At 51.6% G+C, this 57,671-nt stretch carries 41 protein-coding genes, 5 tRNA genes, 3 rRNA genes and 2 pseudogenes (2 of these 51 only partly in view); 20 read left to right on the forward strand and 31 right to left on the reverse strand.

Annotated features, from left to right (window positions below; translation table 11 throughout):
- From EQM14_RS10175 to EQM14_RS10230, 12 genes are all read left to right on the forward strand, one after another.
- Nucleotides 1-790 carry the 3' portion of a glycosyltransferase WbsX family protein gene (locus tag EQM14_RS10175; RefSeq protein ID WP_128742845.1) on the forward strand. 311 nt of this gene lie to the left of the window's left edge, so the window shows 790 of its 1,101 coding nt (coding positions 312-1,101); its start codon lies beyond the left edge, outside the window; it ends in the stop codon at nt 788-790.
- A gap of 630 nt (nt 791-1,420) precedes the next feature.
- Nucleotides 1,421-2,731: a four-carbon acid sugar kinase family protein gene (locus EQM14_RS10180; RefSeq protein ID WP_164919037.1), complete on the forward strand. Its 1,311-nt coding sequence runs from the start codon at nt 1,421-1,423 to the stop codon at nt 2,729-2,731.
- The gene (locus EQM14_RS10185; protein ID WP_128742849.1) at nt 2,715-3,866 is read left to right on the forward strand and encodes an iron-containing alcohol dehydrogenase; all 1,152 of its coding nucleotides are present in this window, start codon (nt 2,715-2,717) and stop codon (nt 3,864-3,866) included. The genes EQM14_RS10180 and EQM14_RS10185 overlap by 17 nt, the downstream gene beginning before the upstream one ends.
- A gap of 86 nt (nt 3,867-3,952) precedes the next feature.
- Entirely contained in the window at nt 3,953-4,876 is a 924-nt protein-coding gene (locus EQM14_RS10190) for a dihydrodipicolinate synthase family protein (protein ID WP_128742851.1), read from the forward strand.
- 184 nt (nt 4,877-5,060) lie between these two features.
- On the forward strand, nt 5,061-6,107 hold the full coding sequence (gene pdxA / locus EQM14_RS10195) for a 4-hydroxythreonine-4-phosphate dehydrogenase PdxA (RefSeq protein WP_128742852.1): 1,047 nt from the start codon (nt 5,061-5,063) through the stop codon (nt 6,105-6,107).
- Nucleotides 6,104-7,078 (forward strand): hydroxyacid dehydrogenase, encoded by a 975-nt coding sequence (locus EQM14_RS10200; RefSeq protein WP_128742854.1) that lies wholly within the window; start codon nt 6,104-6,106, stop codon nt 7,076-7,078. Before pdxA ends, EQM14_RS10200 begins: the two co-directional genes overlap by 4 nt.
- A 38-nt stretch (nt 7,079-7,116) precedes the next feature.
- Nucleotides 7,117-7,881 carry a hypothetical protein gene (locus EQM14_RS10205; RefSeq protein ID WP_205703163.1) on the forward strand — a complete coding sequence of 255 codons (765 nt, stop codon included), beginning with the start codon at nt 7,117-7,119 and terminating at the stop codon, nt 7,879-7,881.
- Complete coding sequence (locus EQM14_RS10210) at nt 7,878-9,170, forward strand: lactate racemase domain-containing protein (protein ID WP_128742857.1); 1,293 nt, start codon at nt 7,878-7,880, stop codon at nt 9,168-9,170. Before EQM14_RS10205 ends, EQM14_RS10210 begins: the two co-directional genes overlap by 4 nt.
- Nucleotides 9,171-9,196: 26 nt before the next feature.
- Nucleotides 9,197-9,754 (forward strand): tripartite tricarboxylate transporter TctB family protein, encoded by a 558-nt coding sequence (locus EQM14_RS10215; protein WP_128742859.1) that lies wholly within the window; start codon nt 9,197-9,199, stop codon nt 9,752-9,754.
- Nucleotides 9,755-9,829: 75 nt separating this feature from the next.
- Nucleotides 9,830-11,338 (forward strand): tripartite tricarboxylate transporter permease, encoded by a 1,509-nt coding sequence (locus EQM14_RS10220; RefSeq protein WP_128742861.1) that lies wholly within the window; start codon nt 9,830-9,832, stop codon nt 11,336-11,338.
- Nucleotides 11,339-11,377: 39 nt separating this feature from the next.
- A complete protein-coding gene (locus tag EQM14_RS10225) occupies nt 11,378-12,403 on the forward strand; it encodes a Bug family tripartite tricarboxylate transporter substrate binding protein (protein WP_205703164.1) in 1,026 nt (341 codons plus the stop codon).
- 170 nt (nt 12,404-12,573) lie between these two features.
- Nucleotides 12,574-14,346: a sigma-54-dependent transcriptional regulator gene (locus EQM14_RS10230; RefSeq protein WP_128742863.1), complete on the forward strand. Its 1,773-nt coding sequence runs from the start codon at nt 12,574-12,576 to the stop codon at nt 14,344-14,346.
- Nucleotides 14,347-14,651: 305 nt separating this feature from the next.
- On the opposite strand, the gene EQM14_RS10235 is transcribed toward EQM14_RS10230, so the two are convergent.
- Nucleotides 14,652-15,428: a FadR/GntR family transcriptional regulator gene (locus EQM14_RS10235; protein WP_128742865.1), complete on the reverse strand. Its 777-nt coding sequence runs from the start codon at nt 15,426-15,428 to the stop codon at nt 14,652-14,654.
- 406 nt (nt 15,429-15,834) lie between these two features.
- On the opposite strand from EQM14_RS10235, the gene EQM14_RS10240 reads away from it, so the two are divergent.
- The 6 genes from EQM14_RS10240 to EQM14_RS10265 all read left to right on the forward strand — a co-directional run bounded on the left by EQM14_RS10240 (nt 15,835) and on the right by EQM14_RS10265 (nt 23,839).
- A complete protein-coding gene (locus tag EQM14_RS10240; protein WP_128742867.1) occupies nt 15,835-17,025 on the forward strand; it encodes a mandelate racemase/muconate lactonizing enzyme family protein in 1,191 nt (396 codons plus the stop codon).
- A 43-nt stretch (nt 17,026-17,068) separates the two neighbouring features.
- Nucleotides 17,069-18,292 (forward strand): mandelate racemase/muconate lactonizing enzyme family protein, encoded by a 1,224-nt coding sequence (locus EQM14_RS10245; RefSeq protein WP_128742869.1) that lies wholly within the window; start codon nt 17,069-17,071, stop codon nt 18,290-18,292.
- A gap of 105 nt (nt 18,293-18,397) precedes the next feature.
- Nucleotides 18,398-19,825 (forward strand): APC family permease, encoded by a 1,428-nt coding sequence (locus EQM14_RS10250; RefSeq protein ID WP_128742871.1) that lies wholly within the window; start codon nt 18,398-18,400, stop codon nt 19,823-19,825.
- A 23-nt stretch (nt 19,826-19,848) separates the two neighbouring features.
- Nucleotides 19,849-21,054 (forward strand): mandelate racemase/muconate lactonizing enzyme family protein, encoded by a 1,206-nt coding sequence (locus tag EQM14_RS10255; RefSeq protein WP_128742873.1) that lies wholly within the window; start codon nt 19,849-19,851, stop codon nt 21,052-21,054.
- A gap of 27 nt (nt 21,055-21,081) precedes the next feature.
- Nucleotides 21,082-22,272: a mandelate racemase/muconate lactonizing enzyme family protein gene (locus EQM14_RS10260; protein WP_128742875.1), complete on the forward strand. Its 1,191-nt coding sequence runs from the start codon at nt 21,082-21,084 to the stop codon at nt 22,270-22,272.
- Between the two features lie 832 nt (nt 22,273-23,104).
- A complete protein-coding gene (locus EQM14_RS10265) occupies nt 23,105-23,839 on the forward strand; it encodes a gamma-glutamyl-gamma-aminobutyrate hydrolase family protein (protein ID WP_128742876.1) in 735 nt (244 codons plus the stop codon).
- Between the two features lie 112 nt (nt 23,840-23,951).
- Here EQM14_RS10265 and EQM14_RS10270 read toward each other — a convergent pair.
- The 10 genes and pseudogenes from EQM14_RS10270 to EQM14_RS10315 form a co-directional block, all read right to left on the reverse strand.
- Nucleotides 23,952-24,232, reverse strand: a pseudogene (locus tag EQM14_RS10270) (transposase).
- A 240-nt stretch (nt 24,233-24,472) separates the two neighbouring features.
- A complete protein-coding gene (tnpA, locus tag EQM14_RS10275; protein ID WP_128742878.1) occupies nt 24,473-24,934 on the reverse strand; it encodes an IS200/IS605 family transposase in 462 nt (153 codons plus the stop codon).
- A 179-nt stretch (nt 24,935-25,113) separates the two neighbouring features.
- A tRNA-Asn gene (locus EQM14_RS10280) sits at nt 25,114-25,189 on the reverse strand.
- A gap of 9 nt (nt 25,190-25,198) precedes the next feature.
- Nucleotides 25,199-25,314, reverse strand: a 5S ribosomal RNA gene (rrf, locus tag EQM14_RS10285).
- A 188-nt stretch (nt 25,315-25,502) separates the two neighbouring features.
- A tRNA-Glu gene (locus EQM14_RS10290) sits at nt 25,503-25,577 on the reverse strand.
- A 68-nt stretch (nt 25,578-25,645) separates the two neighbouring features.
- Nucleotides 25,646-25,721: transfer RNA gene (locus EQM14_RS10295), tRNA-Lys, on the reverse strand.
- Nucleotides 25,722-25,870: 149 nt separating this feature from the next.
- Nucleotides 25,871-28,810 (reverse strand): 23S ribosomal RNA (locus EQM14_RS10300).
- 504 nt (nt 28,811-29,314) lie between these two features.
- Nucleotides 29,315-29,391 (reverse strand) — tRNA-Ile (locus EQM14_RS10305).
- 178 nt (nt 29,392-29,569) lie between these two features.
- Nucleotides 29,570-29,645: transfer RNA gene (locus tag EQM14_RS10310), tRNA-Ala, on the reverse strand.
- A 246-nt stretch (nt 29,646-29,891) separates the two neighbouring features.
- Nucleotides 29,892-31,410: ribosomal RNA gene (locus EQM14_RS10315) — 16S ribosomal RNA — on the reverse strand.
- Together the 16S, 23S and 5S rRNA genes with 5 tRNA genes alongside form the textbook arrangement of a ribosomal RNA operon.
- 421 nt (nt 31,411-31,831) lie before the next feature.
- Between EQM14_RS10315 and metA the strand changes: the two genes are divergently transcribed.
- Nucleotides 31,832-32,758: a homoserine O-acetyltransferase MetA gene (metA, locus tag EQM14_RS10320; protein ID WP_128742880.1), complete on the forward strand. Its 927-nt coding sequence runs from the start codon at nt 31,832-31,834 to the stop codon at nt 32,756-32,758.
- 42 nt (nt 32,759-32,800) lie between these two features.
- Here metA and EQM14_RS10325 read toward each other — a convergent pair whose 3' ends face one another.
- The 8 genes and pseudogenes from EQM14_RS10325 to EQM14_RS10360 form a co-directional block, all read right to left on the reverse strand.
- Complete coding sequence (locus EQM14_RS10325; protein WP_128742882.1) at nt 32,801-33,451, reverse strand: sigma-70 family RNA polymerase sigma factor; 651 nt, start codon at nt 33,449-33,451, stop codon at nt 32,801-32,803.
- A complete protein-coding gene (gene spoIIAB / locus EQM14_RS10330; RefSeq protein WP_305764108.1) occupies nt 33,444-33,887 on the reverse strand; it encodes an anti-sigma F factor in 444 nt (147 codons plus the stop codon). The genes EQM14_RS10325 and spoIIAB overlap by 8 nt, the downstream gene beginning before the upstream one ends.
- Before the next feature lies 1 nt (nt 33,888).
- Nucleotides 33,889-34,203 (reverse strand): STAS domain-containing protein, encoded by a 315-nt coding sequence (locus tag EQM14_RS10335; RefSeq protein WP_128742884.1) that lies wholly within the window; start codon nt 34,201-34,203, stop codon nt 33,889-33,891.
- A 138-nt stretch (nt 34,204-34,341) separates the two neighbouring features.
- Complete coding sequence (locus tag EQM14_RS10340) at nt 34,342-35,637, reverse strand: bifunctional folylpolyglutamate synthase/dihydrofolate synthase (protein WP_128742885.1); 1,296 nt, start codon at nt 35,635-35,637, stop codon at nt 34,342-34,344.
- 36 nt (nt 35,638-35,673) lie between these two features.
- A pseudogene (locus tag EQM14_RS10345) lies at nt 35,674-35,931 on the reverse strand (TfoX/Sxy family protein).
- A 30-nt stretch (nt 35,932-35,961) separates the two neighbouring features.
- Entirely contained in the window at nt 35,962-38,586 is a 2,625-nt protein-coding gene (locus tag EQM14_RS10350) for a valine--tRNA ligase (protein ID WP_128742887.1), read from the reverse strand.
- A 73-nt stretch (nt 38,587-38,659) separates the two neighbouring features.
- Nucleotides 38,660-39,151 carry a hypothetical protein gene (locus EQM14_RS10355; RefSeq protein WP_128742888.1) on the reverse strand — a complete coding sequence of 164 codons (492 nt, stop codon included), beginning with the start codon at nt 39,149-39,151 and terminating at the stop codon, nt 38,660-38,662.
- 123 nt (nt 39,152-39,274) lie between these two features.
- Complete coding sequence (locus tag EQM14_RS10360) at nt 39,275-40,942, reverse strand: Na/Pi cotransporter family protein (protein WP_128742890.1); 1,668 nt, start codon at nt 40,940-40,942, stop codon at nt 39,275-39,277.
- Between the two features lie 413 nt (nt 40,943-41,355).
- On the opposite strand from EQM14_RS10360, the gene EQM14_RS10365 reads away from it, so the two are divergent.
- The gene (locus tag EQM14_RS10365) at nt 41,356-42,474 is read left to right on the forward strand and encodes a DUF3810 domain-containing protein (RefSeq protein ID WP_128742892.1); all 1,119 of its coding nucleotides are present in this window, start codon (nt 41,356-41,358) and stop codon (nt 42,472-42,474) included.
- A 100-nt stretch (nt 42,475-42,574) separates the two neighbouring features.
- Here the strand turns inward: EQM14_RS10365 and EQM14_RS10370 are convergent, their stop codons facing one another.
- The 12 genes from EQM14_RS10370 to EQM14_RS10425 all read right to left on the reverse strand — a co-directional run.
- Nucleotides 42,575-43,234 (reverse strand): bactofilin family protein, encoded by a 660-nt coding sequence (locus tag EQM14_RS10370; protein WP_164919038.1) that lies wholly within the window; start codon nt 43,232-43,234, stop codon nt 42,575-42,577.
- Between the two features lie 357 nt (nt 43,235-43,591).
- Nucleotides 43,592-45,484: a molecular chaperone HtpG gene (gene htpG, locus EQM14_RS10375; protein ID WP_128742895.1), complete on the reverse strand. Its 1,893-nt coding sequence runs from the start codon at nt 45,482-45,484 to the stop codon at nt 43,592-43,594.
- A 101-nt stretch (nt 45,485-45,585) separates the two neighbouring features.
- Nucleotides 45,586-46,782: a cation diffusion facilitator family transporter gene (locus EQM14_RS10380; protein WP_128742896.1), complete on the reverse strand. Its 1,197-nt coding sequence runs from the start codon at nt 46,780-46,782 to the stop codon at nt 45,586-45,588.
- Nucleotides 46,783-46,857: 75 nt separating this feature from the next.
- Nucleotides 46,858-47,781 carry a magnesium transporter CorA family protein gene (locus tag EQM14_RS10385; protein ID WP_128742898.1) on the reverse strand — a complete coding sequence of 308 codons (924 nt, stop codon included), beginning with the start codon at nt 47,779-47,781 and terminating at the stop codon, nt 46,858-46,860.
- A 445-nt stretch (nt 47,782-48,226) separates the two neighbouring features.
- Nucleotides 48,227-49,321 (reverse strand): cell division protein FtsZ, encoded by a 1,095-nt coding sequence (gene ftsZ / locus EQM14_RS10390; protein WP_128742900.1) that lies wholly within the window; start codon nt 49,319-49,321, stop codon nt 48,227-48,229.
- 167 nt (nt 49,322-49,488) lie between these two features.
- A complete protein-coding gene (locus EQM14_RS10395; RefSeq protein ID WP_128742902.1) occupies nt 49,489-50,361 on the reverse strand; it encodes a cell division protein FtsQ/DivIB in 873 nt (290 codons plus the stop codon).
- Between the two features lie 24 nt (nt 50,362-50,385).
- The gene (gene murA, locus EQM14_RS10400; protein WP_128742904.1) at nt 50,386-51,639 is read right to left on the reverse strand and encodes a UDP-N-acetylglucosamine 1-carboxyvinyltransferase; all 1,254 of its coding nucleotides are present in this window, start codon (nt 51,637-51,639) and stop codon (nt 50,386-50,388) included.
- Nucleotides 51,640-51,699: 60 nt separating this feature from the next.
- Nucleotides 51,700-52,830: an undecaprenyldiphospho-muramoylpentapeptide beta-N-acetylglucosaminyltransferase gene (gene murG / locus EQM14_RS10405; protein ID WP_128742906.1), complete on the reverse strand. Its 1,131-nt coding sequence runs from the start codon at nt 52,828-52,830 to the stop codon at nt 51,700-51,702.
- Between the two features lie 18 nt (nt 52,831-52,848).
- On the reverse strand, nt 52,849-54,060 hold the full coding sequence (locus EQM14_RS10410) for an FtsW/RodA/SpoVE family cell cycle protein (protein WP_128744308.1): 1,212 nt from the start codon (nt 54,058-54,060) through the stop codon (nt 52,849-52,851).
- Nucleotides 54,061-54,167: 107 nt separating this feature from the next.
- The gene (gene mraY, locus EQM14_RS10415) at nt 54,168-55,175 is read right to left on the reverse strand and encodes a phospho-N-acetylmuramoyl-pentapeptide-transferase (RefSeq protein WP_128742908.1); all 1,008 of its coding nucleotides are present in this window, start codon (nt 55,173-55,175) and stop codon (nt 54,168-54,170) included.
- Nucleotides 55,176-55,189: 14 nt separating this feature from the next.
- On the reverse strand, nt 55,190-55,747 hold the full coding sequence (locus EQM14_RS10420; protein WP_128742910.1) for a hypothetical protein: 558 nt from the start codon (nt 55,745-55,747) through the stop codon (nt 55,190-55,192).
- 22 nt (nt 55,748-55,769) lie between these two features.
- Nucleotides 55,770-57,671: the 3' portion of a penicillin-binding transpeptidase domain-containing protein gene (locus EQM14_RS10425; protein WP_128742912.1), read on the reverse strand. The gene runs 309 nt beyond the window's last position; 1,902 of the gene's 2,211 nt are visible here — the last part of the coding sequence; the start codon falls outside the window, past its right edge — the gene reads right to left on this strand; the stop codon is at nt 55,770-55,772.

Consider the following 57,671-nt stretch of genomic DNA (forward strand, 5'->3'; position numbering starts at 1 on the left):
ACTTTTGCTGGAGCATAAAGAGATCGACATGAATTTTTGTGTTTCCTGGGCAAACGAGCCGTGGACAAGAAATTGGGACGGCGGCAGCAGGGAAATCTTAATGCCTCAAATTTACGGCGGTCCGGAAGAATGGAAAAAGCATTTTGATTATCTGCTGCCCTTTTTCAAGGATAAGCGATATATTAAAATCAACAATAGGCCCTTGATTGCATTGTATTTATCGGCTCACATAGAAAACGGTAAAGCAATGGCCGACTATTGGCAAAAGCTTGCGAAAGAAAACGGGTTCGACGGCCTGTTTATCGCTGAGACCTTAAACGCGATTCAAGGTTCCCTTTATATGGAGAACTCCGATGCATGCATCGAGTTCGAGCCTTGCGTAACCCTGTTCGGCGGGTACACGCCCTGGAGCCAGCATCGCTTTTACAAAACCCTTCATCTCTTCCAATTTGATGAAGTCTGGAAAAAAATTCTTGAACGTAAAAGCACCTATGGAAACAGGGAAAAATTCTGCGGGGCCTTTACCGACTGGGATAATACCTCCAGGGTGGGAATGAGGGGCAGTGTCTGCATTGGGAGCACTCCGGAAGGATTCAAAAAACATCTGGGCGATTTAGCAAAAAAATGCATCGCCGAAGGAAACGACAGGTTCATCTTTATCAATGCATGGAATGAATGGGCCGAAAGCGCTTACCTGGAGCCGGATAAAGACAATGGTTATCAATACTTAGAAGCGGTAAGAGATGTCTATGAGAACATCATACTAAGAACGGAAGCCCAAAATTTGTAGCAGCAATGAAACAAATGGGACACCCGGAAGCCCGAAAGCATGTCGGGCCGCCGGAACCATGACCGTTACCCAAAACAGCTTCCACCGAAGCCGAGTACGTCCAACATCCAGATTTTAAAACAAAGAAGAGGGCCTATGCTTTGCATAGGCCCTCTTCTTTGGCTCCCCGCGTTGGATTCAAGCCAACGCGGGATTCGTCCGGATGCATCCTTTCGGGCTTGTGATTTCGCGCTTCACCGCTCGCTCTTCGCTAAAGGTTCGCCGCTGACAGAGCTTCCTAACGCTCAGACCCTCTCGGATCCGGTTCATTATGACTCAGTGCGCTGCCGGATCTAATCAACACAGGCCCTTACTTTTTATTGCGCGCGCAGCGGTTGGTCAGTCGTATAAAACCGTGAGGAGCATAAACCAATTGTTCCATCTTAATTCTTATCGGCTTAAATTGTTTCAAAACGAAACATATGATATTTAAAATTGTTTATAATTAAAATTTTTATTTTGTAAAGCTATTGCAAATTTAATACTTATGTGTATAATATTTGTTTAGACAAGAGAAATGTTGAAAGACAATTACAAATATTCTAAATAATGTTTCAAATTGAAACTTACAAAATAGGGGAATTGAGAAAGATGATTTTTATTATCGCGGACGATTTAACAGGCGCAAGCGATACCGGCGTTAAATACGAAAAGAACGGGTACCGCGTGATTGTGGAAACAGAATACAATTGCGAAGACGATAAATTCCGCTCATGGCTTGAAAAATACGATGTAGTGTCCATCAACGCAAATACAAGACTGCTTTCTTCCGAAGAGGCCTACCGAAAGATTCACGATCTAACACTGCAAATTGTTCGCCTGAACCCTAAGTACATATACAAAAAAATCGATTCACTTCTCCGAGGGAATCCGGCCGTTGAACTCGATGCCGTAATTGACGCCATGGATTCCGACATCGCCCTGGTGGTCCCCAGCTTTCCGGAAAACGGACGGAAACTGATCGGCGGTGTATTAAAAGCCGACGGGGAAGCGGAGATCAACGTTATAAAGATCTTCCAGGATTTCTCCCGCTATCCGGTCGGAAACATCTGCCTTGAAGATATACGGCGCGATCCGGAAGAACTGAGTAAACTCATCGAAGCGAAACATAGGAACGGTGACAAAGTTCTTGTTTTCGATGCCACAACAGACCGAGATCTTGAGGTTATCAGCAAAGCCGCCGAAAACCTGCCGGGAAAAATTATATTCTGCGGCAGCGCGGGATTTGCAAAATATCTCTGCAGGATGGAGAAATATGCGAACTTTTTGCAGTGGGAAGCAAAAAGCGACGATGTAATACTGGTTGTAGCCGGCTCGCGGAGACCAGAGACCGCCCGCCAGCTTAAAAGCATTTCCGAGTTTTACCAAACGCCTATCGTCACGATCAACACGGCCCTTATCGGGCACGATCCGGCGGAGGAAGACCGTGAAATTGAACGCTGCCGGAACAAGATTTTCAATCTTGCTGAAAATGGGCATTCGCTGATCCTGTTCGCTGTGAGCAGCCTATTCCCCGAAAAGCCAGGAAAGCAGCAGCAGATCCAGGACAGCGATGACGTCTGCATCACGCGGGCTTTGGGAAAAACCGTGGAGGAAGTTTACCGAAAAATCAGATTCCGCACGGTGATCTCGACGGGAGGAGACACTTCCTTTCAGGTGTGCAAAGCCCTGAACGCCGATGGGATCGAACTGCATGACGAAATATCGGCCGGTGTACCCATCGGCAAGATTGTCGGCGGATCGGCCAACGGCATGACGATTGTTACAAAATCAGGCGGATTCGGCGATGGAGATATCTTGATTCGAATTATCAGCTATCTCAAAAATTTAAGCGACGCCTTATCCACTTTGAAAATCAAACGATCAGAAAAGAAGGAGAAAAGCAATGAACTACAAAATTAAAATGCCCTCTTCTGTTTATGGAGGATCCGACAGCATTCAGATCCTCTCAGGAATAGTCAAGCAAAGAAAAATTGAAAATGTGCTTTTGTTTACCGATCCAGGTGTACATACATGCGGTGTACTCAAGCCGGCAACGGACGTCCTGGACAAATGCGGCGTAAGTTATCGAGTCATCGACCACGTCGTCCCAGAGCCAACCGCAGACGACGTGCAGTCGGTGTTGGATGAAACTTCGGACATGAAATGCGACCTGATCCTTGCAGTCGGCGGCGGAAGCACAATGGATACGGCAAAACTGGTCTCCGTTCTGCGAAATTCCGAATACGGGGTCCGCGATCTTCTGAAAGACAGTTCCCCCGCGGCCAAGAAAGTTTATACTGTCATGGTGCCGACCACTTGCGGCACGGGGTCGGAAGCAACCTGCAACGCGATCGTTGCCGTTCCGGAGGAAAAACTGAAAGTCGGTATTGTCAGCGATGAAATGATTCCCGACGCCGTTATTTTGGACCCCGCAATGATTGCCGGCCTGCCCCCGAAAATCATCGCATCGAGCGGAATTGACGCGCTGGCCCATTGTGTGGAATGCTACACTTCCAATAAGGCAAATCATTTCAGCGACGTCTTTGCACTGGCGGGTGCAAAACTGATTTTCGGCAACATTGAAAGGGCTTATGCGGAACCGGACGATATACAGGCTAAAAACAACATGCTGATTGGCGCTTTTTACGGAGGCGTAGCGATTACCTCGTCTGGAACTACTGCGGTCCACGCGCTCTCCTACCCGTTGGGGGGAGCTTACCATATTGCTCACGGCGTTTCCAACGCCATTTTGTTTGCCCCTGTTATGAAACATAACATGTCCGCATGCGCGGACAGGCTTGCGGCCATATGCGACGCGATCGAACCGGCATTTTCAAAAAGGTCGGAAACAGAACGCTCCGGCCGCGTCATTGACCGGATCAGCGAAATTGTGGCGTTCACAAAGATTCCGAAATCGCTGAAAAGTTTTGGCGTACCGGCTTCCGATCTCGATTTTCTTGTGGATTCGGGCAGCAAAGTGACCAGGCTGCTGAACAATAACAGAAAGAAACTGAGTTTAGAAGAAATCAGGGAAATTTATCAGGAAGTTTTGTGAAAGGGCAATGGTCCGTATCATGCTCCCCATAATAAAAGGCTCTCATTCTGTTTCTACTATATAATTTTTTTAGGAGGACTAGTAAAATGGAAAAAAAATATTATGGTGTTATTCCCCCAATCATCACCCCGGTAGACGAGCACGAAAATGTCGATGAAGAAGGCTACCGCAAACTATTGGACTATTGCATAAAAGGCGGTTTGCACGGCATCTTTGTCGCCGGGAGCAATGGGGAAACCATGGCGCTGACGCAAAAGGAACGAGATCATGCGATCAAGATCACGCTTGAACAAACCAAGGGAAAGGTCCCGGTCATGGCGGGCGTTATGGATACCAGCACGCGCCGGGTTATTGAAAACATCAAACGTTTAGAGCAAATGGGAGGAACCTGCGCCGTCATTACATCCATCTTCTATGACCGCCATACTTCGCAGGATGAAACCGTCCGTCATTTTGAAAAGATATCAAAGGAAACCAACATAGACCTGATGATATACAATATTCCAATGTTTACCGGACTGAAGCTTACGCCGGAAACAATCTTTAAAATTTCTGAATTTGACCATGTGGTCGGCTTAAAGGACAGCTCCGGAGATTTCAAAAACTTTATGAAGTGCCTGACCTATTTTGAGGGTAAGGATTTCGCAGTCCTGCAAGGGACCACCGCCTATGCGATGCCCAGCATGCTGCTGGGAGCTGACGGATTTGTTCCTTCCATAGCGCCGTTGTTCCCGGAGCTTTTTGTAAAAGCGTATGAAGCGGGGCGCGACAAAAAGACCGATCTCGCGATGAGATATGATCTCCTGCTGCGCGAGACATCAAAAATACTCGGTATGACGAAAAACGCAACCGCCGCGAACAAATTTGCTCTTTCTCTGCTGGGCTTTACGGATAAACGCGTCATCTATCCACAGGACACCATCCTTCCTGAAGAGGAGAAAGCAATTGCCAAGAAGACCAAAGAAATCCAGGCACAGTACGAAGCATTCAAAAAAAACCTTCAGGGTTAAACCATACGCAACGGAATCATCATTAAAAGTGATTTCATCGGCCGCAGAAAAAGCACGAAATTGCCGCGCAAAAAATACTTTGCTCCGCCAGAGGTTCGCCACTGGCGGAGCAAAAGCGAAAAATTGCGGGTGTCTGACAGGCCTATGATCTTTGCTTTCGTTTCTGGACGTTAGGAGGTATAAAGTGAACAGCAAACCAATCATTGGCATTACGATGGGTGATCCCGCGGGCTGCGGCCCGGAAATTACCATTCGCGCGCTGGCCAAAAAGGAAATTTACGACCGGTGCAGACCTCTGGTCGTTGGAGATATTCAGTGTATGCGGGACGCATTGCGCGTAACCAATCATCCTGAAATTAAGTTAAATCGGGTGTCCAAACCTTCCGAGGGCAAATATGAATTCGGCAGTGTGGACGTGCTCCATTTGGATCTTGTCGACATGGGCAAATTCCAGTACGGAAAGGTCAGCGCAATGTGCGGAAACGCTGCGTTTCAGTGCGTAAAAAAAGTCATCGACCTAGCGATGAAAGGAGAGATTGACGCAACTGTAACCAATGCGCTGAACAAAGAAGCTATGAACCTGGCGGGGCACCATTTTGACGGGCACACGGAAATTTATGCCCAATATACCGGTACGGAAAAATACGCAATGATGCTGGCGAACGATAATTTGCGTGTGATCCATGTTTCAACTCATGTTTCTATGCGGGAGGCCTGCGGCCGAGTCAAAAGGCAAAGAGTTCTGGATGTTATCCGTCTTGCCGATCAGGGATGCAGAGCGCTCGACATAGAAAGGCCGAAGGTTGGGGTTTGCGGCCTGAACCCTCACGCCGGTGAAGACGGCATGTTCGGCCGCGAGGAAATTGATGAGATCATGCCGGCTATCCGGGACGCTCAGGCTGAGGGAATCAACGCGATCGGCCCTCTTCCTCCCGACACCGCATTTTCCAAAGCCTTAGGCGGCTGGTATGACATCGTGGTCTGCATGTATCACGACCAGGGGCATATTCCTCTCAAGGTGATCGGGTTCGTCTATAACAAGCAGGAAAAAAAGTGGGAAGCGGTGGCGGGGGTCAATGTCACTCTCGGACTGCCCATTATCCGCGTCAGCGTTGACCATGGCACCGCTTTCGGCCACGCCGGAACCGGCGTGGCAAACGAACTGAGCCTGGTCAATTCGATCGATTACGCATTGCGCATGGCGCAGCATCGCAAGGAGGTAAAAGCATGAAATTTGTCATGACTCAGGCCGTTTGCAAGGAAGGCCTCGCCTTGCTGGACGGCGCGGCGGACATTTACATCGCGGATAATCCGGATCCGAACCAGTACCTGGACCAGATGAAGAACGCGGATGCACTGATTGTGCGCATCGCCAAATGTGACGGGCATGCGATTGAAAACAGCCCGAACCTGAAGGTAATCGGCCGTCCAGGGGTCGGCTACGACAGCGTGGACGTAAAGAAAGCGACGGAGCTGGGCATTCCTGTCGTAATCACTCCGGGAGCGAACAGCCGCAGCGTCGCGGAGCACGCGGTCGCCATGATGTTTTCTCTTGCCAAGAATCTCTATGAAGGGCAAGTGGAAATGGGAAAAGGCAACTGGAAAATCCGGGACGCACACAAAGCATTTGAATTGGAAGGAAAGAAGATCGGCATCGTCGGTTTAGGTGCCATCGGCCATGAGGTATTGAAGATCTGCACCGGCTGCGGCATGACGGCCGCGGGGTATGATCCGTTTCTCAGCAGGGAACAGATCGAAGACATGGGCGCCGTTTATTATGAAGACTATCGCGACCTGCTGAAAGACTGCGACGTTGTCACTTTGCACGTGCCTTTGAACGATAAAACCCGAGACATGATCGGAAAACCTGAACTGGACAGCATGAAGCCGACAGCCCTGCTGATCAACTGCAGCAGAGGGGGAATCGTGAATGAAAGTGATTTGGCCGAAGCTTTGCGGCAAGGGAGCATTGCCGGAGCCGGTCTGGATGTTTTCTGCAGCGAGCCTCCCAGTCCGGACGGTCAACTGATGAATGCGCCAAATCTGATTTTCAGTCCTCATTCCGCCGCACAGACACGAGAAGCGGTTATCAAAATGGCCACCATGTGCGTAAAAGGCTGCCTTACCGTCTGCCGCGGTGAAAAATGGCCCTATGTCGCGGACAGATCCGTTTACAATCATCCGAAATGGAGCAATAAATAACTACTGCAGGAAACGGTTCGATGGGGGAGGTTTTCGGGATGGAAGGATGCTTAGAAAGTCTGCAGAAAGCACGCAGGCAGATGCTGACGGCCAATATCGCTTATTTTCTTGCTTTGCTGGCCGCCGGCCTTCTGATTTTGTATCTGACGGACGAAAGGTTGCGATATCTGGGCATCGCGGTCTGCATTTCTGTGTATTTGACGGTGGTACGCCCACTGGGCAAGCGGTATAGGTTAAGCATCCGTGAGGCTGTTTTAAAAAATATCTTCGGTAAAAAGTTAAAGGACTATACCTACGAGCCGGGCCGAGGAATACAAAAAAGACAAGTCGCCGATACGGACCTTTTCCCCATGAAATCCGACAAGGCTTTTTTGAGCAGGGAGCTGGTCTGCGGCTCTTCTGGAAATTGCAGCGTTGAAATTGCGGATGTTGCTTTCCCGATTTGTATTGATCGCCAAAATGAGATGTTCAACGGCTGTTTTATCCAAGTCGAGTTCCAGAAAACCATTCATTCCAGCGTTTGCATAAAGGCGGGTAATGTTGAAGAAGAACGTGAAATAACGTACCGGACGGATAAATTTTTAAAAAAATTGGCCTCTGAATACGGCAATATCTATTTGAGGGTACAGGAAAACAAGCTTACCATGCTTTGCCGCGGAAAATTTTTAGGATTTCGCATCAATCCGCTGTATCCCGTTACGAGTGAACTGTTTTTATTTGACCCGCTACCGGAATTTAAAAAAGCAATGGATTTGGTTCAGCTTATGTCAAATGCAAGCGAAATTGAAAGGGATGCATCATGAAAATTAAGGAACAGTCTGAGATTCGCAAAATACTTTCCGGTATTGAACTGCCAAAGATGTGTCTGGTACGGCAGAAGTTCGATGCGGACCATATTGAAGACGTTGCGGGATATATGCATGCAATACTCCAGAATGACGAATTCGGAAGCCGGATCAAACCCGGCATGAAAGTGGTTTTAACGGGAAGCAGCCGCCAGATTGCGAACGCGAATGTGATTTTGAGGGAACTGGCCTCGTTCGTAAAGCTGCACGGAGGCGATCCCTGTATTATCCCGGCAATGGGCAGTCACGGCGGCGCAACTGCCGAAGGTCAGAAAGCGATTCTGGCGAGCCTCGGCATTACGGAGAACTTTTGTGGCTGCCCGATCTGTTCCAGTATGGAAACAAAGCTGGTCGGGCATCTGGAGAACGGCGATCCCGTTTACACAGACAAATTTGCAGCCGATGCCGACGCTGTTATTGTGGTAGGGCGCATCAAGGCGCATACTGCATTCCGCGGGGAATACGAATCCGGGCTGATCAAGATGATGGCAATCGGCATGGGAAAGCGCCAGGGTGCGGATTCTCTTCACAGCGCTGGCTTCGGAAAATTTGCGGAGCGCCTGCCGGCTTACGCAAAAGTAGTATTTGATGCTTGCAATATTATTTTTGGCGTTGGTATTATCGAAAATTCTTTTGACCAGACCTGCCGCATCGAACTGCTGAAACGCGAGGAAATCTTTAAAAAGGAACCCGCCCTTTTACGGTATGCCAAGGGCAGAATGCCGAAAATATTCTTTCCAGAGGCCGACGTCCTGATCGTGCATGAGATTGGGAAAAACTTCTCCGGGAGCGGTATGGACCCAAATGTGACGGGAACGTTTGCTACACCCTATTGTTCCGGCGGACTGAAAAAGCAGCGCACAGTCGTTTTGGATATCAGCGACGAATCTCACGGGAGCTTCGTCGGGCTTGGAATGGCCGACACAACCACCAACCGCACGTTTGAAAAGCTGGATACCAATGCAGCCTATTTCAATATGCTTACTTCCACGGTACTGAGCGTAGGAAAAATACCAATGATCCTCGAGAACGATAAAATGGCGATCCAGGCGGCCATCAAGACGCTGACCGGGATCGATAAAAACAAGGTGCGCATCGTGTACATTAAAAACACTTTGTCACTCCAGACGATTATGATTTCAGAAACCATGCTTGATGAAGCAAGGCTCAACGAACATGTGGATGTTCTGGAAGAACCCCGCAGATTCAGATTCGACAAAGAAGACAATCTCATAGATTTTGCATAAGATTTTTTGAAGGGAGGAGACAAGTAATGAAGCAGAAAAGCTGTAAGATTGACATTGTCCCGGGTATTGTTCTGGCTCTGTCTTCCATTTTCTATCTTTTACAGATTCCCAAAATTAATGCGTTCAAGGGCACCGGAGCAACGCCGCTGGATAATCATTTCGTCCCCGGGCTGTGGGGAGGCGTCATGCTGGTCCTCGCACTTTTCCTGATTTTCCGCGGTTGGAGGAACAGCAAAAGATTTGCGAAGCCGGCTGCTTCGGACAGTTCCGCCGTCCAGGAGAAATCCGCGGCGCCGGCGGAGCCTTTCTGGAAGAAGCTTTGGGAAAGTATTTGGGACAGGCGTGAGGTCGTCGGCAGTTTCATTTTGATGACGCTCTATGTGGCGCTGATGGAATCGGTTGGGTTTATCATTACCACGATCGTATACCTGTTTCTGCAAATCCTGCTTCTGACGCCCGTGGAAAAGTGGAAGAAAAACATCGTTCCCGCCGTGCTGACTTCCGCCGTGGTGTCGGTTGCGCTTTTCGAGATCTTCAACAAATTTCTAAATGTTCTGCTGCCCAGCGGAATCTTCAGCCTATGAGGGACCGACAAACATTTTCCGGACATTCGGAAATTTTAAAAATCCAATTCTATCGTTAAGGAGGAAAATTGAAAAGTGATTCTGCAAGGCTTACAAATTGTGATGAACCCGTATATCATTCTGCTGATCGCCGTCGGAACCGTGATTGGAATCGTGTTCGGCGCGATCCCGGGGTTGACTGCAACCATGGCGATCGCCATGTTCCTGCCGGTGACGTACTCGATGACTTCCTCGCAAGGCGTCAACCTCCTGGTCGCCCTGTACATCGGGGGAATTTCGGGCGGCCTGGTTTCCGCGATCCTGCTGAACATACCCGGCACTCCGTCCTCGGTAGCAACCTGTTTTGACGGCAAACCCCTGGCCGATAAGGGTCAGGCCGCGAAAGCCCTGAGCACCGGCGTCATCTGCTCCTTCATCGGCACCTTGATCGGCATCGCGATGCTGATCCTGATCTCCCCCGTGCTCTGCGACTTCGCGCTGAAGTTCGGTTCCTTCGAGTACTGCGCCCTGTCGGTTTTCTCCCTCAGCATGGTCATTGCACTGACGGGCAGGGATATGCCGAAAGGCCTGATCAGCGCGGTCCTCGGCTGCCTCCTTGCAACGGTCGGGCTTGCGCCGATCGACAGCCGCCCCCGATTTACGTTCGGCAACTTTCACCTCAACAACGGCTTGCAGCTGCTGACACTTTTGATCGGCCTGTTCGCAATCCCCGAATTCATGGCGTTCGCCGAAAAGGTCCATAAACCGGAAAAGGTCGTCATCAATACCAACGTTAAAATGCGCGGCGGCGGCGTTTCTGCAAAGGAGCTCTTGGGCCAGTGGTTCAATATTCTCCGTTCCGCGCTCATCGGCATCGGCATCGGCATCCTGCCGGGCATCGGCGGCGGCGTTTCCTGTGTGCTCTCCTATACCGTCGCAAAGAACATGTCCAAATACCCTGAAAAATTCGGGACCGGCATTATCGACGGCGTTGTGGCGTCTGAAACAGCCAACAACGGCACCATAGGCGGCGCGATGATCCCGCTGCTGTCCCTCGGCATTCCGGGCGACGCGGCGACCGCGATGCTTCTCGGCGGTCTGCAGATCCATAACGTGGTTCCCGGCCCGCTGATCTACCAAAACAGCGGCGCGGTCCTCTACGGCATTTTCTTCGCCATGGTCCTGTCTTCCCTGTTCATGATGCTGTTCATGCTGTTCGGAATGAAATTCTTCATTTCCGTTCTGCGCATTCCAAAGAATTACCTGCTTCCGTTGATTCTGGTCCTTTGCTGCATCGGAGCGATCGGGGACAACAACCAGGTGTTCGAGGCGTATTCCGTCGTCGGCTTCGGGCTGATGGCTTATCTGCTGGTCAAGGCGAAGATTCCTACCGTCCCCATGATCCTCGGCTTTATCCTTGGTCCGATGTTTGAAAACAACATACGCAAAAGTTCCCAGCTGATCCAGACGGATTCCCTTTTGGGGCATCCCATTTTTCTTGTGTTTATTGCCGTTACGGTCGTAGTGGTTATTCTTTCGCTCCGCGCCTATCGTAAAGAGGTGAATGCGTCGGAAACGGAGGCAGCATCGGCAACCGATACGTAATGGCTATAGATAAAAATATTTTGAGAAAGGAATTGTATTATGAAAAGAGTATTGGCTTTAGCGACTTTATTGAGCGTAGTCATGACATTAACGGCCTGCAGCGGCGGGACATCTTCCGCAGGCAGTGCCCCGGCGGGTTCCGCAGGCGGGCAGGCAGCCTCCGCCTCCAGTCAGACGGCAGCCGTCGATTGGCCCAAAAAGACTATCAACTTCTACTGCACGCACGCTTCCGGCGGCGATACGGATTACATGGCCCGGAAATTGGCATCGTCTCTGGAAAAGGTCCTCGGCGTTTCCATTGCCGTTACCAGCGTTGGAGGCTCGAACGGCGCGACATGCACAACGCAGTATAAGGACGGCCCAACCGACGGATATACCTTTATCTGCGGCAACACGGCGGCCCTGTGCGGCAACAAGGCGACCAAACTGGTCGACTTCGGCTATGAGGCTTTTGAACCCGTGGCAATTTACGGGAAGCAGTCCGGCGAAAACATCGTAACGCGCGCGGACGCCCCTTATACAAACCTGAAAGAGCTGATCGATGCGTCCAAGAAGAAACCAAACAGCATTAAATTCGGCATTTCCACCGGCGGCGGCGTTTACATTGAATCCTGCGTTCTCAAAAACCTGGGCGGCACTCAATTCAATGTTGTGGAGGCCGGCGACGGCGCCACCCGTCTGACCGCTCTGCTGGGCGGCGAAATCGACTGCACTTCCCTGCCCTATTCGACCGCGGCCGATTATATCAAAAGCGGAAAGCTGAAATCGCTCTGCACAGTTATGAGCAAGGCTCCGGATCTTATGCCGGATCAGGAATGCGCAAGCAAATATGTCCCACAGTTGAAAATCGACACCGAATATGTTATTCTGGCGCCGAAAAATACGAATTCGGCGCTCCTCAAAGCAATGAATGACGCAATTCTGAAAGTGGGACAGAGCGACGATTGGAAAAAGATAGTGAACAGCTACTGCATGCAGAACCCCTATGTCCTGAACCTGCAGGATACGCTTTCCAACCTGAAAGAACAGGACAACCTTTATATGAGTTATCAGCCCTATCTGTAATTTGAAGCCTAAAGGATAAACGAATGGACAGTGCTCCGCACTCCTGTAAACAGGGGATGTAGAGTACTGTCCTTCATAGCATTTTCTGACCGGTACTTTCCCCCCAGGGAAAGGTATCCGATACAGCCGCGTGATGAATATTAGGTACATTTGGAAGGTAGAGGATATCAATGTCTAAAATCAAGTTGCTTGTCGTTGCTCCTTACGAGGGCCTAAAGGAACTGGTGCAGTCCCTTTCAGACGAATACACTCAGTTTGAAATCCATACGGTCGTCGCCAACTTGGAGCAAGGAGCTCAAGCGGCCCTGAAAGGGGTGCAAGAAAGCAGTCAGATTATCCTGTCCAGAGGCGGTACCGCCGAAATGATCGAACGCAGTGTATCCGTGCCAGTCGTGCGAATTGATATTTCAGGGTACGACTATATGCGGATTATTACGCTTGCTAGCGGCTTTTCCGGCAAATCCGCGATGATCGGCTACCGCAGTATTACGTCGGGAGCCCAAGCGATAAAAAACCTCATGCAGAGTTCTATTGATATCTTCACTATAAATAGTTCGGAAGAACTTGCGCAACTGCTGAATCAGCTGCGCGAGGAAAATTATCAGGTAATCATCGGCGACGTTGTCACGCAGGAAAAGGCCCGGGAAATGGGCTTCACGGCCATTCTGCTCACATCCGGCGAAGAAAGCGTGCGAAAAGCTTTTGAGGAAGCTCAGAAGATCTTTGGGTATCTTGTCGAATATCAGTCGAAGCTTAATCTGCTGGAGCAAGCTCTTTCTAACATCCCGCAATATTATACCATCCTAGACGCGAAAGGTCATGCGGTCGAGACGAAGCTTCCTGCAGAACAACAAAAAGCGCTTCTTCAGAACCTTTCGGATTCATTAAACCAGGTATTGCAAGTTGGGAAATGGCAGTTCCTGCTAAAATGCGAAAATATTTTCTGGGAAATAAGCGCAAGCCGTATTGCGGATGAAAATCTCAATCTTTATGTGGTCTTCTTCCTTTCGCAGCGCCCTGCAAAGAAGGAAGAGATAGCCGGAGTTTCCGTATCCAATCCCAAAAATCCTTCCGACTTTTCCGTTTCGATTTTAGGGCGGAACAGTATCTACCTGAAAGAAGTATATGCGAAAGCACTAAAATTCGGAAACCTTCACCTTCCCGTTCTGATTACCGGGGAAGTTGGAACAGGAAAAGATGCGCTTGCAGTTCTGATTCATTCCTTTAGCAACAGGAATGCGTCTTTCCTTACGCTGGATGGGGAAAAAGCCAACCGGGCCAGTGTAGAAAGCGTAATTGAAATGATACGGTCCGATCATTCGCTGACCTTTTATATACGAATGGCAAGCAAATTAAGTGAGGAAAACCAGCAGCTTCTAACTCCCTTGCTAAGTGAACCGGGGTTTTTCGAGAAGCATCTTGTGCTGTCCTCATTTAACGAACCGCCGGAAACGGCCACAACCGGGTGCTTTTCTAAAACACTCATACGACTTCTCGGCGAATACCGCATCCATCTTCCCAGTCTGCGGGAACGCCCCGGAGATATGAAGGATTTAGCCAGCAACTATATGAACGAAGCAAATTTCAAATATGGAAAACAGGTTGTGACCATTGAAGAAGATGCTCTTCAGTTGCTGACCGAATTTAAATGGACTACGAATCTTAATCAGCTGCGAAGGATCATATTCCAACTGATCCTGCTTTCCGACGGGCCCACGATCCGCGCGGAAGCCGTTTCCGAAGCTTTGAAAGAGGAACCCGCCGCAAACGGCATCGGCGATTCTTTTTCTTCTTGCAAGACGCTCGATGAGATCATTGACAATGTTATCCGCCGTACGATCCAGATGGAAAACGGAAATCTGAGCAATGTTTCGGAACGTCTTGGTATCAGCCGGTCGACCATTTGGAGAAGAATGAAACAAAAACCGAACATCCTATCCTAACGCGTTTCGGATATGTGTCAAGAGTCTGTATAAGTCATGACCTCCGGCAAGTAAAGTGATAACCTGTAAGTAGACAGAAAAAACCACTGTTTACTTACAGGCTATCCTTTTTTATAGTACCAAAAAGATAAACTAAAACAGGGACAGCTGACCACGATCAAGCGCGGATTGCCCAGAGTATCGAAACACCCAACCGCGTGTAACGGGGCTATCCCTGGTTGTGCCGCGGCAAGCTCGATATCTCCTCGTCCGAGAGCTTGCCGTTCCTACGCTCGAAAAACGCCCTGCCGGGTGCAAGCAGTGGATCAATCAAAAACGTCAAGCCCCTGAACAGGAACAATGCCGAGCATTTCCTCATTGGCTTGATGAAGCGCCTCCAGGTCCGAATTGATGATACAGTTGTAGATCTTATTATGCGTGTCACTCTTGCCCAAAGGAGATAGCCCGGCGTTCCGGCGGCGGTGGGCCCGGGTGCTGACCAGTTCGGTAATGTGGCCCCGGATCAGCTGCTGGACCATATAATAAATGTCCTTGTAAAGTCTGTTGTGACTCATTTTCACTACACTATAATGAAAATTGAAATCTGCATCCACAGTCTGCGCGAGCGCTTGCTGGTCATCGGGATTCAGGGAGTAAGCCAGTGCGCACTGATTGTAATCGTCCAGTGCCGCTTTGAGCGCTTTTTTCTCCTCCTCGGTGGCGGAATGCACTGCCAGCCTCATGCACTCATACTCCAGAAGGTTGCGCAACTGTTGCACATCGTGATATTGGTCGCTTCCCTCATAGAAGATAGAAATCTCATTGAGAATTGGCTTAAGGGAAAAATCGCGTATGAAAGAACCTTCCCCCACACGGGTTTCAATGATCCCCAGCGTATTTAGTTTTTGAAGGGCCATACGGACACTGAGCCGATTGACTCCGAAAATCTCGGCAAATTCGGCTTCCGAGGGAAGCTTGTCTCCCGTTTTCCAGATTCCATCGGCAATGTCCTGCTTAATTGAATCGCAGACCTGATCCACAATTGAAATGCGGGATATTTTTGCCTTTCGTCCGCCGAAGCGGTTGTTACGATCTATTTTCATATCTATTCCACCTAAATATTATTGTCACGAATTTATCTCACTAAATTCATTATTATTATAGTCGATTTTGCAACAGGTGTCATCCACTTTCTATTTTTTTCGATAAAACTGCTTCTAATCCAATTATTCGGACAGTCGGTATGCAATTAACCGCCTGTCCGATTTTCGCATATCCAGCTGAATTTCAAAAAGGGAGCAACGGAGCTTGTTGAAAAATGCCCTTTGACTGAATCAGTACAAGCAATACTCTCAGGCTTCCGTTCAATCTACCTTTTGCACAAAATATATAGTCATTTTTAATGTTATCTGTAAAAATGTTAATTAATCATTGACTATCGTATAACCTAAATATATAATATATAACATAGCGAACAGCTCAATAGGTTAATGTACTGGAGGAATGACCATGAAGATCACAAAAGTAGAAGTGTTTCGGCTTTCAACGGTCAACAACAGACAAAACAGTCCCATCGGCTGCCGTATCCATACGGATACCGGGCTGCGAGGCGACGGTGAGGCCGGCATGGCCTATGGGGTGGGAGGAAGCGCCGCTTTCGGCATGGTGTGCGATTTAGCGGAACTTATCATTGGATTGGACCCCCTCCGAACAGAGTTCATTTGGGAAACTATGTATAAGAAAAGCTTCTGGGGACAAAACGGCGGCCCAGTGGTATTTTCCGGGATTGCCGCCATTGACGTGGCCCTGTGGGATATCAAGGGCAAGTATTACAATGTACCCGTTTACCAGCTATTGGGAGGTAAGGTCCGGGAAAAACTTCGCACTTATGCCAGCCAGCTTCAGTTTGGCTGGGGTCAGGTGGGAGTGAGCGATCATCTGTGGGCGGTTACCCCGGAAGACTATGCACACAATGTCAAGCTGGCCGTTGAAGAGGGCTTCGATGCAGTGAAGATCGACTTTTTTGACCGGGATGAAGAAGGAAAACCCTTAAACTTTTTGGATACCACAGGATTTCTGACTCCCAAACAGCTTAAGATGGTGGAAGCCCGCATGAAGGCGGCCCGGGAAGCTGCCGGTGACGAAGTGGATATCATCATGGAAAACCATTCTTACCCTGATGCCTTAGGTGCGGTGCAGTTGGGCAGGCTGGCGGAGAAATATCATATTCTGGCCTTTGAAGAACCCAACACGCCCACGCCGCAGACAGTGGAATACATTACAAAATATACCTCGGTTCCCATTGCGAACGGGGAACGTATTTTTTCACGCTGGCAGTATGCGGAATATTTTAAGAAAAATCTGCTCCAGCTGGCTCAGCCGGATATCGGCAACTGCGGCGGTATCAGTGAGGTAAAGAAAATCTGCGACATGGCTCATGCTTTCGATGTCGGAGTTCAGGTCCACGTGGCGGGCAGTCCGCTTGCCACCAATGCCGCCCTTCATGTAGAATGCACCATTCCCAACTTTGTCATTCACGAACATCATACCTGCAACCGGATGGACACCTGCCTGGGTTTAACAAAATACAATCTTCAACCGGAAAACGGCTATTTTTCCGTTCCTGAACTTCCCGGAATCGGGAACGAATTTCTTCAGGAGGCCATTGACCGGGCGATTCTCTATAAACTTGTTGAGTAAATCCGCTGGTTGGATTGCCAAATAAATATTAGGAGGAGTTGTAATGAAAATCACAAGGGTTGACGTGTTTCTGGAAAAGGCCCCGGTGGAACATCCTGGATGGAGACCTGTTTTTTGCCGGATTCACACCGATGCGGGCATCTACGGTGACGGCGAGGCCGCCTTAGCCTATGGCATTGCGGCACCTGCGGCTTTCAGCATGATTAAGGATTTGGCAACGCTCATCATCGGTATGGACCCTCTGGACAATGAGGTGATTTGGGATAAACTTTACAAATGCACTTTCTGGGGTCAGAACGGCGGGCCGGTAGTGTTTGCCGGAATCAGTGCGCTTGACATCGCCCTGTGGGATATCAAAGGCAAATACTTTAACGTCCCCATCTATAAGTTGCTGGGAGGCAAGCGCCGCGACAATTTACGTACCTATGCAAGCCAGCTTACTTACGGCTGGGGCCCCGGCACAAACCATAAATGCTGTAAGCCGGAAGACTATGCCGAAAATTGCCGCATCGCCGTGGCCCAGGGCTATGACTGCGTAAAACTGGACTTTTTTGACTATGACGTGGACGGTACGGTCTGGAACGGTCCGGGCAAGGCGGAAAAAAACGAACCGATGGCGGGAGAAATCCAAACCCGCCTGCTTTCTCCTTACTATATTAAAATCGTGGAGGATCGCGTGCGGGCCTGTCGAAAAGAGGTAGGCCCAAATGTGGATATCATTGTAGAGAATCATTCTTTCCCGGACGCTCAAAGCGCCGTACAGATCGGCCGGGCTTTGGAAAAATATAATATTTTCTACTTTGAAGAGCCCAATACCCCCACACCCAAGACAGCCAAGTTTATCTCCGACAAGCTGGCTATGCCCATCTCCCACGGCGAGCGGGTCTATTCCAGATGGCAGTACGCCCCTTATTTTGAAAATATGTCCGTACAGGTCATTCAGCCGGATCTTGGAAACTGCGGCGGCATAACCGAAGGCAAAAAGATCTGTGACATGGCCTATGTATATGACATCAGCGTTCAGGCCCATGTCTGCGCCAGCCCTTTATCCACCTCAGCGGCTCTCCAATTGGAAGCTGTCATTCCTAACTTTGTCATCCATGAACATCACCAAATTAACCTGGAAGAATTCAATCAGCGCCTGTGTACGGTAAACTGGCAGCCGGTCAACGGCAGATTCATGGTGCCGGAAGGGCCTGGATTGGCGTGCGAAATATCCGACTATGCCATGACTAGCGGGGTTGATGCAAAAGCCGTGGTAGAGTAGCAACAGATCTGTCGATTTACATAGCAGAAACTCCATACCAGGAACCAGCTCGAGCAGAAAGCAGCCTGATTAATAAAAACAATCCATACAAAAGGAGACGTTATTATGGCGATCAACGTTATTCGCGAGCCGGAACCCAAAGCTGGCACCTTAGGAAAGACGGAGCTCTACGCGTTGGCCCTCGGTCAGGTCATTGGGGCGGGTGTTATCACCCTCGTTGTTCCAGCGATTAAGATGACCGGCTACTCAGCATGGCTGGCATATTTTATGGCGATTGTCATGGGCTTTATCATGGTGCTGCCCACTATTTTTGTTTCTTCTACCCTGCGTATGGGCGGCGGCAACTACTCTATGCTGTGTGATCTGGCCGGTCCCACAACAGCCGGCATTTTTGCCTTTGCCTACCTGACTCAGTGTCTTTCCCTTTCCCTCTTCGGCGCATCAGCCGCTGCGTATTTAGGTGATATCATTCCTTTCCTCAATGGCAAAATAGCTCACATCGTTGTGGGCGGTGCCTTGTTAACCTTCTTTTTTATAGTCAATCTTCTTGGCATTAACATTATGGCGAAGGCACAGAAGATCATGACCTGGCTGCTTATTGCGGCGCTGCTCATTTTTGCAATCGTCGGCATTTTCAAAATGAAACTGCCCATCTTTGATGCCGGCGATTCCAACTTTCTTACCAATGGTTGGGGGATTACTTTTACCAATGGCCAAATTAGCGGGGGCTTCACCGGCGCAGTGCTGCTGTTTGTCTACTCCTGCCAAGGCTATTACATGACGATCGCTTATGGCCGTGACGCAAAAAACGCTAAGAGGGATATTCCTGTCGCCATGATTACTACAGCTCTTTCCCTGATTGTTCTGTACATAGGCGTGGCCTTGGCCGGCGCGGGCGTTATGAGTATAAAAGAGTACGGTTCCTCCATTACCTTGGTTTTTGCCGCTCAACGTATCTTCCCCGCCTGGCTGTTCTATGCCTTTATCATTGGCGGACCGATCATGGCGTTGCTGTCCACCCTGAACTCCACTTTTGCTTATAATGCCATTAATATCGGACAGTCCTGTGATGACGGCTGGCTGCCCACTATTTTCGGGAAAAAAAACAAGGTCGGGTCTCGGATATATATCTTAACATTTATGTATATTCTCGGCATGATTCCCATCATCTTCGGTTTCTCTATTGAGGTAATTGTCAACATGGTGCAGTTGATTACCTCGGCTTTCGCCTTTCTCAATATGGTGGCGTATCTTAAACTTCCCAAAAAGTATCCGAAGGCTTGGGCAAAGGCCCGCTTTCACGTGCCCAATGCTGTTTATTACATCATCTGCTGGGTGTCAATGGCCTTTTTTATCGTAGTTCTATGGAAATCCTGTCTCTCTATGAGTCCCGCTTTGGCCGCTGTCAACGTGGCCGCGATCTTGGTGCTGTCCATCATTGGCATTTGGCGTTCTAAGACCGGTAATATTGTTATCCATACCTCGGTTTGGACCGGGGACGAAGAAGAGTGTTCTGTAAAAAATGAATCTTAATACCATGAAGGAGGCAATGCTTTATGAAAATCACAAAGGTGGAAGTATTTGAAGTTCAGGCCCGACGCCCTGAATGGCGCCCCGTGCTCTGTCGGATCTACACCGACGAAGGAACTTACGGAGACGGAGAGGCTGCTTTGGCCTACTGCAATGGCGCGCCTGCGGCGGCTGGTATGATTCGTGACCTTGCGAACCTTATCATCGGTATGGACCCGTTGGATAACGAAGTCATCTGGGATAAACTTTACAAGTGCACCTTCTGGGGCCAGAACGGCGGTCCGGTGGTATTCGCCGGCATCAGTGCCATTGATATCGCCCTGTGGGACATCAAAGGGAAGCATTTCAACGTTCCCGTCTACAAGCTGTTGGGCGGCAAGCGGCGGAATGACCTGCGCACCTATGCCAGCCAGCTCCAATTTGGGTGGGGGCGGGATACATGCAAAGACAGCCTGACTATGAGCGCCCCTCACGACGCTGTTGCTGTTCAGGACTATGTGGACAACGCCATGAAAGCGGTAAAAGAAGGATATGACTGCATCAAGATCGACTTTTTCACCTACGATCCGAAAGACGGTCACGCTTACACCGATGAGGAGTGCTGCCGCCTGCTTTCTCCCTACTATGTCAATGTGGTGGAAAGCCGGGTCAAGGCTGTTCGAGAAGCCATTGGCCCTAATGTGGACATCATCATGGAAAATCATTCGCGGCCTGATGCCCAAAGCGCCGTTCAACTGGGCCGCGCGGTGCAAAAATACAATATCTTTTATTTTGAAGAACCCAACACCCCCACCCCGAAGACCGCGAAGTTTATCTCCGACAAGCTGTCCATGCCTATTTCCCACGGCGAACGGGTTTATTCACGCTGGCAGTATGCACCTTATTTTGAGGAACAAGGCATCCAGGTCATTCAGCCTGATGTTGGAAACTGCGGCGGCCTGACCGAAGCCAAGAAAATCTGTGATATGGCCTATGTGTATGATATCGGTGTTCAGGCCCACGTCTGCGCCAGTCCGCTTTCCACTGCCGCGGCACTTCATTTGGAAGCGGTCATTCCCAACTTTGTCATTCATGAGCACCATGTGTTTAATCTTCACGACTATAACCGGGAACTGTGCACGGTGGACTTCCAGCCAGTCAACGGTAGATTCAAAGTGCCTGAGGGACCCGGCTTGGGCGCTGAAATCAGCCCCTGGGCCATGGAGCACTCCATTAAGTATGCGGTGGAATAACTGTAAGAACAAGAAAGGGATAAACAGATGAAAATCACCAGTGTAGAATGCTATTTGGGCAATTTTATTACCGTGAAAATAAACACGGACGAAGGCATCAGCGGATTCGGCGAGGCAGGTTTGGCCTATGGAAATTCCTGGGAGGCGGCGTTCGGGCAGTGTCAGGACTTTGCCAAGCTGATTATCGGCATGGATCCGTTCAATACCGAGGAGATTTGGGAGCACCTGCACCGCCACACCTTCTGGGGAATGGGCGGCGGCGTTGTTATTACTTCCGCTATGGCCGCCATTGACACAGCCTGCTGGGATATTAAAGGAAAGGCTCTTAACGTCCCCGTTTATAAACTGATCGGTGGAAAAACAAACAAAAAGCTGCGGGCCTACGCCAGCCAGCTTCAGTTCGGCTGGAGCAAGTTGATTGAAGCCAATGATAATCTAACCTTGCTCTACGATCCGAAAGATTATTACGACGTGGTCAAAAACGCAGTGGAGGACGGTTATGACGCTGTAAAAATCGACCCCGTCTTCGCTCCAACCGAAACGAAACCTTTTGGTGAAGTGTTCAACACGCAGGGAACACACCACCGGGGATCCTATCGTCAGCATGACCTGCAACGGTCGGTAGAGCGTATCGCGGCAGCTCGTGAGGCCGGCGGGCCCGACCTGGATATCATCGTGGAAATCCACTCTTTGCTGGATGCAAATACAGCCGCCGAGCTGGGCAAGGCTCTGGAACCCTACCGCATCATGTACTATGAAGAGCCCACCATGCCCTGTAATCCCGAAGTTTTCAAGCATATTAAGGAACGTTGTTCTTTGCCCCTGGCCACCGGGGAGCGCAGCTACACTCGCTGGGGTTTTCGCCAGTTCTTTGAGGACCGCACCTTAAGCATTGTCCAACCCGACCTGTGCAATACCGGCGGTATTACCGAAACCAAAAAGATCTGCGACATGGCTCAGGTCTATGATGTCGGCGTGCAGATTCATGTCTGCGGCGGCCCCATTGCAACGGCGGCTGCACTCCAGGTTGAATCGGCCATTCCCAACTTTGTGATTCACGAGGAACACAACGCAAATTTGTTGACAAAATTCAGAAAAGCCGGTAAATATTATTACCATCCGGCAGATGGATTCTATCCTGTCCCGGAACTCCCCGGCATCGGTCAAGAGATGAGTGAAGAAGAAATGGAAAACGCCCGAAGGGTCATTGTGGAGTAAATCCATTCGCCTTCTCCAGGTATCTGACATTCATGCTCCAGATTTTTCAAAACAGTCTCCCCCCACTTCTTAATCCGGGAGGGAGACTGTTTCCTTTTTTTGGGATGCGTTGCATTTGCCCAGGCTTCTGACTGTCTTTCTTCTCATTCTGTTGGCAGCACTTCCTTCATACGGTATGATGACGTCACGGCAACGCTTCAATATTGTTTAGTAAAAACTCAATGAAATACTTGCTTGAGATCGGCAAGCTATTCTTATCTTTATAACCTATTGCAAGTGGTCTCCCGATAGGCGGGTCAGTCGGCAACAGAGCAATATTGTAATTTGTGCGATGAAGTATAAGCTCTGCAGGATACTGACGCCCAGCCCTGCTTCTACCATCGTCACGATTGCATAATCGTCATGATTGGTGTACCTTTAGTTTGGGGTTATTCCGATGGGTTTGAACGCCTCCAGCGATTCATAGTAGCGCTCTTCCTCCAAAAGAATGAACGCTTCTTTCGCTAAAGCTTCCAAATATCGATCCATGGTTCACAAATTCCAATATTTATATAAATATTTTTGTTTTACTTATTTATAGAGCCAGTATACAATAAGTACGAAGGGAAGGACGGGGCTGGATTGGAGAATTGGGCGTGAAAAGTTACATAGGCGCAGCACTTATATTTTCTGGTGTGGTGTTTTCAAAATTACGAATTAGAGACGAGCCAGGTATTTGTCTATTCAATAGGAAAGATACCCGTTATGAACACTAACATAAGGACATCTGCTTTGTTGCCGACAACTGTTCTTAATCATTTCATTCGGATCGTTAGAAGGCTGGGGAAATAACATGTCAAAACCAATCGTTGGAATCATGGGAAATTTTCAATCAGAGGAAGCTGGCAGGCCGGAAGGCGGCCAGCGGCTTAATGTGAGCAACGCCTATGTGGTATCGGTCATCCGTGCCGGCGGGGTACCGCTGGTGATACCGTTGACGTGGAACGACGAGGTGGTGGTGACCGCCGTACAAGCGATGGACGGTCTGATTGTCACCGGCGGCGTCGACGTCAATCCGCTGGAGTATGGGGAAGAACCGACGCTGAAGCAAGGTTTCTTCTGCGCGGAGCGGGATCACACCGACTTCTGCGCCATCCGAAACGCTTCCCGGCTTCATCGCCCCATTTTGGGTATCTGCCGAGGCATACAAGCCCTCAATGTGGCCTTTGGCGGCACGCTGTATCAGGATGTTTCTCTCAAGAGCGGATCCCCGGCACTCAAGCATTTTCAAGAGGCCGCTCCAAATGCTCCCTGCCACACGGTACATGTCCGGGCAGAGAGTTGTCTGCACAGTTTGCTGGGGGATACGGTGCGGGTCAACAGCTTCCACCATCAGGCGGTTCACCGTGTCGCCGCCGGTTTTCGGATCAGCGCTACTGCCACAGACGGTATTATTGAGGAGATCGAGCAAGAATCCAACGAATTCGTGGTCGGCATCCAGTGGCATCCGGAGTTGATGGCGGCCTATGGGGATAGGACAATGCAGGGAATTTTCGATCTGTTTGTCAACGCCTGTGCGAAAAAATAAGGGCACGATTTTTCCGGATACTGTTGCGTATAATGCCTTAGGATTCACTATATGAAAGACAATTTTGCGGTGCCCCATCAATATCCCCTTGAACAAAGCGGCTATGTGATTTCTAGCAATTGATCGCAACATCTTTCTGCAATTGATTTTTAATATATTCTTCAATTGCTTTCCTGTTACGGCCCACTGTGTCTACAAAATATCCACGGCACCAAAAATATCGCGTTCCATACTTGTACTTCAAATTTGCACGCCTATCGAATATCATCAAACTACTTTTACCCTATCCGCTTTTATCTGCCCATATATTTCCCTTCCGCGATATTTTGGAGCAAATACAATATGATACTGGCATCTCCACTTTGAATGTGATAAACTTTGTATGTCTTTCATGACAAAATCTCCTTTTGTTGTTAATGCGGTTGGCAGACCTGCATCTATTCTAACAAAAGGAGATTTTCTTGTATCTAAAGATTCTCATCTCACCTGCAAAGCTAGTGGTTCTTTTATTGCTAAAGCCGCAAGAAATAGTTACCCCCCGGCACAGCCGGGGGTTCTTCATATGCGGGCAAAGCCCTGTATTACTGGCTGCGCCTCAAGGCGCTGGTACGGTCTGCCAATTGCAAAAGTTTGTTACTTGCTACCCGTAAACGGGTCTGCATACTCCTTAAGCGTCATCTGGTCTTCAACCTGATCTTCCAATTGATTTTTGATGTACTCAGCTATTGCTTTGTCATTTTTCCCTGCCGTATCTACAAAATAGCCTCTACACCAAAATGTCCGGTTCCCATATTTGTACTTCAAATTCGCGTGCCGCTCAAATATCAGCAAAGTGCTCTTTCCTTTGATAAATCCTACGAATCCGGAAACGCTCATCTTCGGTGGTATTTTTACCAACATGTGTATATGATCCGGACACACCTCTGCTTCCATGATTTCCACCTGTTTCCAGTTACATAACTCCCGCAGTATTTTTCCTATCTCAGCCCGCATATTTCCGTACGCTGCTTTTCTACGATACTTGGGTGCAAACACTATGTGGTATTTGCAATTCCAGCTCGTATGGTTTAAACTATCTATGTCATTCGTCTTCATGTCGAATGTGCCTCCTTTTGATATGTTTTGTTGCAGTTGGCAGACCGCAGCTTTTATTATATCAAAAGGAGGTTTTTTACTATTATCACCGCTAAAGCTTTTTGGGAACTCCCGGCACAGCCGGGAGTTTTCGTATTACAACAAAACAGCAGCCCATGCTTTGCATGAACTGCTGATCTTGGCTCCCCGTGTTGGACTCGAACCAACGACCCTGCGGTTAACAGCCGCATGCTCTACCAGCTGAGCTAACGAGGAATATGAAAATGTTGGCACCACCTATTGTCCCGGGCCGTTACCAGCCAAGTATCTTCGGCGCAAATGAGCTTAACTTCCGTGTTCGGAATGGGAACGGGTGTACCCTCATCGCAATCGGCACCAACTAAATTCCAACCTATTGAATTATCAAACACCAATCCTGTGACCCGTGCGGGATTCGGCCGGATGCTCCGCATCCTTCCGGCTTGCACTTTCGCGCTTCACCACTCTTCGCTAAAGTTCTGCCACCGGCAAAACTTCTTAACGCTCAGACCCTCTCGAGTTCGAATCCGCTTTAGAATTCTAGAAATCTTGGTGACCCGTGCGGGATTCGAACCCACGTTAACGGCGTGAGAGGCCGCTGTCTTAACCACTTGACCAACGGGCCATATCAAATCCGACACTTTCGGCCGGTCCGGAAGTCAGGGTCCCTGACCCCTTTTCCGGCTTACCTTTTGGTGCACCATCAGGGATTCGAACCCGGGACACCCTGATTAAGAGTCAGGTGCTCTACCAACTGAGCTAATGGTGCATAGACCATGCGGTCGGCACGCGCCTCCGGCGATCATGCCATCGGCTTACGGGGTTTTCCCGCACTGTTTTTTCAGATACATATCGTACCTTCAAAACTGAATAAAGACTGAGAAGGGAAAAGCGAACTTGAACGGGCAAACCAAAAATATGGTCAAGCCCTCGGCCTATTAGTACTGCCAAGCTGAACACGTTACCGTGCTTACACACGCAGCCTATCAACCTTGTAGTCTACAAGGGGCCTTACCAGCTTATGCTGTGGGATATCTAATCTTGGAGTCGGCTTCACGCTTAGATGCTTTCAGCGTTTATCCGATCCGCACATAGTTGCCCAGCTGTGCCATTGGCATGACAACTGGTGCGCCAGAGGTGCGTCCATCCCGGTCCTCTCGTACTAAGGACAGCTCTCCTCAAATATCCTGCGCCCACGACAGATAGGGACCGAACTGTCTCACGACGTTCTGAACCCAGCTCGCGTACCACTTTAATCGGCGAACAGCCGAACCCTTGGGACCGAATACAGCCCCAGGATGTGATGAGCCGACATCGAGGTGCCAAACCTCCCCGTCGATGTGGACTCTTGGGGGAGATCAGCCTGTTATCCCCAGGGTAGCTTTTATCCGTTGAGCGACGGCAATTCCACTCTCATACCGCCGGATCACTAACTCCAACTTTCGTTTCTGCTCGGACCGTCATCCTCGCAGTCAGGCTGGCTTATGCGTTTACACTCTCCCGCACGGTTTCCGTCCGTGCCGAGCCAACCTTTGAGCGCCTCCGTTACGCTTTTGGAGGCGACCGCCCCAGTCAAACTGCCCGTCTAACAATGTCCCCCGGCCGGATTCACGGCCGCAGGTTAGAATTTCAGCAACTTAAGGGTGGTATCCCAAGGACGACTCCGCTCCAGCTGGCGCCAGAGTTTCAAAGTCTCCCACCTATCCTGTACATAAATTACCGAAACCCAATATTAAACTGCAGTAAAGCTCCATGGGGTCTTTCCGTCTTGTCGCGGGTAACCGGCATCTTCACCGGTACTACAATTTCGCCGGGCGGGTAATTGAGACAGTGCCCAGATCGTTACACCTTTCGTGCGGGTCGGAACTTACCCGACAAGGAATTTCGCTACCTTAGGACCGTTATAGTTACGGCCGCCGTTTACTGGGGCTTCAATTCAATGCTTGCACATCTCCTCTTAACCTTCCAGCACCGGGCAGGTGTCAGCCCCTATACGTCATCTTTCGATTTGGCAGAGACCTGTGTTTTTGCTAAACAGTCGCCTGGGCCTATTCTCTGCGGCCTCATCTCTGAGGCACCCCTTATCCCTAAGTTACGGGGTCAATTTGCCGAGTTCCTTAACTACCCTTCTCCCGTTGGCCTTGGAATCTTCTTCCTGTCTACCTGTGTCGGTTTGCGGTACGGGCGCATCGGATATCCCATAAGACTTTTCTCGCCCTGCTCTAAGCATGCTTCCCTACTAAATTTCGGTCCCTTGCGCCCGGGTCAACCAACGCCCGGGTCATGCCCTTTGCAGGTGTCATCTTACTTAAATCCTTCTGCGGCTACGGAATGTCAACCGTATGTGCATCGGCTACGCCTTTCGGCCTCACCTTAGCTCCCGGCTCACCTGGAGCGGACGAACCTTCCTCCAGAAACCTTAGACTTTCGGCCAATATGATTCTCACATATTTCTCGCTACTCATTCCGGCATTCTCTCTTGAATGAAATCCACCGGCGCTTCCGCTCCGACTTCAACTCTCATTCAACGCTCTCCTACCATGCTCAGCCATTCTCCACGCTCTCAATCCTTTTCAGCTTTTAAGTAATTTCGCGTCGCTGCGCGCCGCCAGATTCCTTCTTCACTTTCGCTAATTGAGGTTATGGAGAATGACTGAGCATCCCAAGCTTCGGTACACGATTTTAGCCCCGTTGAATTTTCGGCGCAGGGTCACTCGACCAGTGAGCTATTACGCACTCTTTTAATGAATGGCTGCTTCTGAGCCAACATCCTGGTTGTCTGTGCAACCCCACATCCTTTGCCACTTAACCGTGTTTGGGGACCTTAGCTGTGGGTCTGGGCTGTTTCCCTTTTGACGATGAAACTTATCTCACACCGTCTGACTCCCGTATATCGATTATCCGGCATTCTGAGTTTGATAGGCTTCGGTAGCCTTTCGGCCCCTAGACCATTCAGTGCTTTACCTCCGGTAATCTGATACGAGGCTAGCCCTAAAGCTATTTCGGAGAGAACCAGCTATCTCCGGGTTCGATTGGAATTTCTCCGCTACCCACACCTCATCCGCTACCATTTCAACGGGAGTCGGTTCGGTCCTCCATGGGGTTTTACCCCCACTTCAACCTGGACATGGGTAGGTCACCCGGTTTCGGGTCGAATACAACTGACTTCATGCGCCCTGTTCAGACTTGGTTTCCCTGCGGCTCCGTCCCTTAAGGACTTAACCTTGCCAGTTACATTCACTCGCCGGACCATTCTACAAAAGGTACCCGATCACCCGTTGACGGGCTCTCGGTGCTTGTAAGCACAAGGTTTCAGGTTCTTTTTCACTCCCCTTCCGGGGTCCTTTTCACCTTTCCTTCACAGTACTCTTCACTATCGGTCACTGGGTAGTATTTAGGCTTGGAGGGTGGTCCCCCCACGTTCCCACCGGATTTCTCGTGTCCGGCAGTACTCGGGATACAGCCCGCTCCGCTTTCCCTTCGCATACGTGACTTTCACACTGTCTCGTCGGCCTTTCCATGCCGTTCTGCTCGGGATCGCAGACTCTTTGGCTGTCCACACCCCGAAGGCATTGCTGCCTCCGGTTTGGCCTCTTCCGCGTTCGCTCGCCACTACTTGCGGAATCTCAATTGATTTCTCTTCCTCGCCCTACTTAGATGTTTCAGTTCAGGCGGTTCCCCCCGTAAAGCTATGAATTCACTTTACGGTGACCGGACATAACTCCGGCCGGATTGCTCCATTCGGACACCTATGGATCAAAGCCTGCTTACGACTCCCCATAGCTTTTCGCAGTTTGCCGCGTCCTTCTTCGGCTCCCAGTGCCAAGGCATTCCCCTTGCGCTCTTTGTAGCTTGACCATGTGATTTTTTGGTTCTTCAAAATTGTAGTTTTTCTATCAGATTAATCTTTTAGAATAACAACTTTTCTCGCTTTATCTGCTTCTCGCTTTATTCAGTTTTCAAGGTACAACCTGAGGTTGACGCACGTCGCGGGTCAGCTTTCAGTTCAAAGAACCTTACCTGCCGCGGCCTTTACCAGCCTGCAGATTACACACAACATTCCTTTTCACTTTCATGAACCGGAACATCATATGTATTGACACACAGTGTCTCTCGTCGCGCTCTCGCCCGTCGGTTTCCCTGACTCACGGTCGCGGATTCAAAATACCATATGTAATTGTGAACCTTTTGGGAGCGTCTTCCGACTGTCCCGCCCGATTCAGTTTGTCTCCCGCTCTTTTCTTCACGGCGGGCCGTGCATGCAGACTCAGTCTGCTGGTGGGCTTAATCCTCGAGTCACACTCTGCCTGAATGGCTTATGTGGTTCTCGTATGGATTAATTCCGAGCGCACTGTCGTGCGCTGGTGGGCTTAAGTGGACTCGAACCACCGACCTCACGCTTATCAGGCGTGCGCTCTAACCGGCTGAGCTATAAGCCCATATTTTGTTGTCGGACGCTCTGGCTAGAGGTTTGATCCCCAATCCTTCGCATTTCCAACGCCGGTTTCAGGTTCTTACCCTTCACCCTGTTCACTTTTCGGACTTCCTTCTGTTGCGCGGGCACTCTGCCGGCTGTTTCCAGCCCGTTCTGTGCGCGACGAAACGGACGTCTGTCCGTGGTGGAGATAAACGGGATCGAACCGTTGACCTCCTGCTTGCAAAGCAGGCGCTCTCCCAGCTGAGCTATACCCCCATATGGAAGTGATTCAACTGTCTGGTTCTTCTCAGTTCTCTCTCACTGAAGTTCCCTACACTGATTCCGGGAGCCTTTTCAGACTGTCCCGCCACTTAAAGGCACTTTCCTGCCGGTTCTCACCGGCGGGCCGTGCCTCCAAGCTCAGCTTGGGGCCTTCAAAATTAAACAACGATTGTTCAGAAGTCGTCTTCCGTAACCGACCTAGGATGTCTGAGCCATTGTTCATGACTCATGTCTCCATAGAAAGGAGGTGATCCAGCCGCACCTTCCGATACGGCTACCTTGTTACGACTTCACCCCAGTCGCCAATCCTACCTTCGGCGGCGCCTTCCTTGCGGTTAGGCTACCGACTTCGGGTATTACCGGCTCCCATGGTGTGACGGGCGGTGTGTACAAGGCCCGGGAACGTATTCACCGCGGCATGATGATCCGCGATTACTAGCAATTCCAGCTTCACGCAGGCGGGTTGCAGCCTGCGATCCGAACTGAGACCGTTTTTGGGGTTTTGCTCCACCTCGCGGCTTCGCTTCCCGTTGTTAACGGCCATTGTAGTACGTGTGTAGCCCAGGTCATAAGGGGCATGATGATTTGACGTCGTCCCCACCTTCCTCCGTTTTGTCAACGGCAGTCTGATTAGAGTGCTCTTGCGTAGCAACTAATCACAAGGGTTGCGCTCGTTGCGGGACTTAACCCAACATCTCACGACACGAGCTGACGACAACCATGCACCACCTGTCTCAACTTTCCCCGAAGGGCACCTAATGCATCTCTGCTTCGTTAGTTGGATGTCAAGACCTGGTAAGGTTCTTCGCGTTGCTTCGAATTAAACCACATACTCCACTGCTTGTGCGGGCCCCCGTCAATTCCTTTGAGTTTCAACCTTGCGGTCGTACTCCCCAGGTGGATTACTTATTGTGTTAACTCCGGCACGGAAGGGGTCAGACCCCCCACACCTAGTAATCATCGTTTACGGCATGGACTACCAGGGTATCTAATCCTGTTTGCTACCCATGCTTTCGTGCCTCAGCGTCAGTTAAAGCCCAGCAGGCCGCCTTCGCCACTGGTGTTCCTCCCGATCTCTACGCATTTCACCGCTACACCGGGAATTCCGCCTGCCTCTACTTCACTCAAGCACCACAGTTTCAAGTGCAATCCATGAGTTAAGCCCATGGTTTTCACACCTGACTTGCAGTGCCGCCTACGCACCCTTTACACCCAGTAAATCCGGACAACGCTTGCTCCCTACGTATTACCGCGGCTGCTGGCACGTAGTTAGCCGGAGCTTCCTCCTCAGGTACCGTCATTATCGTCCCTGAGGACAGAGGTTTACAATCCGAAAACCTTCTTCCCTCACGCGGCGTTGCTGCATCAGAGTTTCCTCCATTGTGCAATATCCCCCACTGCTGCCTCCCGTAGGAGTCTGGGCCGTGTCTCAGTCCCAATGTGGCCGTTCAGCCTCTCAGCCCGGCTACCGATCGTCGCTTTGGTGGGCCGTTGCCCCGCCAACTGGCTAATCGGACGCGAGTCCATCTCTCAGCGGATTGCTCCTTTGATTCCAGTGCCATGTGACTCCGGAATATCATGCGGTATTAGCGTCCGTTTCCAGACGTTATCCCCCTCTGAAAGGCAGGTTCCTCACGCGTTACTCACCCGTCCGCCACTAAACCATCTCTAAGCAAGCTCAAAAATGGTTCCGTTCGACTTGCATGTGTTAGGCACGCCGCCAGCGTTCGTCCTGAGCCAGGATCAAACTCTCTAAAATTTGGTATATATTCGCCTTCCGGCGTTTATATCTCTTTTAGAGCGTCTTCGGCTCTTAAAGTCCGATACACTAACGTATCGCTTGTGATTTTTTTGAAAGAGTTTTCCGTCTCTTTTTGTCCGAAAGTACTTTTCACTCTCGTCCTTTACGGGTTCCTTCTTCTGTCTCTCGTTGTTTAATTTTCAAGGTCCCATCGTCAAATATAACAGAAGAAACTGCAAAATCATTTTGCCTTTCAGCAATCTGCCTTGAGTTTTATTCCGTTTTTCGACGGCTTTACTATAATATCACGTCCTAAAACCGATGTCAATGCTTTTTTGTAGTTTTTAAAAGTTTTTTGATTGATTAAGTTCTTGAAGTAAAATCCTTTGTTTGTTATAATGTTTGTCAGCGTTCTTCGATTTAGAAAGGAGGAATCGGTTTGCCGATCAGAATACAGAATTCTCTGCCTGCCTGCCATGTGCTGGAATCGGAAAATATTTTTGTCATGACCCAGGAGCGGGCGATGAGCCAAGACATCCGCCCACTGAAAATTGTCATTTTAAATCTGATGCCGACAAAAATAGAAACGGAGACCCAGCTGCTGCGCCAGCTGAGCAATTCGCCGCTGCAGGTGGATGTGGAATTGATGCAGATGGCTTCTCATATTTCCAAAAACACGCCGCAGACGCACCTGAATACTTATTATAAAACATTCTCCGAGTTAAAAGATCAAAAATTTGACGGAATGATTATTACCGGAGCCCCGGTGGAAAAGCTTCCCTTTGAAGAGGTCGACTACTGGCCGGAGCTTTGCGACGTGATGGCGTGGAGCCGCAGAAACGTCTATTCTACCATGCACATCTGCTGGGGAGCACAGGCCGGGCTTTACTATCACTATGGAGTGCCCAAATATCTGCTGCCTAAAAAGGTGACGGGCATCTTCATGCACAGCGTCCTTTTTCCCCTGCATCCTCTGGTGCGCGGTTTCGACGACGATTTTTGGGCGCCGCATTCGCGCTACACGGAGATTCACCGAGAAGACGTTGCCGTTCATCCGGAACTTGAACTATTGACCGAGTCCGGGGAAGCGGGACCCCATATCATCGCGGCAAAAAGCGGGCGCCAGTTTTTTGTCACGGGACATGAGGAATACGACCGTGACACCCTGAAAAAAGAATATCTGCGGGACTTGGAAAAGGGAATCCACCCTGAGATGCCAAAAAATTATTTTCCGGGAAACGACGCGACAAAAGAGCCGCCGTTCGTCTGGCGCAGTCACGCGAGCCTGATGTTTTCCAACTGGCTGAACTATTATGTGTATCAGCAGACGCCCTACGATATCAAGGATATCTCCGAATCGATCTGAACAAAAACCGGGAGGCAGACTCGTTTCTGCCTCCCGGTTTTCTTATGTCAGCTTGAGCTGCAGCTCTTTCAGAATCTTCTTTTCCCTCCGGGAAACCTGGACCTGCGTCATGCCGAGCGCGGATGCGGTCTCCACCTGCGTTCGGTTCTGGAAGTAGCGGAAAATAATAATGCTGCGGTCCCGCGGCTCCAGTTCCGTCACAACCTGTTTGAGCGACAGCAATTCGGCGATTTTGTCATCCTCCGAGTCCACTTCGACATCGATCTGGCCTCCCCCGTCCTCATCCGCCGCCGTGAGAGAAACCGGCATCTGCGCCGCGCCCAGGGCCTCTGCCGCCTGTTCCGGCTCCACATTGAGCAGATCAGCCAGTTCCCGGACGGTCGGCGTCCTGCCCTCGCGTTCCGAAAATTCGGAGGAAAGACGCGTAGCCCGGAGCGAGAGCTCCTTAAGGCTGCGCCCGACTTTGATTGTCCCGCCGTCCCGGAACAATCTGCGGATCTCCCCCAGAATCACGGGAACCGCGTAAGTGGAAAATTTGACGCCGCGGTCCGGGTCAAAGTGATCGACCGCCTTGACAAGGCCCAGACATCCCGCCTGGAACAAATCGTCATACTCGACGCCGCGTCCGCGGAAATGCCTTGCGCAGGAATGGACGAGTCCGATATTTTCCCGAACCGCCTGATCCCTATCCATTTTTCTGAGGGCGGCGCTCAATTGTCTTCTTCATCGTGACCGTCGTCCCCTTTCCGGGTTTGGAGATGACGTGAAGCCGATCCATAAAGCTCTGCATTACTGCAAAACCGAGCCCGGCCCGTTCTCCCTCCTGTGTTGTAAAAAGCGGCTGCATTGCCTGTTCAATATCTTCGATTCCGCAGCCCCTGTCTCGGACCCTGACTGTAACGGCGCCGTTTTCATATAAGCGGCAGGTTATGTATACGGTTCCTATGGTATCCCGATAGGCATGCACGATACAGTTTGTCACCGCTTCCGACACCGCCGTTTTGATATCGCAGAGCTCGTCCACCGTGGGATCCAGCTGTGCGACGAACGCCGCAACCGCAGCGCGTGCGAACGCCTCATTGGACGAACAGCTTGGAAACGAAACCGACATCTCATTGAGTGACTTCAATTCAGTCCCCTCCCTTAATAGCGCAAAGCTGATTCAGCCCCGCAAGCGACACGATTTTTTCAATTTTCGGCGGAAGACGGACAATTTCCACCTTACCGCCCCACAACTGCATCAATTTGCAGCGTCCCATAATCAGCCCGATGCCGGAGCTGTCCATAAACTGCACCGCTGAAAAATCGAAAATCAATTTTTTCGGCTTGATTCTTGACGCGGTTTCATCAATTTCTCCCCGGATCTCCCTTGCGGAATGATGGTCGATTTCCCCGCTGAGAACCGCTGTCAGGACCCCCTCCTTTAGAATCAGCCTGACGCCCATATGAAAGCCCCCCGTTGAATAAATTTATTTATTATTCCCGTTTTTACCCGGATGATTCACATTCGCATAAAAAAATCCCTTACTCAATAAAGATAAGGGATTTCGACTGAAATATTGCTCGAATTTTGCGGACAGGCTCTATTTTTTCGCCGGACTCCAAAGTTTCAGCGCATGGGAACGCACCGCCCCGGCAAGATAGAGGGACCCGCAGATCAAAAGCGCGCCGTTGGAACTCAGTCTGCCGTGTGCCATGCGAAGCGCCTCGTCCTGTCCCGCCGCAGGCTCGGCGGGGATTCCCAGCCGCCGCCACCGCTCCGCCAATTCGTGGGCGCTCATGGCGCGGGGACTGGAGGGCTCCGTTGTGATCACATAGGAAAACAGTCCCGACAGGTTTTTCAGCGCCGCATCGACATCCTTATCCTTCAGCATCCCCATCACGGCGATCAGGCCGCGGCCCGGAAGGTATTGCCGGACCGCGGAAGCCAGCGCGGCGGTTCCGTCCGGGTTGTGCGCTCCGTCCAAAATCACCAGAGGCGAGCGGGACAGAACCTCGAACCGGGCGGGAAACACCGCCTCGGAAAAACCCTGCTTCACCGCTTCCTCCGGGATGGAATAACCGGAATTTCGCAGCACATCGAGCACGGCGAGGGCAGTCACCGCGTTTTTCACCTGATGCTCTCCCAAAAACGGAAGATGCAGCCGGATTCCATTCCAGGAAAGCTCCGTCCCGAAAAGATCGGTGGAAAGCTCCCTCACTCCGGAAACAGCCGTTTCAACCAAACGATTGTGCCGCTCCATGGAGGTTCTCCGGATGGTCTCCGCCGCGCCGGGCTTCTGATCGGGATAGCTGACGGTCACTCCGCCTTCCTTGATGATCCCGCACTTTTCCAGAGCAATTTGCTCCACCGTATCGCCAAGGATTTTAGTGTGGTCCAGCGAAATGGAGGTAATCACCGAAACCAACGGCTTTTGAATCACATTGGTCGCGTCCAGACGCCCCCCGAGGCCAACCTCCAGCACAACGAGGTCGCAGGCCTTATCCGCATACCACAGGAAAGCCATCGCGGTGACGGCTTCAAATTCCGTAATCATCTCTCCCTGAGATTCCATTTCTTCGATTTCCGGAAAAACGCGGCCGGCAAGAGAAGCCAGATCGGAATGGGAAATCATCTCGCCGTCGATTTGCATCCGTTCGCGAAAGTCCGACAGATGAGGAGAAAGATACAGCCCGGTACGGTATCCCGCACGGCACAGAACGGAAGCCAAGAGTGCGCAGGTCGTCCCCTTGCCGTTGGTCCCGGCCACATGGACAAATCGAAGCCCGTCCTGAGGGTTTCCTAAACGCCCCATCAGACCGCGGATGCGCTCCAGGCCCGGCCGGGAGCCGAACTGCTGCAGGGATTCAATCTTTCGGACCGCTTCTTCATACGTCATGTAATCCATCCTTCTGATACACGAAAACCGGGAGCATCAAAGCCGATGCTCCCGATAAAAGTCCTTTAACTCCCGTTTGTCCTCCTCCGATAAGCCGTGCCACCGTATTCCCTGCACCGCTCCTTCCAGCGCGCACAGACGGTTGTAACAGGCGGAAGAGTCAAAGCCCTGGATTCGCAGTCAGACCTCTCTGCTCCCCGCCTTTCTGAGCTGTTCCGGCGTTTCAATTCCGGCCTGCCGAAGCTGCTGCGCCATCATTCTGCCGATATTCGGCAAGGACTCCAGTTCATCCATACTTTCACCTCTCCCGGCTTTCAAGCCAGGCTATGATAAAGATTCCAGAGAAGACTGAATCAAAGCAATATGGTCTTTGAGCTTCGCGGCATTCTGACGGACGCCGTCCACAACATTTTCCGGAGCTTTGGAAAGGAATTTCTCATTTTTCAGTTTCGTTTCCGCCGTCGCAAGCTGCTTGAGCGCGGACTCCAGTTCTTTCGAAAGCCGTTCCCGCTCCGCCTTACGGTCTACCAGATCGTCCGTAGGAATCAGCAGTTTCGCATCCGGCGTAACGATGGTCACGGCGTCCGAAACGTTCAAATCCACACCGACCTCTACATGATTCGCATAGGCAAGCCGTTCCAAAATTGCGGCGCCGTCCAAGAAAGTTTTCTGAGATGATGTGTCGATGGAAAGATGGGTTCTGCGCGACGGCGGCACATTCATTTCCGACCGGCGGTTGCGCACGGCACGCACGGCCTCCATAATCTTTTCCATTTCCTGCGCCGCTTCCGGAAAGCTGTGGGAATCATCCGGTTCCGGCCACTTGGAAACCATGATCGACTCGCCCTCGTGCGGCAGGGTCTGCCAGATTTCCTCCGTGATGAACGGCATAAACGGATGCAGAAGCTGCAGCGTTCCGGTCATGACCCAGACCAGGACCCTGCGCGCGTCCTGCGCCGCCTGTTCATCCCCGGAATTCAGGCGGATTTTGGAAATCTCGATATACCAGTCGCAGAATTCATCCCAAAGGAAGTCATAGAGCTTCTGAACGGCAATTCCCAGCTCGAATTTATCCAGATTTTCGGTGATTTCTCCCGCCACGCGGTTAAAGGAATCCACGATCCATTTGTCTTCCAGAGCAAGCTCTTCCGGCAGGCTGTTCGGAACATCCTTTCCTTCGATGTTCATCAAGATAAAACGAGCGGCGTTCCAGATCTTATTGGCAAAATTGCGGCTTGCCTCCACCTTTTCAGTGGAATAGCGCATGTCGTTTCCGGGGCTGTTTCCGGTTGCCAGCGTAAAGCGGAGCGCATCCGCGCCGTATTTGGATATCTCCTGCAGCGGTTCGATGCCGTTTCCGAGCGATTTGCTCATCTTGCGGCCCTGCGCGTCGCGCACCAGACCGTGAATCAGAACATTGTGGAACGGAACCTCCCCCATCTGCTCGATTCCGGAGAAGATCATGCGGGCAACCCAGAAGAAGATAATATCATAGGCGGTAACCAGTGTGTCGGTCGGATAAAAATAATCCAAATCGGGAGTTTTGTCCGGCCATCCGAGCGTGGAAAACGGCCAGAGCGCGGAGGAAAACCAGGTGTCCAGCGTATCCGGGTCCTGCTCCAGATGTTTTGAACCGCACTTCGGGCAGGTATGGGGTTCCTCCCGCGCGACGATCGTCTCGCCGCAGTCTCGGCAGTACCAGGCGGGAATGCGATGCCCCCACCAGAGCTGGCGGGAAATACACCAATCCTTGATGTTTTCCATCCAATGATAATAAATTTTAGAGAACCGATCCGGAATGAACTGCGTTTTCCCCGTCTGAACTTCCGCGATGGCCGGCTCGGCCATCGGTTTCATTTTGACAAACCATTGTTTGGAGACCCGCGGCTCGACCGGAGTGCCGCAGCGGTAGCACGCGCCCACATTGTGCTTGATCGGCTCGACCTTGACCAGAAAGCCGCCCGCTTTCAGGTCTTCCACAATCTTTTTGCGGGCATCCATGCCGGTCATCCCGGAGTAGGAACCGCCGTTTTCATTGATATTGCCGCTTTCGTCCATTACGTTGATAATATCGAGATGGTGGCGCAACCCTACTTCAAAGTCGTTCGGGTCGTGAGCCGGGGTGATTTTCACCACGCCGGTCCCGAAGTCGCGTTCCACATACTCATCGGCAATCAGCGGTATTTCGCGGTTCACCAGTGGGAGAACCAGCGTCTTGCCCACAAGGCCCCTGTACCGCTCATCCTCCGGGTGAACGGCAACCGCGGTGTCACCCAGCATCGTTTCGGGACGCGTGGTCGCAAGCTGAATGTAGCCGCTGCCATCCTTAAAAGGATAGCGGATATGCCAGAAAAAGCCGTCCCGCTCGGAGAATTCCACCTCCGCGTCGGAAATGGAGGTCCTGCAGTGCGGGCACCAGTTGATAATGCGCTCACCGCGATAAATCAGGTCCTTTTCGTACAGGTTGACAAACACTTCGCGAACCGCCTTGGAGCAGCCTTCATCCAAAGTAAATCGCTCGCGCTGCCAATCGCAGGAGGAACCGAGTTTTTTCTGCTGTTCTACAATTCTTCTGCCGTATTTTTCTCTCCATTCCCAGGCGCGCTTTAAAAACGCCTCGCGGCCGATTCCTTCTTTCGTCAGGCCCTCCTTGTGCATGGCCTCGACGATCTTTGCCTCGGTGGCAATGGAGGCATGGTCCGTTCCCGGCAGCCAGAGAGCGCAGTAACCCTGCATTCTGCGGTAGCGGATCAGGATATCCTGCAGTGTACAGTCAAGGGCGTGTCCCATATGAAGCTGCCCCGTGATGTTCGGAGGCGGCATAACGATCGTATAAGGTTTTTTCCCCGGGTCGCGTTCCGCGTGAAAAAATCCGCCGGAAAGCCAGAAATCATAAATCCGGTCTTCCACGTCCTGTGGGTCATAGGTCTTCGCTAGCTCCCTGCTCATTTACTTTCCTCCAATCGGTCAAGCACGGCGGGTTTGACCGAATCATTATGACACCTTCGGCATTTTTTGTCAATTATCCTCCCGCAAGAACCGGCGCGGCGCATCCACCCGAAACCGTGCAGTCCAAAAGAGCGGCGATGCACAGGCAAAGAGGAACATTTTCCGGGTCGGCGATTTCAACGGCATAGCAGTCCCCAGCCATTCCCCAACACTTGCCGTGCGTCATGATAACCTGCGAAACGTCATTCACAATGTCGAACGAACGCATCGGAAGACTGCCGCGGAAGCGCCAGCGCTTTCCCATCATCCTGACAGGCCGCCGAAGAGAGGAGTTATTGACGGTCACCCTGACTCTTTGCCCGCCGGCCGCCACGGAATATCGGATGGAATTGGAAATACGCACGCCCGAAATCCGTCCGACGGCACCGTGTTCCTCATCGAACAATAACATCCTGCAGCCAAACGGAGTGATCTTTCCCGTCACTTCAAAAACCGGATGGCCGTCAAAATTCAAAATGGTAAAAAGACAGTGGGTTCCCCCTACAGTCTTCAAATAAAACTGCAAGCGGATCCCCCCTTTACCGATACAACTTTTTGACTATCATAACATTTTTCCCTCAGGGCAGCAACTTAAACTTTTCCCGCGCACATAAAAACACGCCGAAGCATTCTGCCCCGGCGGATATCATCAGGCCTTTTTTGCGCTCACCCTTTTCCCATTCACCAGAATTGGGACCCGCTTGGTATGCGACATGGAAAAAGCGATGTTCGTCGCGTGGTCCGCGATCCGCTCCAAATTGATGAGGAGATCGTTAAACAGCGCGCTGGATTCCGCGCTGCACTGTCCGTTGTTCAGACGGCGAATATGATTCTCTTTCAGTTCCTCCGTACGGCCGTCAATTGTTTCTTCCGTATGGTCCACCTTATAGGAAAGCTCCGCGTCGCTGCTGCCTTTCAAAAACAGCTGGAAGGAATCGCCGAGGATGCTCAGAATCAGATCCTGCATCTCATGCAGCTCATCCGACGCGCTGCCGCTCAGAGAGGCTTTTCCATCAATCACAATCTGGGCCTGTTCCCCGATATTTTCGCTGTGGTCCCCGATCCGTTCAATATCGTTTACAACATGGAACAACGCGCCGACAATCTCCCGGTCGTTATCCTCCAGATCAAGCGCATTGATTCGAATCAGGTAGGCGGTGATCCTTTTATTCAAAAAATTAATGACCCCCTCATTCTCCTCAAGCTCTTTGATTTTGACGGGGTCCTTGTCAAACAGAGCCGCCATGGAATTGAGAAAGTTGGCTTTGGCAAGGTCCGCCATACGGCCTACTTCTTTCAAAAGCTGCGTCACCGCCACGGGCGGCGTGTTCAGGATACGGGAGTCCAGGTACTTCAGGCTCATGGCCTGCGCCGTGTTGTCTTCGCCCGGAATGATTTTGTAAGCCATGCGGATCAGCACGTCGCTCATCGGCAGCAGAATGGCCGTCGTGACCGTGTTGAAGATCACATGGACCAGGAAAATCTGGAACAGCACGTTTCCGGGAGACATTCGTATCACCAGCTGCGTGAATGGAGTCAGAATCGTGATGGTCGTGAACAAGGTCGCCCCAATCACATTGAACAGCAGGTGCACGATGGCGGTGCGTCTGGCTGTTTTATTCGTTCCTATTGAAGAAAGGATGGCAGTCACGCAGGTGCCGATGTTCAGCCCGAAAATCACAAACACCACGGACTTGAGATCAACCACGCCGGAAAGGGCCAGCGACTGGAGCACTCCCACCGTAGCCGAGGAGCTTTGAATAATGGCGGTAAAAACCAAGCCGGCCATCAGACCGATGAAAGGGTTTCTGAAATTCGTGATGATGTTGGCAAAGAGCGTGGACTTCCCCAGCGGTTCCATCGACGTGCTCATCGTGGACATGCCAAGAAACAGAATTCCAAAGCCGGCAATGATTTGCCCAATATGTTTCGTATTGCTTTTCCTGGCAAGCATGATCATCCCCACACCGATAAAAACCGCCACAGGCGCGATCGCCATAAAATTGATCGCTGTGATCAGCCCCGTCACGGTGGTTCCGATATTGGCACCCATGATGATGCCGACGGCCTGAGTCAGATTCATGATCCCGGCGTTTACAAAGCCGACCACCATCACCGTCGTGGCGGAGGAACTTTGGATGACCGCAGTTACGGCAAACCCAAGAAGAGCTCCCATGTACTTGTTCGTTGTAAGCCGCTCGGCCATTTCCTTAATCCGTGACCCTGCCGCAAGCTCCAGAGATTCCCCCATCAGCTTCATTCCGTACAGGAAAAGTCCCAGGCCTCCCAGCAGCATTAAAATATTATCAAGCGTCATAGCCTCTCCTGCCAATCAAAATTTTTGATTTACTAAGTTTTTTTGATTATATATGGACCCGCAGATCAAAACACATCCTCCTTTTGTTACAATTCTGTAAAATCCATGTAAAATAATATTACGAAAAAGATGTCGTAATATTCCGATATAAAATAATCCCGCCGAAAAGATTTTTTTCCAAAGGATTCGTTTACTATAAATAGTTTAGTATCGTGCCTTCTGTCACTTTTCGCTTAATTTCTTGTTTTCCACAGGAAACGAACGATTCTGGTGTTATAATAACCTCACGGCGTAAACGGAAGCGGAGCTTCCGACGCCTGAGAGAACATTGAACCATGACTGCGGGCCGGTCGCGTGTTATTGGGTTTTGGGGTCCATGGTATAATGAAAAAACAGTTATGGGAGAGGAAATTATGCATCGAATATTCCAGAGGGCCGGACTTAGAAAGAGGCTTTGGTTTCTGATTCTTCTCCCCGCAGCGCTGGTCCTGACCGCCTGCGCCGCCTGGAAACCGTCTTTTGCACAATGGTACGCAATCAGGATCTATCCCGCCCTGTCCCTGACGGTGAACCGGATAACGGGCCTTGTCCCGTTTTCCGTAGCGGAGTGTCTGGTGATCCTGCTTCTTCTTTGCATTCCCGTGATTCTCATCTTTTTCGCGGCGGGAATGATTCGGAAAAAAGGCTCGCGCCCGCTTTTCGCGCTGAAATCGGCCGTGAATCTGGCTGTCTTTTTCAGCATCGTCTCCTTTCTGTTCACCATAAACTGCGGGATCAATTACTATCGCTATCCCTTTGCGGACACCTGCGGCCTCAAGGTGGAACCATCTACCAGTACGGAGCTGAACGAGCTCTGCGTTTCCCTGGCATCGGATGCAAACCGGCTTCGTCCCGGCCTCAAAGCCGATGACCAGGGCGTGATGGAACTGCGCCAAAAAAGCCTTTCCATGACCGCGCAGGAGGCGGCCCTGGCCTATAACCGGCTGGAGCGGGATTACCCGCTGCTGCGCTCCGGTTACGGCGCGCCGAAGCTGGTCCATTTTTCCAGGGCGATGTCGCGCTGCAATATCACCGGCATCTTTTTTCCGTTCACCCTGGAAGCGAACGTGAATACCGACGTGCCGGAATATACCATTCCCGTCACCATGTGCCACGAGCTATCCCACTTGCGCGGGTACATGCGCGAAGAGGAAGCGAATTTTATCGGTTATTTAGTCTGCTCAAAAAGCGGGGAGCCGGATTTTCAGTACTCCGGCGACATGCTCGCTTTCACATATGCTTCCAACGCTCTTTTTTCCGTTGATGCCGACGCCGCAAACAAGATTTTCTCCTCGCTCAACCCCGGGGTTCGCCGGGATTTGGCATATAACTCGGAATACTGGAAGCAGTTCGAAGGCCCTGTCTCAAAAGCGTCGAACAGCGTAAACGACCAGTATCTGAAAGCAAACAGCCAGGATGACGGGGTAAAAAGCTACGGCAGAATGGTCGACCTGCTCCTCGCGCAGCAGCGCGCCGAAAAGAAAAAAGACTGACGAAGAGACAGAAACAGGCACCTAAAAACATGCCGCCATGTTTTTAGGTGCCTGTTTCCCAGCCATGGGCCAAAGCCCTGCAGAATCCGGCCGTTTCGGCCTATTGCGGATTTTTCTCATCGGCGGCTTCCGATTCTGAAGAAAGAGCCGATGTCTCACCTGTTCCCACTTCGACAGGCTCGATGCTGCCGTCCGAAATTTCTACCTTGCCTTTTAGCTTTGCACCGCTGCTGACCGTGATGGTCGTCGACGTAATATCGCCGATAATGACGGAGTTTCCCTGACAGCATACGTTCCCCATCACATGAACATTGCCCTTCAGCTTGCCGTCTATGGTCAGGTTGCCGCATTTAATGTCCCCGACGATTACGGAGTCGCTGTCCACATTGACTTCATCCGCGGCATTCAGGCTCCCGCGGACTGTGCAGGCGAACAAATCGATGCCGGCTCCCTGGACATCCCCAACTTGCTTGCCGTTGATCTTCACACTGCCGGAAGTCAGGATGCTCCCGGTCATGGTGCCCATCATTTCAATGTTGCCGTCGGACTTAATATCGCCCGTAATTGTGGTCCCAGAGGAAATCACCGTAGTGTTTTTCTGCTCATCGGCGAACGCGCTTTCAAACCGATTTCCATGCTGCCCTGACGGCGCAGCGGCATGACGGTCCGTCTGGTCCGGTTCTTCGGCAGCTTCCTCGTAAATCTCATCCCGTTTCGCTGTGCCGGCACGGCTAAAATGCAAATCGTCGGATCTGTCCATTGGGGCTGATTCCTCCAATTCAAACTCGGCATCCTGATAAGGTCCATTCCAAATTTTTTTCATAATCTTGGCAAATGTAGTTTCATGGTTTTCGCTCGCGATATCCATATGCACATGCCCCCAATGTAAAATAAGCCCTGCGGCTATCAGCACAGCATTTTCCTGTATGTATTATAATAATACATAATTCGGTAAATTTCCACTCTTTTTTAGGGTTTTTCGTAATTATTTGTTCACAAACAAGCCGAAAACCATAGCCAGCCTCGCCAATCCATGCCCCCGCCTTCGAATGGGGCGGTCCCCCATTGTGAAAGCTGCAAAAAAAACCGGCTGTAAGCCGGTTTTTTCATAGGATGTTCAATCCGCCATCAGGCTGCAGATCTGGTTGGAAAATGCAACCGGGTCGTCGATCGGAGCGCCTTCGATCAACAGGGCCTGGGTATAAAGCAGGGACGCATAGGTCTTCAGTTTCTCCTTATCGGAGTCAAACAGCTTGACCAGCCTGTCAAAAACCGGGTGATTCGCGTTGATTTCCAATACGCGTTGAGCCTGCACTTTTTCTTTTTCCGCATTGGGCAGCGAGTTCAGCACCTTTTCCATCTCCATTGAAATCGCTCCGCTGGTGGACAGGCAGACAGGGTGGGACTTCAGCTTATTGGAAAGAACTACGGCCTTTACTTTGCCGTCAAGCGCGTCTTTCATGAAAGAAAGCAGATCCTTGTTTTCTTCAACTTTCTGAGCCGCCTCCTTTTTCTCCTCCTCTGTTTCCAGATCCAGGTCGTCCGCGGAAACGGATTTAAATTCCTTGTCCTGATATTTCTCAAGCACCCGCACGGCGAATTCATCGATCGGGTCGGTGAGATAAAGGATTTCATATCCTCGGTCTTTCACGGCTTCCGTCTGCGGGAGCAGCGCGGCCTTCTGTACCGATTCTCCGCAGACGTAATAAATATATTTCTGGTCTTCCTTCATGCGGGTGACATATTCGGCCAGAGTGGAATACTTCTCTCCCGCCGAGGTATGAAACAGCAAAAGGTCCTGCAAAGCATCCTTGTGCGTTCCAAAATCCTGGTACACCCCGTACTTCAGCTGCAGCCCAAAATTCTGAAAGAACTTCTCATAGTCTTCCCGCTCGTTTTTCAGCATGGATTCCAGTTCGGACTGGATTTTCTTTTCAACCCGGCCCGCTATGATTTTCAGCTGGCGGTCATGCTGCAGCATTTCCCTGGATATGTTCAGCGAAAGGTCCTGGGAATCGACCAGGCCCCGGACAAAACTGAAATAATCCGGCAGCAGGTCGGCGCATTTATCCATAATCATAACGCCGTTGGAGTAAAGCTGAAGTCCCTTCTCATATTCTTTCGTATAAAAATCGTATGGAGCGCGCGCCGGCAGATACATCAGCGCGTGAAAAGTGGCGGTGCCCTCGGTGTACATATGGATCACTCTGGCCGGGTCCTCGTAATCCGCGAACTTGTCCTTGTAAAACTGATTGTACTGTTCTTTCGTGATCTCGTTCTTATTCTTGCGCCAGATCGGGACCATGCTGTTGAGCGTTTCTTCTTCGGTGTAGCTCTCGTATTCGTCCTTGCTGCCTTCCTTTAAGCGGCTTTTCTCCACATTCATGCGGATCGGGTAGCGGATATAATCGGAATACTTTTTGATCAGATTCCGAAGCGTATAGGTATCCAGATACTCATTAAATTTTTCATCGTCGGTATCCGGCTTCAGGTCAAGAACGATATCCGTCCCAGAGGTTTCCCTCTGCTCGCAGGGCTCGACGGTATACCCTTCGGCGCCGCGGGACTCCCAGCGGTAGGTTTCTTCGCCGCCGAACGCCCGGCTTACAACACTCACGTGGTCGCTGACCATAAACGCGGAATAAAAGCCGACGCCGAACTGGCCGATGATTTCAATGTCCGGTTTGCTTTCGAACTCGTTCTTGAAATCAAGCGAACCGCTTTTGGCGATGGTCCCAAGATTGGTTTCCAGTTCCTCCTTTGTCATGCCGCAGCCATTGTCTGAAATCGCCAGCGTGCGTTTCTCCTTGTCCGGCAGAATGCGAATGACAAAGTCATCGCGGCTCAAGCCCGTGTTTTCCTCCGAGAGGGCTTTATAATAAAGCTTGTCGATGGCGTCGCTCGCATTGGAAATCAGCTCGCGCAGAAAAATTTCCTTGTGGGTATAAATGGAATGGATCATCAGGTCCAAAAGATGCTTGGATTCCGCCTGGAACGGTTTGATCGGCATTTTAGATCCCATCCTTTGCAAAAAAGAATTAGCACTCAATAAGCTCAAGTGCTAATTCCTATTTTATCCGATCCTTCTGAAAATTTCAAGAGGACAAATTGTTAAATTTTTGTATCGAAGTTCTGTCTCGCGGGAACATAGTCGTGGTCCACCGTGATCACCGGGTAACAGTTTCCCGGCAGATCCCTGACCTTTTGGGAAATAGCCTCGACCAGTTCCTCATCCTTCATTGGAAATTCAAAGGAAACACAAACGTCAAACACCAGATTTGCATGGGTCGGCCCCCAGACCACCCGGAAATCGTGCATCCCGATTTCCGGAGAAAGTTCCTCGAGCAGCTGCCTGACCTGGCCCTTCAGTTCATTGGTGCGCGGATCGTCCATCGCGACCGGATCCATGTGAATGACCAGATGAATGCCCTTTTTCTCCATAAAATCACGTTCGATATTGTCTATGATGTCATGACTGAGCAGAACGTCCCGTTCCGCGGGGACTTCACAGTGGACGGTTGCGAAACAGCGGCCCGGTCCATAGCTGTGGACATTCAGATCGTGAATTCCGAGAATCCCGTCGTAACTGTCGATGGTGTGGTAGATATCGTCCACCAGTTTCCGGTCCGGAGCCTCGCCGAGTAGCGGGTTGCTGGTTTCCCGAACCAGCTGAAAGCCAGTGAACATGATCATAACGGCGACGGCAAGACCCACATAGCCGTCCAGATTAAACCCGGTCAGCTTTGTAATCACGGTTCCTGCCAAAACAGCCGAAGTGGACAGAACATCATTCATGCTGTCGGCGGCAGCCGCGGAAACGGTCGCGGATGAGATCGCCTTTCCGATCTGACGGTAAAAAGCCCCCTGCCAGGCCTTCAGCAAAACGGAAACCACCAGCACCGCAATCACGAACAGACTGAATTTGGTCTGTTCCGGATGGAGTATTTTTTGAAAAGACGTTTGAGCAAACTGGAAGCCCGTGACAAACACGACAAGAGACACCATCAGGCCGCTGATATATTCGATTCTGGCATGCCCGTAGGGGTGGCCGGAATCGGCGGGTTTCGCGGCCATTTTGAATCCGACCAGCGTCACAATGGACGAGGCCGAATCGCTCAGGTTGTTGACCGCATCCGCCGTTACCGAGATGCTGTGGAACAAAACGCCCGCGGTGATCTTGCCGGAAAAGAGGAGCAGATTGGTCACGATGCCGACAATGCCGGAAAATTTTCCGTAGCTTTCCCGCACTTTTGTATTCTCAGTGTTCTGATAGTCCCTGACAAAAAGCCGTATCAACAGGCGTGTCATGTTTCCCCTTCTCCCTATGCCAAAAAGGGAACCGCTCGGCAGTCCCCTTAAAACACAGCATACAGTATATTATAATTATAACATTTTTTTCTTGTGAAGAATCCAATACGCAACCGCGATGCATCCAACCGAAACGGCAGCCGGAAACCAGAAGCTTGGAAACGGGATTCCCGTGACGTTCATGCCGTAGGCGCCCGTAATCACGGCCGGCACCGAAAACAGCAACGTGATGGATGCGAGGGCCTTCATGACGATGTTCAGATTATTGGAAATGACGGAGGCGAAAGCGTCCATGGTTCCCGACAGAATATTCAGATGAATGTTGGACATTTCAATTGCCTGCTTCACTTCGATCAGAACGTCTTCCAAAAGGTCCTGATCCTCGTCGTACAGCTTGATGACCCTGCCCCGCATGATCTTTTCCAGCGTGATTTCATTTCCTTTGAGCGACGAGGAAAAATAAACCAGGGATTTTTCAATATCAAGCAGCTGCAAAAGCTCGGAATTTTTCATCGACTCCCTCAGCTCCGTCTCGACGGTGTTGCTGATTTTATCGATCTGTTTTAAGTACTGAAGATAGCGGCTTGCGACGCGCAGCATGATGTGCAGCAGGAACCGGGTCTTCAGGTTGGTGCGCACCCCTTTGACAAGGCCTCGCGCAAATTCATCCACCACCGAATTGTCCCGTATGGAAACCGTGATCACATTTTTTTCGGTCAGGATCAGCCCCAGCGGCATCGTGGAATAGGCCAGGTGCTTTCCCTCCTGTTCCACAACGGGAATGTCGATGACAACCAGCGTGTTGTCGTCCTCGTTGTCAATGTGGGAGGACTCCTCTTCATCCATCGCGGCGCGGAAAAAATCCGGTTCAATTCCGAAGTCCGCAATCAGATCCTCGATTTCACGGTCGTCCGGAGCAACACAGTTGATCCAGCAGCCGGGCTCGCATGCCTCGATCTGCGTCATGCGTCCATCCACCGTTTTGTAATAGGACAGCATTGTGCTCATCTCCTCTATGAAATTTTCTTCGCGGTTTCCCCAAAGGGTCAGGATTCACAATGCCACCCCCTCTTTATGATCAAATCGTTTCCCTGTGTGCTTTACATGAGCTATTATAGCACATAAGGCAGAGATTGCAAGAGAGCGGGCGATATTTTAAGCCCTATTTTTCCATACCGGTCTAAAAGCAACTTCAAATCGCTTATTTGATTGTTTTTAGCCGAATGGCCTAAAAATGAAGATGCTTCCAATGTTATTTTGCTTCTTACAAAGGCAGAAAATTCACGAGCCGGGTCCCAAATGAAATGAGAGGGCCGCAGAGCGGCCTCCACGGAGAACGAAGCACAAAAAATACGCTTCAAACCAGCCCATAAAAGCCGTTCCAAAGCGTATTTCCAATTCACACATGCCTGATATGGTCCACTCAAGGGTATGTCTGCACTCTTCACGACTTCCTGTTGAAAATCTGCATGATGTCTGTAAAATCGTCGTCTTCCATTGAATTGTTGTCGGGAACGGCAACTCTTTCCCGGGGCTTTGCATCCTGTTTTTCCTTTGGTTCTTCGGCAGGCATTTCCCCGCTGGAGGTGGCGAAGCCCGTCGCGATCACGGTAACGCTCATTTCATCGTCCATGTTCTCATCAAACGCGGCGCCCCAAATGATATTTGCGTCCTCATGGGCCTGGGATGCAATCATGGCGGAAGCCGTCTCGATCTCATCCAGCCCGATATCGGGCGAGGAGGTGATGTTGATTATAACACCTCTGGCTCCGTTGATGGCGGTCTCCAGCAGGGGGCTTGAAATCGCCATATTGGCCGCTTCCTGAGCCTTTTCTTTGCCGGAAGCACGACCGACTCCCATATGGGCGTAACCCGCGTCTTTCATCACCGCGGTGACGTCCGCGAAGTCCAGATTCACCAGGCCAGGCAGCTTAATCAGGTCGGAAATGCTCTGCACGCCCTGACGCAGGACATCGTCGGCGATGGAAAAAGCGTTCAGCAAAGTGATGCGCTGCTCGCTGACCAGCTTCAGGCGCTCATTCGGAATCACAACAAGCGAATCCACATGTTCGCGCAGAGCGGTGATCCCATTTTCAGCCTGCTCCATGCGGCGGCGTCCTTCAAACTCAAAGGGCTTCGTGACAATACCGACGGTCAGAACGCCCATATCATGCGCGATTTCGGCGACGATCGGAGCCGCGCCGGTGCCGGTGCCTCCGCCCATGCCCGCCGTAACAAAGACCATGTCGCTGCCGCGGATCGCCGCCGCGATGGCCTCCCGGCTTTCGTCCGCGGCTTTCTGCCCCATTTCAGGTTTGGAACCGGCGCCTTTTCCGTGCGTTACCTTTTCTCCGATCTGGATCTTTTGCGTTGCCTTGGAGCGGTACAGGGCCTGCCTGTCCGTATTGATGCTGATAAATTCAACGCCCTGCACGCCCATGGCAACCATGCGGTCAATCGCATTGCCGCCGCCGCCGCCGACCCCGATGACTTTTATCTGAACAATATTGTCAAAGTCATTCTCAATTTCAAAAGGCATGTGCCGCAGTCCTCCTTATGTAAATCCTGTGATTTTTTGTATCCCTGCATCTATCGAAAATCTTTTCATGATATCGTCCCATATTAAAATATTATACACGATTCAGGCTCAATTTCAATAAATATTTTCTTTTGTGGCCCAAATAAAGCCTGATTTTGCTTTTGCTCTCACGAACCCGAAGCCGGGTCGAAATAAGCGGTGTCGTTATCCCCCGCGGTGGAGAGGTTCAGAGTCCCTTTTTCCGTGCTTTTGATCTCCCCGTCGTCAAACAGCTTTTTTGCAAAACTGATTTTATAATCCAGGTCGGACGGCATTCCCAGATTGATCGTGACGCGCCCTTCATAGGTCAGCAGAATTTTGGAAGTAGAGGAAAAATCCACGCCCGTGATGTTTTTCAGCCCGTTGCTTTTCAGGGCCCTTTCGACCTCCGTCAGCGACGACTGCAGCGATTTGTCCGCGAACTCGGCCGTCTTCCCTTCTTTTGGGCTTTTCAGCGTGATTCCCCGGATCAGCACACAGCTCTGCGGCAGCTTGTCCGCCATTTCCAAAACCCTGAAATCATCTCCCAGGACAACGTATTTCCCCGAAGATTCCACCGCGCCGCAGACCTGCGCCTCGGCGACCTGTATGCTGATCCGCGCCGGAAATTTCCGCCTGACCTTTACGGAACCGATATAAGGCAGGCGGGCTTGTATCTGTTTTTCCGACTGTCTGGTTTTCGCAAGAAAAAGATTTTCCCCTTTCTTGATGCCGCATGCGCCGATAATCTGCTCCTGTGTGTACCGCGAGGTCCCGCCGACCTGGATGGTATCGATCTTAAAAAGGACCGTGAGTGAAACGGCCACGGCAGCCGACACGACCGTGAAGAACAGGAAAAAATAAAAGATCAGAAGGGCCCTGCGTCTTCGGCGCCGACGATTTTCCGCGCGGATTCCGGCCCGGGAGGGCGCGCCGTCATTTCCCCTCCGGGCAGGCCTGTTTGTTCCGCTCCAGCGGCTGTCTGCGTTCAATTCTCGCCGTCCGTTCTTCAAGTCCCTCATTTTCAGTTCCTTCCAGAAATCATCCTAAACGCGTTTGATGTCCGCCCCCAGCAGGGCCAGATTTTTTTCAATACATTCATAGCCCCGGTCCAGATGATGCAGGCCGTGCACTTCCGTCGTTCCCTGCGCCGCGAGCCCCGCTACGACCAGGGCCGCTCCCCCCCGCAGATCCGAGGCTTCCACCGACGCCCCGGAAAGGCGTTTCACGCCTTCCACAACCGCGACACGTCCCTCCACCTTGATATTCGCTCCGAGCCGGAGAAGCTCTCCAACGTGCTTATAACGGCTTTCGAATATATTTTCGACAAAAATACTGGTGCCGTTTGCCACCGTGGTCATGGCCATGACGGGAGCCTGCGCGTCCGTCGGAAACCCCGGGTACGGCATTGTCCTGACGCTCTTGATCCGGCTGAGGCGCTCCGGGGCGGCGATGCTGACGGCATTGTCGTATAGGTCGATCCGGCATCCGCTTTCTTCCAGGACCGGCAAAACCGGGGCAAGATGATCCGGAATCACGCTGGAAAGCGTCAGCGTGCTCCCCGTGATGGCGGCGGCCGTCATATAGGTGGCGGCCGCGATTCGGTCCGGGATCACATTGTGTTCGCAGCCGGACAGCCGGCTGACGCCTTCGATACAGATGGTGCTGTTCCCGGCCCCGTGGATTTTTGCCCCGCAGGAATTCAGAAAGTCCGCCAGGTCTGAAATCTCCGGCTCCCTCGCGGCATTGTTGATCACGGTTTTCCCCTTTGCCCGACAGGCAGTGATGATAATATTCTCCGTCGCGCCGACGCTGGGAAAGGAAAGATTGATGACGGCTCCCTTAAGCCCGTCCGGAACCGCGCAGTCCAGGCATCCGTGGTCCTCATTGATGACGACCCCCATTTTCCGCAAAGAGGAAAGATGCAGGTCGATCGGACGCGGGCCAAGCTCACATCCCCCCGGGAACGACAGCACAGCCCGCTCCAGACGGCTGACAATCGCCCCTAGGAAGATGATGGAGGAACGCATCTCGCGCATTAAGTGGTCGGGGATGTCGTAATTTTCCGCGGGGAGAGGATTAATCACAACATCTCCGGCGGTACGTTCCACTTTGCATCCAAGATGCCGCAGGATCTTAATGGCGGTGTCCACATCCGAAAGCGCAGGGCAATTATGTAGGACACATTCGCCTCCGCATAAAAGTGACGCGGCCATCAGCGGCAGAGTGCTGTTTTTTGCACCGTGAATCTGCACTTCCCCCTTGAGTTTTTTTGTGCCATGTATCAACAGTTTCGACATAGCAACACCCCCACATAATCTGTTACCATATTATGCTGTGCGGGGGATTGCGGTGACGACTCAATCCAGCGGCGACCGGTCCAGGACTTCCTTGATCAGCCTGTAAATCCTTTCACAGGAATCCGGGATAGCCATTTTTTTCGCATTTTCCGCAAGCGTCTCTATTTTTCCCGGCTGCGAAAACAACTCCTGTACCTTCCGGCACAAAAATTCGCCGGTCAGATTTTTTTCCTCTATGATTTCCGCGGCGCCGCGGCCAACCATCGCCATGGCGTTGTGAAACTGATGATTTTCCGCGACGTTGGGAGAGGGAATCAGAATGGACGCCCTTCCGACCGCCTGCAATTCGCTCAGGGTGATCGCCCCGGCGCGGCAGATGACAAGATCCGCCGCGGCAAGACAGTCCGGCATGTCGCTGATGTATTCCCGGACGTCCAGCTCTTTGTGATCCTTTAATTCAAGGCCTTTTTCCTTTAAAAGACCGGGAAACCATTTTCCCCACTGGCCATAGCCATGGATATGTTGAAAGCGGCCGCTTTTCGCGCTCTGAACCAGCAGGTCCGCCGCCGCCTCGTTGATTTTCCGGGCACCCAGGCTTCCGCCGAAGGAAAGGATCAGCGGTCTGGAGTCAAGGCCGAGCTTTTCACGGGCCGCCTTTCGGTCGGCGCGGACAACCTCCTGCCGGACCGGATTGCCGGTCAGAACGCACCGGGCGGAAGGACTGAGATATTTTTGCGCGTCCGCCACGGCCAGCATGGTCCTGTCCGCTTTTTTCGACAGCATTTTGTTTGTGACGCCCGGGTATGCGTTCTGTTCATGGATGACCGAAGGGATCCCCATGCGAATCGCTTCCCGGACGACGGGGCCGGCCACATAGCCGCCCGTGCCGACGCAGATGTCCGGGAGAAAACCGCGGATGATCCGGCGGGCCTCCAGTGTCGAAGTGAACAGGTGAATCACCGTTTTTCCGTTTCTGACGAGATTCTTGACACTCAGGCTGCGCTGAAATCCCGAAATCGTGATGCTGCGAAACTCATATCCGGCGGATGGAACGAGGCGTTCCTCCATCCCGCCTTTCGCCCCGACGTACAAAATCCCGGCGTCCGGCTCCCGTTCCTTTATGTAGCCGGCAATGGCGAGAGCGGGGTTGATATGGCCGGCCGTACCTCCGCCGGCAAACAGTACTTTCATGGCAAACCCTCTGATTTTCTATATTTTTTCAATGGCAGACGTTCGCGAAATGGACAGAATGATCCCCATTTCGGCCAGAAGAATCACGAGCGACGTTCCTCCGTAGCTGAAAAAGGGCAGACTGATGCCGGTGTTCGGGATGGTGTTGGTCACAACCGCGATGTTCAGGATGACCTGAAGGCCGACCTGGACAATCAGCCCGATTCCAAACAGCATGCCGAACTTATCTTTCGCGCGAAGGGAAATGGTAATGCCGCGCCAGATCAGCATGGCGAACAGGATGATGATAATCAGCGCGCCGATGAATCCCAGTTCCTCGCATACGATGGCGAAGATAAAATCGTTCTGCGGCTCCGGAAGATACAGAAATTTCTGGCGCGACTGCCCCAGACCCAAACCGAGCAGACCGCCGGAACCGATCGCGTACAGGGACTGGCGCGTCTGCCAGGTGTCCGCGATCAGTTCCGGCGTCGCGTTGGAAAACGGGTCCAGCCAGGCGGTGATCCGATCGCTCGCATAGGCGTACTCTTTTGCGAACAGGACAAGGTACGCCACGCCGGCGCCCAGGATGCTGAACGCGCCGACAAACCAGCGCAGTTTCACCCCGCCGATGAACAGCATCACCGCGCCGAGCAGAACGATGATGACGGTCGCGGAAACATGGGGTTCCCACATCAGCAGCGCCGCCGTCATTCCCAGAATCAGGGCATAGGGAAGCACGCCATAAAGAAACGTTCCCATCCGGTTGAAATTCAGCGATATCAGATGCGCAAAGATCAGAACGATGGAAAATTTGGCGATTTCGGAAGGCTGAAACTGCCCGAAAGGTCCGAGATCAATCCACCTGTGTACGCCGTTGATCGCCGGCATAAACTTGACCAGCACCAGAAGCGCGTACGAGACCAGCAGAATCGGGATCGCGAATTCATGAAAATGATGATAATCAAAATAGGAAACAGCGAACATAACAATCACGCCGAGCACGGCGAAAACCGCCTGTTTGCTGATGAAAAAATAGCTGTTTCCGTTGTGGCGATAAAATGCGTTCGCATAGCTGGCGGAAAACATCATGATCAGGCCGATAATCAGCAGGACCATCACAAGGAACAGAAAGGGCAGATCCATGCCGGAGCGCACGGAAAAGATACGGAATCTTTTCCGCACTTTTTTCCCGTACGCGGTGGCGTCGCGGATTTTTCCAACCGGGCGTTTCGCCGCGTTTCCCGGCATGGGAGCAACGGCGCTCTGATTCCGTGCCATGAATGTCTCCTCCTTTCCATTTCAGGTATGATTAAAGCATAATCCCCCCGCCGAATCTGTCGGTCCCTGGGGAATTATCAGAAACCGAAAAATGCCAGCAGTACGGCGGCCGCACCGGAAAAAGCCGTGACTCCGCTGAAAACCAGGCAAATTTTCACCTCGCTCCAGCCGCAAAGCTCAAAATGGTGATGGATCGGGCTCATTTTAAACAAGCGTTTCCCATGGGTCGCCTTAAAATACGCCACCTGCAGCACAACGGACAAAATTTCAAAAATATAGACGATTCCGACCGGCAGGATCAGGATCGGCGCGTTCACATCAAATCCGAGCGCACAGACCAGTCCCCCCAGGAACAAAGAGCCGGTGTCGCCCATAAAGACCTTTGCAGGGTTGAAATTCCACACCAGAAACCCCAGGCAGCCGCCCGCGGCGGCCGCGGACATGATCCCGACCGGGATCAGCCTGAAAATGCCGGCGATGATCATGAAGGACGCAGAGGCAAAAAAGGTGACGGAAGCATTCAGCCCGTCGATGCCGTCCGTAAAGTTGACGGCATTGACCATTCCCACAATCCCAAGGAGCGACAAGACCCAGTACCAAACGCCCAGATTGACTCCGCCGGCAAACGGGACCAGCGTGACGGAACCCGCTCCGAACCGGTAAAGCGTATACAGATATGCCCCGGCCACAAGAAACTGGAGGACAAGCTTCTGCCGGACGGTAAGACCCAGATTCCTTTTTTTGACCACTTTGATGTAATCGTCAAAAAAGCCGATCAGGCCGAACCCGCAGGCCATCAGCAGACCGCCGACGGTTTTGGTCCTCATGGCAAGATTGCTCTGGGTCAGCCCCGTGGCGCCGTAATACATCGAGAGGCAGACCGCCGAAGCCGCAAGAATTCCCACAATAAACAGGAACCCGCCCATTGTCGGCGTTCCATTTTTTTTTCTGTGCCAGGAAGGCCCGACGTCGCGGATCGTCTGCCCGAAGTTCAGGCGATGGAGGAAGGGCACCATCCATTTTCCAAGAAGTGCCGTAACCCCAAACGAAATTGTCGCCGCCGCAAGAGTCCATAAAGAATTCATTGATTGATTCACCCTTATTCTGTAAACTGTCCTTCCGGTTTATACATCACCCGGTCCGCAGCGGATTCCACCGGCCTCAGGCTGTTCAGGGCCTTCAGGACTTCCGCAAACGGAATGCCGGCGCCCACCGCCGCGCAGGCCGCCGCCAGAACCTCTTCGACGTCCGAAAGGCTGCCGCCGTTCAGGCGGACGCGCCCGATCACTCCGAATCCGACGATTTCAAACGCGGCGTCCCCGTCCGGAGTCATCCGAATGTTGCGGGCGGTGAAATCCGCGTCGTCGCGCGCCAGGGAATAGGTAATCAGCTTTGCGGCGCCCGCGGCCCGGAACGAAAGCTCGCGCTCGGCAACGCACACGTCCCATCCTTCCGGATCAGATTCCGCCGCGTCCCCGCAGAGAAGCAGCACCGACTTTGCCGCGCCGCGAGGCAGCGGTTTCCCGTATTCCATTACGCGGCAGCGATCCCGGCCGCAGAACTGAAAGATCCAGCTCAGCACGGCCGCGGAACCTCCGCCCCTTTCAGCCACCGCGACCATTTTTACGCATGGGCCGCGTTCTGCTTTCAATTTCATGGAATCTCTCCCCAAACTTTCATTATTCCACCTGACTTGGCTCAATAAACGAAACCGTGACAACCGTGCCGGGCGGCACTTTGGTTCCCTCCGAAATGTCCTGCAGCTTCGATATCGCATTGGTGGATCCGGACAGAGCGGCTCCGGTCACGCTGATATTGATTCCGGCCGACGCCGCCCGCTCATTTGCCTGAGCCAGGGTCAGCCCGACGAGATCCGGAACGACAACCGTCTTTTTCCCGCTCTGCTGATCGGTGAACAGGACCACCTGGCCCCCTTTGGGAATGCTCTTGCCGGGTTCCGGAACCTGAGACACCACTTTCTCGCCGCTGCCGTAGAACTGGGAAGTCAGGCCGGCCTGGAAAACCTTGTTTTTCGCCTCCGCGATCGTCAGTCCCGTCACATTCGGCGCCTGGGCGTCCAGTTTTTTCATCTCTTCATCCGTATAGACCGGTTCCACTCCGAGATAGGGAAGAACTTCCGTCATCGTCTTCAGGAACACAGGTCCCGAGACCTGGCTTCCATAATAGCTGCTCCCGTGAGGCTCATCGTAAAATACCAGCATGGCGATCTGCGGATCGTCCGCCGGGGCAAAGCCGCAGTAGGAAGCGATATACTCCTTGCTCGTCCTGATCTCCTGCTTTTCGGAAGTCCCCGTCTTCCCCGCGATCCGATAGCCCGGAATATAACCGCTGCTCGCGGTCCCGTCCGTCGCGTCCTGCTGCAAAATCATGGATATTCTGTGCGACGTGTCCTTTGAAATCACCTGGCGTTTCGGCGTCGTGTCGGCGGTCTTGACAATATTTCCGTTGCTGTCCAAAATCCGGTCGACCACATGGGGCCTCACCAGATACCCGCCGTTCGCCACTGCGGCGCAGGCGGTGATCATCTGAATCGGAGTAATGGTAAAGCTCTGGCCGAATGCGGAAGTCGCAAGCTCGACCGGCTTGAGCTGGCTGGCCGTATAATAGAGGCTGCGGGACTCACCCGGCAGGTCAATGCCGGTTTTAGAGGTAAAACCGAACGCGTTGAAATATTTGAAAAACAGATCGGGGCCGAGCATTTGTCCGACCTGCATGAACACGACGTTGCTCGATTTGCAGATGCCCTGCGCAAAGGTCAGATGTCCGAATCCCCCGCGCCTCCAGTCGTGGATGACTCTGTCTCCGATCGTTAAAGACCCGGGGCAATTGAAAGGCGTATTTTCAGAAACCAGATTTTCCTCCATGGCCGACGCGCCTGTAATCATTTTGAATACGGAACCGGGCTGGTAGGTGTCGCTGACGCACTTGTTGCGCCACTGGGCCTGCTGGGCATCCTTGAGCGCCTTCGTTTTATCCGCCCCGTCCGGCATCTTGGCAATGACGTCCGCCTGAGTTTTGTCCGCTATGGTGAACGGGTCGTTCGGGTCGAAGTCCCCCTTGACCGCCATGGCGATGATGCCGCCTGTCTTGACATTCATGATAATGGCGCAGCCGCGGTTCTGTACCTTGTTGTCGACAAGGCCTTCCTGCAGGTTCTTTTCCAGGATGTGCTGTACCACCTCATCAATGGTCAGAACAAGGCTGTGGCCGTCCTGAGCGGGAACCTCCTGTTCATAGTCGTACTGCATGTCGGTGCCGATCGCATTTTTTGCCGTAACCAGCTTGCCGGATACGCCGGTCAGTTCGCTGTCGTACTCCGCCTCCACGCCGGACAGGCCCTGGCTGTCCGTGCCCGTAAAGCCGAGCACCGTGGACGCCAGCGTGCCGTAGGGATAATATCGTTTATAATCCTCGATCAGCCGGACTCCGTTCGTGATGCCATTTTTGTCCTTGAACGCGACGATCTGATCCTTGACGTCCGATTCCACCTTGCGCTTAATGACATCGTAGTAGGTCCTCTTTTTGCTGTGTTCCAGAATGACATTTTTATCCATATTGAG

Origin of the sequence: Caproiciproducens sp. NJN-50 (assembly GCF_004103755.1) — a bacterium.
Taxonomy (GTDB): Bacteria; Bacillota; Clostridia; order Oscillospirales; family Acutalibacteraceae; genus Caproicibacter.

Coding starts and splice junctions, on each gene's coding strand:
- EQM14_RS10350 (WP_128742887.1), bottom strand. CDS start 38,586: ATGAGCAGGGAGCTAGCGAAGACCTATGACCCACAGGACGTGGAAGAC.
- EQM14_RS10255 (WP_128742873.1), top strand. CDS start 19,849: ATGAAAATCACAAAGGTGGAAGTATTTGAAGTTCAGGCCCGACGCCCT.
- EQM14_RS10225 (WP_205703164.1), top strand. CDS start 11,378: ATGAAAAGAGTATTGGCTTTAGCGACTTTATTGAGCGTAGTCATGACA.
- EQM14_RS10410 (WP_128744308.1), bottom strand. CDS start 54,060: ATGCCGGGAAACGCGGCGAAACGCCCGGTTGGAAAAATCCGCGACGCC.
- EQM14_RS10370 (WP_164919038.1), bottom strand. CDS start 43,234: ATGGACAGATCCGACGATTTGCATTTTAGCCGTGCCGGCACAGCGAAA.
- EQM14_RS10340 (WP_128742885.1), bottom strand. CDS start 35,637: ATGACGTATGAAGAAGCGGTCCGAAAGATTGAATCCCTGCAGCAGTTC.
- EQM14_RS10230 (WP_128742863.1), top strand. CDS start 12,574: ATGTCTAAAATCAAGTTGCTTGTCGTTGCTCCTTACGAGGGCCTAAAG.
- EQM14_RS10265 (WP_128742876.1), top strand. CDS start 23,105: ATGTCAAAACCAATCGTTGGAATCATGGGAAATTTTCAATCAGAGGAA.
- EQM14_RS10215 (WP_128742859.1), top strand. CDS start 9,197: ATGAAGCAGAAAAGCTGTAAGATTGACATTGTCCCGGGTATTGTTCTG.
- EQM14_RS10335 (WP_128742884.1), bottom strand. CDS start 34,203: ATGGGCGTCAGGCTGATTCTAAAGGAGGGGGTCCTGACAGCGGTTCTC.
- EQM14_RS10385 (WP_128742898.1), bottom strand. CDS start 47,781: ATGCTGTCCTATTACAAAACGGTGGATGGACGCATGACGCAGATCGAG.
- EQM14_RS10325 (WP_128742882.1), bottom strand. CDS start 33,451: ATGGATAGGGATCAGGCGGTTCGGGAAAATATCGGACTCGTCCATTCC.
- murG (WP_128742906.1), bottom strand. CDS start 52,830: ATGAAAGTACTGTTTGCCGGCGGAGGTACGGCCGGCCATATCAACCCC.
- EQM14_RS10190 (WP_128742851.1), top strand. CDS start 3,953: ATGGAAAAAAAATATTATGGTGTTATTCCCCCAATCATCACCCCGGTA.
- EQM14_RS10235 (WP_128742865.1), bottom strand. CDS start 15,428: ATGAAAATAGATCGTAACAACCGCTTCGGCGGACGAAAGGCAAAAATA.
- EQM14_RS10420 (WP_128742910.1), bottom strand. CDS start 55,747: ATGAAATTGAAAGCAGAACGCGGCCCATGCGTAAAAATGGTCGCGGTG.
- htpG (WP_128742895.1), bottom strand. CDS start 45,484: ATGCCGATCAAACCGTTCCAGGCGGAATCCAAGCATCTTTTGGACCTG.
- EQM14_RS10360 (WP_128742890.1), bottom strand. CDS start 40,942: ATGACGCTTGATAATATTTTAATGCTGCTGGGAGGCCTGGGACTTTTC.
- EQM14_RS10380 (WP_128742896.1), bottom strand. CDS start 46,782: ATGACACGCCTGTTGATACGGCTTTTTGTCAGGGACTATCAGAACACT.
- EQM14_RS10180 (WP_164919037.1), top strand. CDS start 1,421: ATGATTTTTATTATCGCGGACGATTTAACAGGCGCAAGCGATACCGGC.
- murA (WP_128742904.1), bottom strand. CDS start 51,639: ATGTCGAAACTGTTGATACATGGCACAAAAAAACTCAAGGGGGAAGTG.
- ftsZ (WP_128742900.1), bottom strand. CDS start 49,321: ATGCCTTTTGAAATTGAGAATGACTTTGACAATATTGTTCAGATAAAA.
- EQM14_RS10365 (WP_128742892.1), top strand. CDS start 41,356: ATGCATCGAATATTCCAGAGGGCCGGACTTAGAAAGAGGCTTTGGTTT.
- EQM14_RS10210 (WP_128742857.1), top strand. CDS start 7,878: ATGAAAATTAAGGAACAGTCTGAGATTCGCAAAATACTTTCCGGTATT.
- EQM14_RS10205 (WP_205703163.1), top strand. CDS start 7,117: ATGGAAGGATGCTTAGAAAGTCTGCAGAAAGCACGCAGGCAGATGCTG.
- EQM14_RS10240 (WP_128742867.1), top strand. CDS start 15,835: ATGAAGATCACAAAAGTAGAAGTGTTTCGGCTTTCAACGGTCAACAAC.
- mraY (WP_128742908.1), bottom strand. CDS start 55,175: ATGAATTCTTTATGGACTCTTGCGGCGGCGACAATTTCGTTTGGGGTT.
- EQM14_RS10250 (WP_128742871.1), top strand. CDS start 18,398: ATGGCGATCAACGTTATTCGCGAGCCGGAACCCAAAGCTGGCACCTTA.
- EQM14_RS10395 (WP_128742902.1), bottom strand. CDS start 50,361: ATGAGGGACTTGAAGAACGGACGGCGAGAATTGAACGCAGACAGCCGC.
- EQM14_RS10260 (WP_128742875.1), top strand. CDS start 21,082: ATGAAAATCACCAGTGTAGAATGCTATTTGGGCAATTTTATTACCGTG.
- EQM14_RS10185 (WP_128742849.1), top strand. CDS start 2,715: ATGAACTACAAAATTAAAATGCCCTCTTCTGTTTATGGAGGATCCGAC.
- EQM14_RS10245 (WP_128742869.1), top strand. CDS start 17,069: ATGAAAATCACAAGGGTTGACGTGTTTCTGGAAAAGGCCCCGGTGGAA.
- tnpA (WP_128742878.1), bottom strand. CDS start 24,934: ATGAAGACGAATGACATAGATAGTTTAAACCATACGAGCTGGAATTGC.
- EQM14_RS10200 (WP_128742854.1), top strand. CDS start 6,104: ATGAAATTTGTCATGACTCAGGCCGTTTGCAAGGAAGGCCTCGCCTTG.